The organism is Oceanobacillus timonensis (genome assembly GCF_900166635.1).
Taxonomy (GTDB): Bacteria; Bacillota; Bacilli; order Bacillales; family Amphibacillaceae; genus Oceanobacillus; species Oceanobacillus timonensis.
Genome location: NZ_LT800497.1, coordinates 3,848,171 through 3,905,841, shown reverse-complemented (window position 1 = coordinate 3,905,841; position 57,671 = coordinate 3,848,171). Strand labels below are relative to the sequence as shown.

51 protein-coding genes and 1 riboswitch (1 of these 52 cut by a window edge) are annotated in these 57,671 nt (G+C 37.5%); of the genes, 20 read left to right on the top strand and 31 right to left on the bottom strand.

The window, feature by feature from the left end:
• On the top strand, positions 1-549 hold the 3' portion of the coding sequence (locus B7E05_RS19255) for a sugar phosphate isomerase/epimerase family protein (RefSeq protein WP_080875725.1). It extends 384 nt beyond the left edge of the window; 549 of the gene's 933 nt are visible here — the last part of the coding sequence; its start codon lies beyond the left edge, outside the window; the stop codon is at positions 547-549.
• A 136-nt stretch (positions 550-685) separates the two neighbouring features.
• On the opposite strand, the gene iolG (B7E05_RS19250) is transcribed toward B7E05_RS19255, so the two are convergent.
• The 9 genes from iolG (B7E05_RS19250) to B7E05_RS19210 all read right to left on the bottom strand — a co-directional run bounded on the left by iolG (B7E05_RS19250) (position 686) and on the right by B7E05_RS19210 (position 10,335).
• Positions 686-1,696 (bottom strand): inositol 2-dehydrogenase, encoded by a 1,011-nt coding sequence (gene iolG, locus B7E05_RS19250; protein ID WP_080875724.1) that lies wholly within the window; start codon positions 1,694-1,696, stop codon positions 686-688.
• 65 nt (positions 1,697-1,761) lie between these two features.
• The gene (gene fba, locus B7E05_RS19245; protein WP_080875723.1) at positions 1,762-2,619 is read right to left on the bottom strand and encodes a class II fructose-1,6-bisphosphate aldolase; all 858 of its coding nucleotides are present in this window, start codon (positions 2,617-2,619) and stop codon (positions 1,762-1,764) included.
• A 103-nt stretch (positions 2,620-2,722) separates the two neighbouring features.
• Complete coding sequence (gene iolE / locus B7E05_RS19240) at positions 2,723-3,610, bottom strand: myo-inosose-2 dehydratase (protein WP_080875722.1); 888 nt, start codon at positions 3,608-3,610, stop codon at positions 2,723-2,725.
• 22 nt (positions 3,611-3,632) lie between these two features.
• Complete coding sequence (gene iolD, locus B7E05_RS19235; protein WP_080875721.1) at positions 3,633-5,549, bottom strand: 3D-(3,5/4)-trihydroxycyclohexane-1,2-dione acylhydrolase (decyclizing); 1,917 nt, start codon at positions 5,547-5,549, stop codon at positions 3,633-3,635.
• A 28-nt stretch (positions 5,550-5,577) separates the two neighbouring features.
• Positions 5,578-6,558 (bottom strand): 5-dehydro-2-deoxygluconokinase, encoded by a 981-nt coding sequence (iolC, locus tag B7E05_RS19230; protein WP_080875720.1) that lies wholly within the window; start codon positions 6,556-6,558, stop codon positions 5,578-5,580.
• A 118-nt stretch (positions 6,559-6,676) separates the two neighbouring features.
• Positions 6,677-7,495, bottom strand: coding sequence for a 5-deoxy-glucuronate isomerase (gene iolB / locus B7E05_RS19225; protein WP_080875719.1), 819 nt, complete (start codon positions 7,493-7,495; stop codon positions 6,677-6,679).
• Positions 7,496-7,589: 94 nt separating this feature from the next.
• Positions 7,590-9,047: a CoA-acylating methylmalonate-semialdehyde dehydrogenase gene (locus B7E05_RS19220; protein WP_080875718.1), complete on the bottom strand. Its 1,458-nt coding sequence runs from the start codon at positions 9,045-9,047 to the stop codon at positions 7,590-7,592.
• 83 nt (positions 9,048-9,130) lie between these two features.
• Positions 9,131-9,520, bottom strand: a complete 390-nt coding sequence (locus B7E05_RS19215) for a tautomerase family protein (RefSeq protein ID WP_080875717.1) — start codon at positions 9,518-9,520, stop codon at positions 9,131-9,133.
• Positions 9,521-9,522: 2 nt separating this feature from the next.
• Positions 9,523-10,335, bottom strand: coding sequence for a DeoR/GlpR family DNA-binding transcription regulator (locus tag B7E05_RS19210; RefSeq protein WP_245833178.1), 813 nt, complete (start codon positions 10,333-10,335; stop codon positions 9,523-9,525).
• A 593-nt stretch (positions 10,336-10,928) separates the two neighbouring features.
• Between B7E05_RS19210 and B7E05_RS21965 the strand changes: the two genes are divergently transcribed.
• Positions 10,929-11,117 (top strand): hypothetical protein, encoded by a 189-nt coding sequence (locus tag B7E05_RS21965; RefSeq protein ID WP_143833262.1) that lies wholly within the window; start codon positions 10,929-10,931, stop codon positions 11,115-11,117.
• Positions 11,118-11,358: 241 nt separating this feature from the next.
• Here the strand turns inward: B7E05_RS21965 and B7E05_RS19200 are convergent, their stop codons facing one another.
• Positions 11,359-11,808, bottom strand: coding sequence for a helix-turn-helix transcriptional regulator (locus B7E05_RS19200; RefSeq protein WP_080875715.1), 450 nt, complete (start codon positions 11,806-11,808; stop codon positions 11,359-11,361).
• Positions 11,809-11,885: 77 nt separating this feature from the next.
• Positions 11,886-12,206, bottom strand: coding sequence for a cupin domain-containing protein (locus B7E05_RS19195; RefSeq protein WP_080875714.1), 321 nt, complete (start codon positions 12,204-12,206; stop codon positions 11,886-11,888).
• 39 nt (positions 12,207-12,245) lie between these two features.
• On the opposite strand from B7E05_RS19195, the gene B7E05_RS21960 reads away from it, so the two are divergent.
• Positions 12,246-12,389 (top strand): MFS transporter, encoded by a 144-nt coding sequence (locus B7E05_RS21960; protein WP_143833261.1) that lies wholly within the window; start codon positions 12,246-12,248, stop codon positions 12,387-12,389.
• Between the two features lie 71 nt (positions 12,390-12,460).
• Here B7E05_RS21960 and B7E05_RS19190 read toward each other — a convergent pair whose 3' ends face one another.
• Both B7E05_RS19190 and B7E05_RS19185 read right to left on the bottom strand, forming a co-directional pair.
• Positions 12,461-14,053: a solute:sodium symporter family transporter gene (locus B7E05_RS19190; protein WP_080875713.1), complete on the bottom strand. Its 1,593-nt coding sequence runs from the start codon at positions 14,051-14,053 to the stop codon at positions 12,461-12,463.
• Positions 14,054-14,087: 34 nt separating this feature from the next.
• Positions 14,088-15,107, bottom strand: a complete 1,020-nt coding sequence (locus B7E05_RS19185; protein ID WP_080875712.1) for a Gfo/Idh/MocA family oxidoreductase — start codon at positions 15,105-15,107, stop codon at positions 14,088-14,090.
• A gap of 927 nt (positions 15,108-16,034) precedes the next feature.
• Between B7E05_RS19185 and B7E05_RS19180 the strand changes: the two genes are divergently transcribed.
• The 4 genes from B7E05_RS19180 (at position 16,035) to B7E05_RS19165 (ending at position 23,361) form a co-directional block, all read left to right on the top strand.
• On the top strand, positions 16,035-17,048 hold the full coding sequence (locus tag B7E05_RS19180; protein WP_080875711.1) for a LacI family DNA-binding transcriptional regulator: 1,014 nt from the start codon (positions 16,035-16,037) through the stop codon (positions 17,046-17,048).
• Positions 17,049-17,194: 146 nt separating this feature from the next.
• Complete coding sequence (locus B7E05_RS19175; protein ID WP_245833176.1) at positions 17,195-19,531, top strand: FAD-dependent oxidoreductase; 2,337 nt, start codon at positions 17,195-17,197, stop codon at positions 19,529-19,531.
• Between the two features lie 531 nt (positions 19,532-20,062).
• Entirely contained in the window at positions 20,063-21,406 is a 1,344-nt protein-coding gene (locus B7E05_RS19170; RefSeq protein WP_080875709.1) for an FAD-dependent oxidoreductase, read from the top strand.
• Positions 21,407-21,921: 515 nt separating this feature from the next.
• On the top strand, positions 21,922-23,361 hold the full coding sequence (locus B7E05_RS19165) for a sugar porter family MFS transporter (RefSeq protein WP_080875708.1): 1,440 nt from the start codon (positions 21,922-21,924) through the stop codon (positions 23,359-23,361).
• Between the two features lie 840 nt (positions 23,362-24,201).
• Here the strand turns inward: B7E05_RS19165 and B7E05_RS19160 are convergent.
• The 3 genes from B7E05_RS19160 to B7E05_RS19150 all read right to left on the bottom strand — a co-directional run bounded on the left by B7E05_RS19160 (position 24,202) and on the right by B7E05_RS19150 (position 25,746).
• Positions 24,202-24,510 carry a PTS sugar transporter subunit IIA gene (locus B7E05_RS19160; protein ID WP_080875707.1) on the bottom strand — a complete coding sequence of 103 codons (309 nt, stop codon included), beginning with the start codon at positions 24,508-24,510 and terminating at the stop codon, positions 24,202-24,204.
• 3 nt (positions 24,511-24,513) lie between these two features.
• Entirely contained in the window at positions 24,514-24,810 is a 297-nt protein-coding gene (locus B7E05_RS19155) for a PTS sugar transporter subunit IIB (protein ID WP_179134587.1), read from the bottom strand.
• Between the two features lie 180 nt (positions 24,811-24,990).
• Entirely contained in the window at positions 24,991-25,746 is a 756-nt protein-coding gene (locus B7E05_RS19150; RefSeq protein WP_080875705.1) for a DeoR/GlpR family DNA-binding transcription regulator, read from the bottom strand.
• Between the two features lie 383 nt (positions 25,747-26,129).
• Here B7E05_RS19150 and B7E05_RS19145 point away from each other — a divergent pair, with 383 nt between their 5' ends.
• Both B7E05_RS19145 and iolG (B7E05_RS19140) read left to right on the top strand, forming a co-directional pair.
• Positions 26,130-27,125: a Gfo/Idh/MocA family protein gene (locus tag B7E05_RS19145; RefSeq protein WP_080875704.1), complete on the top strand. Its 996-nt coding sequence runs from the start codon at positions 26,130-26,132 to the stop codon at positions 27,123-27,125.
• 29 nt (positions 27,126-27,154) lie between these two features.
• Positions 27,155-28,180: an inositol 2-dehydrogenase gene (gene iolG / locus B7E05_RS19140; protein ID WP_080875703.1), complete on the top strand. Its 1,026-nt coding sequence runs from the start codon at positions 27,155-27,157 to the stop codon at positions 28,178-28,180.
• An 80-nt stretch (positions 28,181-28,260) separates the two neighbouring features.
• Here the strand turns inward: iolG (B7E05_RS19140) and B7E05_RS19135 are convergent, their stop codons facing one another.
• The 3 genes from B7E05_RS19135 to B7E05_RS19125 all read right to left on the bottom strand — a co-directional run bounded on the left by B7E05_RS19135 (position 28,261) and on the right by B7E05_RS19125 (position 31,837).
• On the bottom strand, positions 28,261-29,685 hold the full coding sequence (locus tag B7E05_RS19135; protein ID WP_080875702.1) for a sugar porter family MFS transporter: 1,425 nt from the start codon (positions 29,683-29,685) through the stop codon (positions 28,261-28,263).
• A gap of 120 nt (positions 29,686-29,805) precedes the next feature.
• The gene (locus B7E05_RS19130; protein ID WP_080875701.1) at positions 29,806-30,702 is read right to left on the bottom strand and encodes a sugar phosphate isomerase/epimerase family protein; all 897 of its coding nucleotides are present in this window, start codon (positions 30,700-30,702) and stop codon (positions 29,806-29,808) included.
• Positions 30,703-30,715: 13 nt separating this feature from the next.
• Entirely contained in the window at positions 30,716-31,837 is a 1,122-nt protein-coding gene (locus B7E05_RS19125) for a Gfo/Idh/MocA family protein (protein WP_080875700.1), read from the bottom strand.
• Positions 31,838-32,052: 215 nt separating this feature from the next.
• Here B7E05_RS19125 and B7E05_RS19120 point away from each other — a divergent pair, with 215 nt between their 5' ends.
• Positions 32,053-32,892, top strand: coding sequence for an AraC family transcriptional regulator (locus B7E05_RS19120; protein WP_245833174.1), 840 nt, complete (start codon positions 32,053-32,055; stop codon positions 32,890-32,892).
• A gap of 101 nt (positions 32,893-32,993) precedes the next feature.
• A complete protein-coding gene (locus tag B7E05_RS19115; RefSeq protein ID WP_080875699.1) occupies positions 32,994-34,925 on the top strand; it encodes a fructose-1,6-bisphosphatase in 1,932 nt (643 codons plus the stop codon).
• 73 nt (positions 34,926-34,998) lie between these two features.
• Here B7E05_RS19115 and B7E05_RS19110 read toward each other — a convergent pair whose 3' ends face one another.
• Together B7E05_RS19110 and B7E05_RS19105 are read right to left on the bottom strand one after the other, a co-directional pair.
• Entirely contained in the window at positions 34,999-36,228 is a 1,230-nt protein-coding gene (locus tag B7E05_RS19110; RefSeq protein WP_080875698.1) for a CynX/NimT family MFS transporter, read from the bottom strand.
• A 267-nt stretch (positions 36,229-36,495) separates the two neighbouring features.
• Complete coding sequence (locus tag B7E05_RS19105; protein ID WP_080875697.1) at positions 36,496-36,705, bottom strand: zinc ribbon domain-containing protein; 210 nt, start codon at positions 36,703-36,705, stop codon at positions 36,496-36,498.
• Positions 36,706-36,992: 287 nt separating this feature from the next.
• Here B7E05_RS19105 and B7E05_RS19100 point away from each other — a divergent pair, with 287 nt between their 5' ends.
• Positions 36,993-37,856, top strand: a complete 864-nt coding sequence (locus B7E05_RS19100) for a YitT family protein (RefSeq protein ID WP_080875696.1) — start codon at positions 36,993-36,995, stop codon at positions 37,854-37,856.
• Between the two features lie 229 nt (positions 37,857-38,085).
• Here the strand turns inward: B7E05_RS19100 and B7E05_RS19095 are convergent, their stop codons facing one another.
• Positions 38,086-38,388 (bottom strand): hypothetical protein, encoded by a 303-nt coding sequence (locus tag B7E05_RS19095; protein ID WP_080875695.1) that lies wholly within the window; start codon positions 38,386-38,388, stop codon positions 38,086-38,088.
• Positions 38,389-38,726: 338 nt separating this feature from the next.
• Positions 38,727-38,827: riboswitch (SAM riboswitch) on the top strand.
• Between the two features lie 115 nt (positions 38,828-38,942).
• Between B7E05_RS19095 and B7E05_RS19090 the strand changes: the two genes are divergently transcribed.
• The 5 genes from B7E05_RS19090 to B7E05_RS19070 all read left to right on the top strand — a co-directional run bounded on the left by B7E05_RS19090 (position 38,943) and on the right by B7E05_RS19070 (position 43,064).
• Positions 38,943-39,995: a homocysteine S-methyltransferase family protein gene (locus B7E05_RS19090; RefSeq protein WP_080875694.1), complete on the top strand. Its 1,053-nt coding sequence runs from the start codon at positions 38,943-38,945 to the stop codon at positions 39,993-39,995.
• A 26-nt stretch (positions 39,996-40,021) separates the two neighbouring features.
• Complete coding sequence (locus tag B7E05_RS19085; protein ID WP_080875693.1) at positions 40,022-40,771, top strand: cyclase family protein; 750 nt, start codon at positions 40,022-40,024, stop codon at positions 40,769-40,771.
• 36 nt (positions 40,772-40,807) lie between these two features.
• Positions 40,808-41,914, top strand: a complete 1,107-nt coding sequence (locus B7E05_RS19080; protein WP_080875692.1) for a 5-methyltetrahydropteroyltriglutamate--homocysteine S-methyltransferase — start codon at positions 40,808-40,810, stop codon at positions 41,912-41,914.
• A 180-nt stretch (positions 41,915-42,094) separates the two neighbouring features.
• On the top strand, positions 42,095-42,679 hold the full coding sequence (locus B7E05_RS19075) for a histidine phosphatase family protein (protein WP_080876374.1): 585 nt from the start codon (positions 42,095-42,097) through the stop codon (positions 42,677-42,679).
• A 61-nt stretch (positions 42,680-42,740) separates the two neighbouring features.
• A complete protein-coding gene (locus tag B7E05_RS19070; RefSeq protein ID WP_080875691.1) occupies positions 42,741-43,064 on the top strand; it encodes a hypothetical protein in 324 nt (107 codons plus the stop codon).
• A gap of 106 nt (positions 43,065-43,170) precedes the next feature.
• On the opposite strand, the gene B7E05_RS19065 is transcribed toward B7E05_RS19070, so the two are convergent.
• On the bottom strand, positions 43,171-43,944 hold the full coding sequence (locus B7E05_RS19065; RefSeq protein ID WP_080875690.1) for an acetoin reductase: 774 nt from the start codon (positions 43,942-43,944) through the stop codon (positions 43,171-43,173).
• Between the two features lie 388 nt (positions 43,945-44,332).
• Here B7E05_RS19065 and B7E05_RS19060 point away from each other — a divergent pair, with 388 nt between their 5' ends.
• Positions 44,333-45,103 (top strand): SDR family NAD(P)-dependent oxidoreductase, encoded by a 771-nt coding sequence (locus B7E05_RS19060; protein WP_080875689.1) that lies wholly within the window; start codon positions 44,333-44,335, stop codon positions 45,101-45,103.
• 126 nt (positions 45,104-45,229) lie between these two features.
• On the opposite strand, the gene B7E05_RS19055 is transcribed toward B7E05_RS19060, so the two are convergent.
• The 3 genes from B7E05_RS19055 to B7E05_RS19045 all read right to left on the bottom strand — a co-directional run bounded on the left by B7E05_RS19055 (position 45,230) and on the right by B7E05_RS19045 (position 47,266).
• Positions 45,230-46,078, bottom strand: coding sequence for an Rpn family recombination-promoting nuclease/putative transposase (locus tag B7E05_RS19055; protein ID WP_080875688.1), 849 nt, complete (start codon positions 46,076-46,078; stop codon positions 45,230-45,232).
• 73 nt (positions 46,079-46,151) lie between these two features.
• Positions 46,152-46,472, bottom strand: coding sequence for a hypothetical protein (locus B7E05_RS19050; protein ID WP_080875687.1), 321 nt, complete (start codon positions 46,470-46,472; stop codon positions 46,152-46,154).
• A gap of 239 nt (positions 46,473-46,711) precedes the next feature.
• A complete protein-coding gene (locus B7E05_RS19045) occupies positions 46,712-47,266 on the bottom strand; it encodes a TetR/AcrR family transcriptional regulator (RefSeq protein ID WP_080875686.1) in 555 nt (184 codons plus the stop codon).
• Positions 47,267-47,435: 169 nt separating this feature from the next.
• On the opposite strand from B7E05_RS19045, the gene B7E05_RS19040 reads away from it, so the two are divergent.
• The gene (locus B7E05_RS19040) at positions 47,436-49,511 is read left to right on the top strand and encodes an efflux RND transporter permease subunit (protein ID WP_179134586.1); all 2,076 of its coding nucleotides are present in this window, start codon (positions 47,436-47,438) and stop codon (positions 49,509-49,511) included.
• On the top strand, positions 49,495-51,300 hold the full coding sequence (locus B7E05_RS19035; protein WP_080875685.1) for a methyl-accepting chemotaxis protein: 1,806 nt from the start codon (positions 49,495-49,497) through the stop codon (positions 51,298-51,300). Before B7E05_RS19040 ends, B7E05_RS19035 begins: the two co-directional genes overlap by 17 nt.
• Positions 51,301-51,323: 23 nt before the next feature.
• On the opposite strand, the gene B7E05_RS19030 is transcribed toward B7E05_RS19035, so the two are convergent.
• From B7E05_RS19030 to B7E05_RS19010, 5 genes are all read right to left on the bottom strand, one after another.
• The gene (locus B7E05_RS19030) at positions 51,324-52,370 is read right to left on the bottom strand and encodes an ABC transporter permease (protein WP_080875684.1); all 1,047 of its coding nucleotides are present in this window, start codon (positions 52,368-52,370) and stop codon (positions 51,324-51,326) included.
• A 96-nt stretch (positions 52,371-52,466) separates the two neighbouring features.
• Entirely contained in the window at positions 52,467-53,966 is a 1,500-nt protein-coding gene (locus tag B7E05_RS19025; RefSeq protein WP_080876372.1) for a sugar ABC transporter ATP-binding protein, read from the bottom strand.
• 57 nt (positions 53,967-54,023) lie between these two features.
• Complete coding sequence (locus tag B7E05_RS19020) at positions 54,024-55,010, bottom strand: ABC transporter substrate-binding protein (RefSeq protein WP_080875683.1); 987 nt, start codon at positions 55,008-55,010, stop codon at positions 54,024-54,026.
• A 206-nt stretch (positions 55,011-55,216) separates the two neighbouring features.
• Complete coding sequence (locus B7E05_RS19015) at positions 55,217-56,227, bottom strand: Gfo/Idh/MocA family protein (RefSeq protein WP_080875682.1); 1,011 nt, start codon at positions 56,225-56,227, stop codon at positions 55,217-55,219.
• A gap of 11 nt (positions 56,228-56,238) precedes the next feature.
• Complete coding sequence (locus tag B7E05_RS19010) at positions 56,239-57,228, bottom strand: LacI family DNA-binding transcriptional regulator (RefSeq protein ID WP_080875681.1); 990 nt, start codon at positions 57,226-57,228, stop codon at positions 56,239-56,241.
• Positions 57,229-57,671 lie beyond the last annotated feature (443 nt).

Sequence of the window (57,671 nt, the reverse complement as noted above, 5' to 3'; positions counted from 1 at the left end):
GGTCACCCTGAGCAGGCGCTGAGATTATCAGATGAGTCATGGGCTAATATGATTTCTCATATTAGTCAAATTGCTAATAAAGCTGCGAAAGAATACGGTGTTCGTGCAGTGGTGCATCCACATGCGGGAGGATATATTGAATTTTTGGATGAAATTTTGAAATTGACGGAAGATATCCCGTATAAAGTGGCCGGTCTTTGTTTAGATACGGGCCATCTGCTTTATTCAAAAATGGATCCGATAGAATGGCTGGAAAAGCTATATCATTGTGTAGACTATATTCATTTCAAAGACATTGATATGGATGTCTACCAACAAGTCATGAATAAAAAAATCCGTTTTTTTGATGCCTGTGCGGAAAATGTAATGTGCCCTATAGGTGAAGGCGTTATTGATTATAAAGAAATATATGAGTTATTAGCTGTAAAATTAAAATATGAAGGGTTTATCACAATCGAACAAGAGCGTGACCCACGAAATGCAGGCAGCAGTTTAGCCGATGTGAAAAAAAGTGTCGCATTTTTAGAAGAAATCGGATTTAATAAATGAAAAATAGTGTTACTAATGTATCCATAATAAGGCAAAAAAGCGTATGAACTTTTGGAAAGGATTCTCCTGTTCATACGCTTTTTTTAGTTCTCATAGTTGGAATGAATATCATCTATCAGAATAACAGTATTTCAATTTAACGAAGCTCACTCAACTCAACTGTCCGATTCTCCTGCCAAGAAAGCTTAGCAGCTTTTGCTAATAACTCAGCCTGTAAACCGTCCTCAAATTTTGCTACAACCGGTTTATCTTCTAAAATAGATTGGGCAAAATCATGGATTTCAGCAATGTATCCTTCATTATAACGTTCAAGGAAGAAATACATCGGCTTATCCTCTGTAACTGCAGCATTCGTGCTTATTTTTACATTAGTCGGCTTCTGGTTTTCTACTTGTACCATACCATCATTACCGAATACTTCGATACGTTGATCGTATCCATAGACTGCTTGGCGGCTATTATCAATCACTCCCAGCGAATCATCAGCAAAGGTAATTGTTATAATCGCTGTATCTACGTCGTCGTTGCGGGTGAAGCGGTCATCTACCAAGGAAGACGCTTTTACGGTAATGTTTTTAACGTCCTGTCCGGATAAGTAACGAATCATATCGAAATCATGGATTGTCATATCGATAAATAGCCCGCCAGAACGTTTTACATATTCTTCTGGTGGAGCTTCTGGATCACGGGAAGTGATTTTAATAACATGTGGTGTACCGATATCGCCATTGTGAACAACATCATGTGCTTTTCTGAAATGATGATCAAAGCGTCGATTAAAACCGACTTGAAATTTAACGCCTGTTTCTTTAATTAATTGCAATGTTTTTTTCGTTTTTTCAATATCAAAGCTGATTGGCTTCTCACAGAAAATATGTTTGTTGTTCTTTGCAGCTTTTGTGATAAAGTCAATATGAGTATCGGTGCTTGAGCAGATAAAAATAGCATCAATTTCCGGATCCGTGAGAATATCATCCGCATTTTGTGTGATAATAGGAACCGCTTTTAAATAATCAATCTCTTTTAAATGATCAGTGTGTACATCGGAAATTGCTTTTAGCTGATAATTATCGGATAGCAGCATATTTTTAGCATGCAGTTGCCCGATACGTCCAGCACCAATGATTCCTACAACTACTTTGGTCATTGTCATTCCTCCAAATCTGTGACTGCCTATGTGAAAATGTGCTTTTTCTTTTTATTTAAAATACCTTATGCTTTATTAGAAGAACCAAATAAATGTATTTTTTCTGTTACTACTTTTTCAATTGCATTCATCCCTGTTGTCATGATGTCTGGGATTTTATGTGAATCTGGATGCTGCTTCAAGTATTCGCGTACTGCTTTTGTCCATGCTTGATTACATTCCGTGTTTACATTGATCTTAGCATGCCCATACTCAATGGCTTTTACAATTTGATGTGAAGGGATACCAGATCCACCATGCAAAGCTAGTGGAACCTCATTTAGATTGTTGGAAATCTCTTGCATTAAATCAAATGCCAGTTTTGGTTCACCCTGATAAACACCATGTACTGATCCAAGAGCAGCTGCAAGCAGATCCACTCCAGTTTCTTCTACTAGCCGATAACACTCGTTTGGGTCAGCGTATTTGATGCCTGAAGTTATACCATCTTCTGTACCGCCAACAGAACCAATTTCTGCTTCCACAGAGACATTCTGTTTGTTTGCATATTCGACGACTACTTTAGTATTGGCGATGTTTTCTTCTAAAGATAATTTTGAACCGTCATACATGACAGAACTGTAACCTGCGTCAACAGCTTCTTTACATCGTTCTACGGATAATCCGTGGTCGAGATGCAGAACGACAGGTACGGTGATTCCCATTTCTTCCACCATTTTTTTGATAGTTGTAGCAATCAGCCTAAATCCGCCAAGATAATCAACAATACGATCAGTAGAAGCTAAAATAACGGGAGACTTTTCTTTTTCTGCTGCACGTAATGCCGCTTCCGCCCATTGGAACGTATTTATGTTGAATTGGCCGACAGCATAGTGGTTTTTCTTTGCTATAGGCATTAGTTCTTTTAATGATACAAATGTCATTCTTCCACCTCCATTCTTTCCAAAATTGTATACAGTCAAGTTTTATTTTAATGAGGATATTCATTCTTTAGAAGGTGAATATCCCCATAAAGAAATAGTTTTCTCAATTCAATACGTTCTCGTCAAGGTGTTTACGAGCCATTAAGGCATATTCAAGCGGATGAGCAATTTCTGGATCTTGTTCCGCTTCGATTACAATCCAGCCCTGGTAATTATTTTCAAGCAGCTTATCATATACTTTTTTAAAATCGATGCAGCCGTCACCAGGGACGGTAAACATTCCAGCGAGGAAGGCAGAACGGAATGATATACCATCTTCTTCACTTGTTTTCATGACGTTATCACGAATATCTTTAAAATGTACATGTTTAATTCGGTCCATGTGCTTCACTAATAATGGCATATATTCTTTATCAGAAGCGTAGATATGTCCTGTATCATAAAGCAAGTGAACCAAGTTTGGATTCGTATTTTCCATTAAACGGTCGACTTCTGTCAACGTCTGTATACCGGTTCCGAGATGGTGATGATATACAAGTTTTAGGCCATAACTGTCAGCTATTTCTCCAAGTACATTCAATCCTTCTGTAAGCTGTTGCCATTCTTTATCTGAAAAAGTTGGCTTATTAGCAAATACATTTTTGGGAAGCCCTTGAATACTATAGGTTTGTTCGGAAACGACAGCAACTGCAGCATCCACTTCTTTTAAATAAGCACAGTGCTTATGAAATGCTTCCGATGCTTTCTCAACACCGTCTTGAATAATAAAACTGGAAAACCATTGTCCAGCAATTTTCAAATTGCGCAGTTCCATTTCTTTTTTTAGTATCTTGGCATCAGGGAAGAAGCCACCGACTTCGGTGCCATCAAACCCTGCTACAACGATATCGCTCAACAGATGCGATAGCGTGTTGTCCTGACCGATTTCAGGCATATCATCGTTACGCCAACCGATTGGAGCAATGCCCCATTTGATATTTTGTTTTCCCATGATTCATCACGTCCAGCCTAGATTAATATTGTCTTGCATTACCGAGGATCTGTTGTCTTTCTTCAGAAGCTTTTTGTACACTTTCTTTTTCAGAAACTTCTGCTACACCTACATTCCACCAACTGCCATCATAACCATCTGTCATTGTTTTTGGCAGTACTTTTATTTCAATCAGCGTGGATACACTTTGCTTTTTAGCATCTTCAACAGCTGCAGTTAAATCCTCCAGATTATTTACAGAATAGGTTTTTAAACCATAACCTTCTCCAATTTTTTTATAATCGATATTCATGATGTCATTATTCACATTACGGAATTCTGTTCCTGTACTTCCGTTTCCGTGATCCATTTGTAAATTATTGATACAGCCAAATCCAGAATTATCGAATAGTAGCAGGTTGATTTTCTTATCATATTGAAGAGCTGTTACAATCTCGGAATGAAGCATTATAAAACTTCCATCCCCGACCACAGCATACGATTCTTGTTCTGGCTTCGCTAATTTAGCTCCCAGAGATCCGGCAATTTCATACCCCATACAAGAATACCCATACTCCAGATGGAATGTATTTGCCACGTTTGCATTCCAAATACGCTGCATATCTCCTGGAAGAGAACCTGCGGAAGAAATAACAATGGCGTCATTATCGACAATATCATTGATTTTAAGCAATGCTTCTGTTTGTGTTAGCTCTGTTTTTAGCGCATCTGCATAATCATTTAAAACTTCTTGGTTAAAATGATCAGCAATTTCTGGTGTAAAATTATTGCGGTTAAATACAGTTGCTGCTAAACGATTGCGTTCATTCTCCCATTCCTGTTTCAATTCAGTTATTTCTTCACCATAACTAGATTGATAGTCTCCGATATGCTGATTGATTGATTGCAATGCGGCTTTTGCGTCCGCTACAACTTGAAAGCCATCAAATTTATACGCTTGACCGCGATTCACATTGATATTCAAAAATTTGGTGTTACCAAAGTCAAATAGTGTTCTGGATGATGTTGTAAAATCTGTATATCTTGTGCCAATGCCAATAATCAGGTCAGCATTCATCACCGCTTTATTTGCAGCGGAAGTACCTAAAATACCATTTCCGCCTAGATTGTTTTTGTGCGTAAACTCCACTGTTGATTTTCCGGCATGTGTTTCTACAATTGGAATATTCGCTTTTTCAGAAAGTGCTACGATTTCATCTCTTGACTCAGAATATTTAGCACCGCCACCAACTAATAAAACCGGGCGTCTACTTTGATTAATAGAAGCGATTGCTCCGTCTAGTTCTCGTTGAGTAGGTAATTTGCGGTCTATATAGTGCACGCGTTTATTGAAAAAACTGATTGGATAATCATAAGCCATTGCTTCCACGTCTTGAGGTAGACAAATGGTTGCTGGCCCAGTTGTTGCTGGATTCGTTAATACTTCAAATGCTCGTATCAACGCACTCATCAACTGTTCTGGTCGATCAATACGGTCCCAATATCTTGAAACAGCTTTAAAAGCTTCATTGGTTGTCAGGTCTGTACTATGCTCATGTTCTAATTGCTGTAAAACAGGGTCTGGCTGTCTTGTTGCAAACGTATCTGCCGGTAAGAATAATACCGGGATATTATTTGCAAAAGCGGTCCCAGCAGCAGTAATCATATTCGCAGATCCTGGTCCTGCAGATGCGGAAACAGCAAAAATCTTTTGACGAAGATTTTGTCTGGCAAATGCAGTTGCTGCGTGAGTCATTCCTTGTTCATTTTTACCTTGGTAACTTTTTAGATGGCCAGGGCTATTTTCAAGTGCTTCACCTATGCCTAAAACATTTCCATGTCCATAAATGTGAAAAATACCTTCCACAAAAGGGGTTTCCACACCATCAACCGAAATATATTGTTGGTTTAAGAATTTCACCAGCGCTTGTGCAGTTGTTAAACGGATTTTTTGGTCCATTTCTGTCAACCTTCCTTTCTATTATTAGTTAAGAACGCTCACAGATAAGCTGTTCAATTTCTTCCACTGTGGGCATAGCTTCGGAAGAGCTATGTTTGCTGACAACGATAGAAGCAGAGGCGCTTCCGAATTTCAGAGCAGTTTCGTAATCTTTTCCGGTTACCAGTGCATAAAGAAATGCAGATGCATAGGAGTCTCCTGCACCAAATGTTTTTAATACTTTTGTTTTGTAAGCTTCTCCTTTATGCACAGTACCATCAGGTTCATATGCATAAGACCCGTCAACGCCGTGCTTGATAACAACAAGTTCGGTATTGTGCTGGAATAAATGTTGAACTGTTTTTTCATTGTCGCCTTCTGAATCTAAATTTTCCATCACATCGTATTCATCACGCGTACCAATAACGACATCAGAAAGCTCTGCAACGAGTGAATAGTAGACAGCAGTTTCTTCAGCAGATTTCCATGTATATGGGCGATGATCCAATTCAAAAATAACTTTCACGTCATTCTTTTTAGCGTACTGAATCGCCAGCAGTACCGCTTCACGGGAAGGGCTTTGTGCTAGGGCAGTACCGGATACAAGAAGAATTTTCGCTTTTTTAATATAATCTTCATTTACTTCTGTAGGATCTAAATAAAGGTCGGCTACTTGATCACGGTACATTAAGATACTGCACTCTTCCGGGCTTAAAATTTCTGTGAAAGTCAGTCCCGCTTTATGGCCTTCTGTATCATAAACCATATTTGAGGTATCAATTTCTTTTTCCTCCATATATTGCTTAATAAAGTTTCCGTGCTGATCTTTGGAAAGCTTTCCGATAAATCCGGCTTTTAGCCCTAATTTTGAGCTTCCAATCGCTATATTAGCCGGTGAACCACCAACGTATTTTGTAAACGTCATGGTTTCTTCCATTGGACGATTGTATTCGTTTGCATTTAAATCAATTGCGGCACGACCAATCGCAATAATATCGAATTCTTTATCTTGATTAAATGTTAGTGACATGCATTTCGCTCCTTTTCTTTACATAAGTAAGTACATCGTTTTCTTCATGTTTATTGGGGGGGACCGTCCTCATCTCGTTCTATGAAAATAGAATGAAAAGGGGACGATTCAACACCTGCTATTCTCTATCAAGAATCCATTCATGATCTTTGTCATTATGAAATTTCCAAATGCGTTCTGGTCCGGCCATAACGTTTAAATAGTATTCAGAATAGCCGTCCGGTACACCAACAGGATGGTAACCTTTTGGAACAAGCACAACATTTCCATTTTCGACTGTCATGGTTTCATCTAAAGAACGATCCTCTGTATACACGCGTTGGAATACAAATCCTTGTGGTGGGTCCATTTCATGATAATAGCTTTCTTCTAAGAAAGACTCTTCTGGTAGATTGTTCTGGTCATGCTTATGTGGAGGATAACTTGACCAGTTTGCTGTCTCTGTAAACACTTCTACAACCAATAAGCTGTTTGCAGAGGGATCGGAGTCCGGTAAAATGTTGTGCACCTGACGCTTATTGTTATACTTGCCACGATGCTCCACGCCATTATCCGCTGCTTTAATCAGTTTGGTTGGCAACTCTTTATCGGAGGGAGCAAAGCATAGTGCTACACGAGATTTTGTATTCGCTGTAATCGTAACGGTTTTATTGTGAGATACATAGACACTGTCTGTTGGTTTGCGTTCAAACACACTGTCTCGCGTACCAATGTCAGAGAAATTTTGGTACCCATCTGTTACAGTAATTTTGCCTGTTAATGCCACAACACATAATTCTAAATTTGTCAGCTTTTCATCATAACTGGCATTTGGTTCCAAATCAACTACTTTAAAACCGACATAATGAAGGTCGGAGTTTTCTTCTGTTACTTCATGAACAAGTGTTACACCGTCTGCCAGTTTATTATTTTGGGGTTTTCTTAGTAAATGACTCATAATGAACTCCTTTCTATTTTGGAAGGAGACTGGCGCTGGAATTAAACGCGCAATCTCCTTTTTTATTTAAAACGAGTAATCTAACATCATATAATTATGAAAAATCAGGTTCTGGGTAACGAGCTGTTACTACTTTTTTACGAGTATAGAAATCGACACTATCTTTTCCGTTAGCATGCAATGTACCATAGAAAGAAGATTTCCACCCAGAGAATGGGAAAAATGCCATAGGAGCTGGTACGCCTAAGTTAATTCCTAACATACCTGCATCAATATTCTCACGGAAGTAGCGTACTGATAATGCACTAGTAGTGAATAAGCAAGCGCCATTAGCGAACTCAGACTGGTTAGCGACTTCAACAGCTTCTTTCAAGTTTTTAACACGTACAATAGATAATACGGGAGCGAAAATTTCATCTTGCCAGATGGTCATATCTTGAGATACGCCGTCAAAAATAGTTGGACCGACAAAGTAACCTTCCTCTGGCTGCTCATCACGACCGTCACGAACTAATGTAGCACCTTCTTCAATTCCTTTTTCGATATAACCAAGAGTACGTTGTTTAGCATCGTCACGGATAACTGGTCCTAAGAAGACGCCATCGTCCAAGCCGTTACCCATTTTAATGTTGTCTGATGCTTCTTTTAATTTAGCGATAAATTCATCAGCAACGGAATCTTCCACCGTTACAACTGCACAAGCCATACAACGTTCTCCAGCTGAACCAAATGCTGCACTAATCACTTCTTTAGTTGCTAAATCTAAGTCAGCATCTGCCAGTACCGTAGAGTGGTTTTTCGCTCCAGTTAATGCTTGAACGCGTTTTAAGTTCTCGCTTCCGCGTTTGTAAACATATTCTCCAACCGGCTTAGAACCTACGAAAGATACTGCTTTTACAGAAGGGTGATCTAGAATGCCATTTACCACGTCATGCGCACCGTTGACAATGCTGAATACACCTTTCGGAAGTCCAGCTTCATCCAGTAATTCTGCAAGTCTAGCTGCAAGAATCGGTGTTTTTTCAGATGGTTTTAAGATAAAGGAGTTACCTAAAGCAATTGCCATTGGAAACATCCAGCAAGGAACCATCATTGGGAAGTTAAATGGAGCAATCCCGCCGACAACGCCTACCGGATAACGATAGTTTGTTGCTTCTACATCGGTTGCAATCGTTGCAAGGGAATCTCCCATCATTAATGTCGGTGCACCAGCAGCGAATTCTACGTTTTCAATACCGCGACCAACTTCGCCTAATGCTTCGCCAACGCTTTTTCCGTTTTCCTGCGTAATTAATTTTGCTAATTCTTCTTTATGCTCTTCTAATAGATTTTGATATTTAAATAGAATACGAGCGCGTTTTGCTACAGATACTTTTTTCCATTTATCTTGAGCTGCCTGTGCTGCTTTTACAGCATCTTCAAAGTCTTCCGGAGTAGAAATTGGTACTTGTGCTAGTGATTCTTTTGTAGCTGGATTATAAACATCTTCATATTTATCCGTTTTACTTTCAACCCATTCCCCATTGATAAAGTTTTTCAGCTTGTTAGACATAGGATATGTCCTCCCTTAATTGTAATAGAATTTTTTATTTTATTCTCTAAATTTTAGAGAAATAGATAACGTGTTTAAAAATACTATAGTTCTCCGTTTAAAAATTGAGCTTTACCATACCCAAAGCTCCATTCTCCGGCGCCATTTGTGACAAAGGTTATCATGACATCCTTTGGCTCAATCTGACATTGCTGCTCTAATCTTTCTGTTAAAAGATGATAAAAGTCTTTTTTCATCTTATCCGTCCGCTGTGTGCTGATAACGGTAAAAAGGATGACGTTATCGCTTCTTTCAAAGCCGAGACCGGTATCCTTCATAATCATTTCAAAGGGTTCATGCTGTGTCACGACTTGATAACGATCACCATCAGGAACATGAAACGCTTCCAAAACAACTTGATGCGCTACATCCAAAATTTGTTTGATTTCCTCCGGTCCTCGACCTTTGATTAAATCAACTTTGATTAGGGGCATCTCTACACTCCTTCGTTTTGATTTGCGATAACAAGATTGACATTATAATTCTTACAATAATCGATATACGTTTGACCAGGAGACTGATCTGTAATCAGATAATCTAGCTGGTTCAGATTGCAATACGTAGTTAAAGCAACTTTATCGAATTTTTGATGATCAACTAACAAAAACTTCTGTTCAATTTGTTCCGCTATATAAGATTTTAATTCACCTTCTATAGGAATTGAACTCGTTACACCATTTTTGATAGAAATAGCAGTAGCAGCTAAAAATGCTTTGTTTATATTGTAATTCTTTAGAATTTCCTGCGCTTGAATCGTGGTAAAGGACTGCGTTCTTCGATTAAGCGCGCCTCCCAGGCTATAAACAGCGAGATTTTCATAAGGCATGGTTCTCAGGATAAAGTCAATATTATTGGTTACAATCGTAATTTGCTTGTCCTGAATATATTCAATGAGCTCTAATACGGTGGTTCCCGTATCGATGAAGATAATATCGCCATCTTGAATATAGTTGGCAGCCTGTTCCGCAATCCTTTGTTTACTAGATTGATTTTTTGTTTGTCTGTAAGTAAAGGAGGTTAAAGGCTTGGTGATATCTCCGTTGGACTGTTTTTCTTCAGTAGATTGATTAACAGCTGCTCCACCATGAACTTTCATAATGTCACCAGTCTTGCACAACTCTTGCACATCATTACGGATAGTATTTTTAGAAACTGCAAATTTATCAACGAGTTCATCATAAGAAGCTCTTTGTTTAAGCGTAATATATTCTTGTAATGCGGCGATACGCTTCGATTTGATGTTGATCACCTCTTTTCTTGAATCGAGTATAACACAATGACTCCAAAAAGTTAACAATAAATAACCAAAAGTTTATAATTATTTTGGGTATTTTGTTGTTCGGGTGATGTAATGGTGATTTTGGTTGTGTTTTCTTTTGGGGGGTTGGGTATTTTTAATATGTTTTTGGAAGTTAGTTTATTTTATTGATATTGTCGTATATTGAAAATAAGATATAAGAATGTTACAAATAACTTATTTATCACTAGCTGTGTTATTACAAAAAGAAAGCACCCAATTATACTCTCGACAATATGAATAGAGATGTATGATCGGTTTTAAAATGATTTGATACCATTACTTAATCAAATGATTATGTTTTATTTAACTGAAGATATTGTAGTGGGAGATGTATCGGTTCAGGTTGATATTAGCTTTTTTTATTTCGCAAGAATGTTTAAAAGCAGGATAAGTCTTTAGAAGAATGAGAGAAGGGGTGGAAAGGTGATAAAGTTGTTTGCAAGTTTTTATGATTGTTTTAGGAAAATTATTCTTAATTTGGAAAGGTGGGGAGGGTGTAAGACAATCTTCTTGTGAAGGTAATGTAAAGAATATAAAAGGTCATGACTAATCCAGTGGCAGTGACTTCTGAATTAAAGGAAGCTATTTATCATGTGCATGTAAAAGAAATACGTTTTGAAAAAGAACTAGTAGTTATAAATACCTTGCTGGATACTAGGCATGTTCTAGAAGTTGCTAATCGATTTTGGAACTTTGCGATTCCAGGGTATGGATATACGGAAGAATTCTGAAGAAACTTTATTATTTAGTAACACTCGATGTTTATGATGGTGTATTAAGCATTGAACATGAAGATTATACAATAGATGCTGAATTAGGTATTAAAAAACAATAGATCTGGTTAAAGGAAGATATCGTTTGAGTCAATGATAAATAGAAATGCCATAAAAATAATAATATTATTGTTTTATGGCATTTATTTGTAAGGGGGACTAGTGCTTCATTCAAATCTTACTTTTATTAAGGAGATATTCATCTATTCACATACCGATACTTTTTCCGATAAGCAGATGGAGTAACTCTATAAATCGATTTAAACGTATTGCTAAAATGAGCCGCAGAATTAAAATTGAGTTTGATACTGATTTCCTCTATACTTTCTTCTGACTCGGTCAACATTTTACTTGCCTCTCGCACCCTCACTTTTGTGAGATATTCTGTTGGTGATAGACCATAAGCTTTTTTAAAGATGGTACTGATATATGATCGGTGAAAATTCATATGCTGCGCTAATTCTTCCATTCGAATCGGTCTCAAGAAATGTTCATCTAAATATTTTAATGCTTTTGTTGCTAAATCAATTTCAGATGGAGTTAACTTGGCGACTTGAATTCCTTCGCTCTTCTCGAAATAAGAGGCCAATAGACTAATACATTCCAATATTCTGGCATGTAGATGCAAAATTTGAATGCCGGAATTCATCCCTTCAATATAAGCGTCCTGACTTAAATGATTCGATTTTTTTTGACTTTTGATATGGAAATCAATGATTAACTTGTTTAACCAATTAGTAAAAAAGGATGATCATCTATGGCTTGGTCTTTTTCAATTAATGGATTTTTAACTTGGTTAAATAACGAATAAATGCCAAATATATCAATATCGAAATGAAAACATAAATACTCCGATGATTCCAGTGCGATAGTTTTATGTTTTTTATATGCGCAAACGAGGATAGAACTGCCTCCAGTTAATTCGTATGATTGATCATCAATCCATTGCTGCAGATGACCAGATTTGCAGTAGATAAATTCAAAATAAGGATGTTCATGCCAATCGAAAGTCCATCCTTCTTCGACTAAATCTAGCTGTATGTCCATGACTTTTAATGAGCTATATAAAGAAGATAACTTAACGGAATGACTTTTACGATTTATGGAGTGCTCAGCGTGGTTGCCGTATTCTTTATCTGGAAGTTTGTACCGGAGACAAAAGGAAAGACGTTGGAAGAGTTAGAGAATATTTGGGTTGAGAAAAAGTCTGATAAAAAATCAGAGTTGTAGATAAAAAATAAGCAAAATATAAAAGAAAGCAAATGCCCTCAATAAAGAGGGAGATTTGCTTTCTTTATAATTTATCTAGCCAATACAAGTGGTGAAAAGACAACATAGGATGTTACAACAACCACTAGAATTAGAATACCAACCCATCTAACATGTTTCCAAGGAGTAATATCTACTTTGTTTTGATATTTGTCGAATTGGAAATCTTCCTGAGATGGTTTCCTTTGGCTATAGAAATATAGAATAGCTAAATCTACTAGAAACAGGACACTCCAAACATATAGATAATGAACATCTGGAATAACTAACTTAGACAGTGCATACACAATAATATGAAAGATTAATGTAATTTTCGCACCAGCAGCTGAGGTCTTTTTAGAATAGAAGCCTACTAGGATAATTGCTAAAAGCGGCATACTATACAATCCATTAAACTCTTGTATAACTGCATATAATCCTTGCGGGAATAAAGAGATTAACGGTGCAACAAGAACAACAATAGCACCAATGACAATCGTTAAAACTCTTCCTGCCTTTGCAATTTGACGGTTGGTTGCTTGCTTATTGATAACCGGTTTATAAAAGTCTAAGCTGAATAAAGTAACGGTGGCACTTAATGATCCGACAAAAGAACTCATAATTGCTCCAAATACTACTGCTCCAAACAGACCTGAAGCCCAGTTAGGTAATACTTCTGCTACTAATGCAGGGTAAGCAAGGTCCATTTGCATACCATCACCAAACATATTGTATGCGATAACTCCTGGAATAACTAAGAAAAACATGCCGGAAATTTTAAAGACCCCAACAATCATGGCACCTTTTTGTGCTTCTTTTAAGTTTTTTGCAGCTAAAGCTTTTTGTACAATCATTTGGTTTGTACACCAGAAATACAAGTTATTGAATAACATTCCTAAAAATAATGTGGGCCACGGTACAATTTGCGAGTCTAGTGCCCCCCAAGCATTTAATTTTTCTGGATGACTTGTTAAAAAGTTATCCAAACCAGCGAAAAAGCTATTCTCTCCGAGTGCAATCAAACCTAACACTGTAATTGTCAATCCGCCAAGAAGTAAACCAATACCGTATAGCGAATCACTATGAGCAATAAGTGAGAGTCCTCCAACAAACAAATAGGTTACACCAACTAAACCAATAACTGTTGAGATGATAATTACAGCTGTTATTCTGCTGACACCTAAATATTGCTCAATTCCAAATAAATCATTAAAAATCAGTGCTCCAGAGTATAGAACTACTGGCATAAAACTGACAATGTAAGTAAATATAAACAAAATAGATACAATTCTTTTAGTGAATGTATCGTACCTTATTTCAATAAAATCAGAAATAGTATTGATACCATACTTGAAATATTTAGGCAAAAAAACCCAACCTAGCATAACGATTGCAACGGCAGCAGTTACTTCCCAAGCCATTACTTCCATGCCAGCTACATAAGCTTGACCATTTTGCCCTACTAGTTGCTCTGTTGATAGGTTAGTCATAATAATCGTCATACCAACTGTTGTTCCAATAAGGGAACGCCCACCTAAAAAGTACCCCTCTGAATCTTTTTTATCTATCTTTCTAGTACGATAATAAGCATAGAAATAGATTAACACCAGTACCATAACAAAACTGATAATGCTAAATAAATTCAACGTATTCTCCTCCCTAGATTGTGTGCTTTAATCATTAATATTGAATATCAACTAGCTTATTTTCATCAAATGATTCTTGGCATGCTAACGCTACTTCGGTACCACGTAAACCATCAACAGCAGTCACTTCCGGTTGTTGATTTTCACGAATGCAGTGGACAAAGTTTTTCAATTCATTTATATAAGCTCCTGCAAATCGTTCAGGAAAATGTTGAGAAGACGGGCGTACTGCCCCATGTTCATTAAATACAGCTACTTTATTTTTTTCAGGAGATGCAGCAATTCTTAGCATTCCATTCGTTCCGATAATTTCTGTTTCTACGTGGTAACCATGTGAAGCTGTGCGTCCAGCAACTAGCAAAGCGGTTACATTATTGTCCAATTTCATGGTAACTGTGCCTAATTCCAGTTCATTCAGTTCATCCAATTCCGGTGCAGCTTTATTTGTTCCAGTTGCCCAAACAGTTGAAACCTCAGATTTTGTCAACCACCTGATAACATCAATATCATGGACACTCATATCAAGGAACAAACCACCGCTTGGACTCTGCCTAGCAAAGTTGACAAAGCTGTCTAACCCCTGGATTGGGTCAATACTGTAGGAACGAATCAACGAAATCTCTCCAATTTGTCCGCTATCTATCATTTCTTTCGCATATAAATAATCATCATCAAATCTTCTCATAAATCCTAAATGAAAAATGTTGTCACTCTTCTCAATTTCGTCTATCATTTGTTTGATATCTTCTACTTCTAAACCAATTGGCTTTTCACAAAAAATATGCAAGTTCTTCTTCAGCGCTAAACGAATGTGCTCTGTATGGAATCCGGATGGTGTAACGATACAAACAGCATCCAATTCCGTCTGTTCCAACATCTCCTCATAATTTGTGTAAACATTTGGTACCTTATATTTTTCCTTTACCTGGTTATTTACTTCCTCATCTAAATTAGAAACCGCTGTCAATTCGACTCCTTTTAGATTATAGATATTTTCTGCATGAATCAGGCCTAGTCTACCTAAACCTGCAACACCAATTTTAAGCGTTTTCATTTAAAATTCTCCTTTGTTAAATTTATAGATATGTTCACTATCTTTGTTTCTATGTTATATACTATTATAAAAATTAATATTTAGTCAAGTTTTTATTAATTTATGATTAATTTATTGTTAACTTTTGTAAAGAATTTGATTGATATCTTCTGTATGGTTAAATTCGCTGTTCATTTCTTTTTATACAAAAAATCCTGCAATAGGTTTACACCAATTACAGGAAGTATTTTCTATTATTTATTTTATTATTTATTCTTTAAATGAAGTTCCGCTAACTCTTGCACCATATGTCTATGTCAAAAAGATCTAAGTGAATAAAAGAGTATTGAAAAATAAAATCTAGTATGTTATAGTTCTTGGAAACGTTTCCGAAAATGATGTTGAAAGGAGGAAAAGGGAAGGAAAATAATAAAATCTATCGCAAAAAGAACTTTGATTATCTTTGCCAAGAGTATCTAGACTACTTAATGATAAGTGAAATATACCTTCTAGAGAAGTTGGGCAACAGCAGCAAATACGATTTATTAGCAAGTTTTCTGCTATATTTTTAAATTTGATTTGAAAATTATTAAAAAATACGCTTTGTGAATATTTCAAGTAAAAGAGATTATTGAAAAAATAATCTTTATCTTATAGTTTTTCCGGAAACGTTTCCGAAAGATATATGAGAAGGAGGATAAATGAAAATAATAAACGATACCGCAAAAGAATTTGGATTATCTGTATTAATAGTATCTAGAATCGCTTAATGATAAGTGAAATATACCTCTAGTGAGTGGAACAAAGGCAGCAAATTTGATTTGAAAATTATTAAAAAATATGCTTTGTGAATAATTCAAGTAAAAATAAAAGATTATTGAAAAGATAATCTTTATCTTATAGTTTTTTTCGGAAACGTTTCCGAAAAATATATAAGGAGGAGGATAAATGAAAACAATTAAAGATATCGCAAAAGAGCTTGGATTATCCGTGTCAACAGTATCTAGGTCACTCAATGATAAACCAGACGTAAAAAAGGAAACAAGACAAAAAGTCTTAGAAGAAATGAAAAGGCTTAACTACACACCTAACGCTAATGCACGAAGTTTAATCCAAAAGAAATCTAATATGGTAGGGCTTATGCTATCTGATATTACAGATCCTTTCTTTTCGGAAGTAGCACTGGGAGTTGAAGAAATTTTATCAAAAAGTGGGTATCAACTAATTTACGGGAATACCTTTTTGGAAGTAAAAAAAGAAAAAGATTTTCTTAAAAGTTTATTAGAAAGAAAAATTGATGGAATTATAATGAAACCTAGTAACCTTAATGAGGAATTATTAAACACAATCAACCAATTAAAAATACCAATCGTCTTTTTAAGAAGTCTGAGTGAAAATGAACAAGAGCTTAATATATCTTCCATTGACGTAAACCATTATCAAGCAACATATAACGCAGTTGAATACCTTATCAAATTAGGTCATACCAATATTGGATTTATAGGAATGACGAAAGAATCAAGGGAAGAGGAAGATAGGTTTGAAGGATATTTAGATTGTTTGAAACATTATAATATCGACCTTTTAGACCAAAATATTACCATTCCTGGTTCCAAAATCTTGGATGGTAGATATGGTATGAAAACTCTCCTGGAAAAAAATCCGAATATTACAGCAGTTTTCGCTGCAAATGATCTTTTAGCTATTGGCGCTTTGGATTGGTTAAAGAAAAAAAACTATATCGTTCCAAATGACATATCTGTTATCGGTTTTGAGAACTTAGAGATTTCAAGGCTGCACATTATTAATTTAACAACGGTCGATTTGCCGAGAAAAGAAATGGGGAAACAAGCCGCAGAAATGTTACTGGATATGTTATCATCTGAAACTATTAATAAAAAGGAAGTTAAGTTAGATACTCAACTAATTGTCAGAAACTCAAGTGGTAAAAACCAAAAATGATTTTATGGAAGCAATCAACGCATCTATTAATGCAGTATTTATTATTTTCGTATTATTCCTTATTATTCAAAAGTACTTTAGAAAAGAGTTAGCAATTTGTCCAATAAAAGGATAATAAAAAACACAATTTTAATTTATGTAGAGGGGTGTTTGATTTGAAATCGGAAACTAAAACGTTTGATGTAGTTGTATGTGGTGGAGGTTTAGCTGGTATTTGCGCTGCTATTTCTTCAGCAAGAAATGGTGCAAATACAGTGATTGTTCAAGATCGTCCTGTTTTTGGAGGGAACAGTTCTTCAGAGATTAGAGTGACAACACATGGTTCCGCTGCCTTTCATTATTACGCAAGAGAAACGGGAGTAATTTCTGAACTATTAATAGAAGAAAGAGCTCGAAACCATGAGGAGATAAACGAAAATGGCTGGACCAATAGTGTGTGGGATATGACTATTTATGATATGGCAATGAGTACACCTAATTTAGAATTCTTTTTAAATACAACAGTTCAAGGCGTAAATAAAAAAGATGACCGTACAATAGATAGTGTTGTCTGTCATATCCTTAATGCCGAGGTCGAGCTAACTCTTAAGGGGAAGGTATTTATTGATTGCACAGGTGACGGCATTGTGGCTGACAGAGCTGGATGTGAATGGAGATTAGGAGAAGAAGCTCGTGAGGAGTTTAATGAACCACATGCACCTGAACAAGCGAGTAAAAATGTACTAGGAAGCTCTCTCCATTTTAAGGCAGTGGATATGGGAAAACCTGTCCCATTTAAAGCTCCTGACTGGATTAAACATTATGAAGATGCTAGTTTCTTCTATAATCAAGGAAGACCTTTAGAACATACTGGTCATAAGGAAAATGACCGGTATCGTGCTGGATATTGGTGGTTGGAAATTGGTGTACCATGGGATACTATTTATGAAAATGAAGATATTCGACATGAGTTAACCAGACACACGCTGGGTGTTTGGGACTGGATTAAAAATAAAGATCCTGAATTAAAAGAAGTAGCTAAAAATTATGCACTGGAATGGATTGGTCAGGTACCTGGTAAAAGAGAGAGCCGAAGAATCATGGGGAGATATTTAATGACAGAACATGATCCCCTTAATAAAAAAGTATTTGAAGACGAAGTTGCGTTTGGTGGCTGGAATGTTGATTTACACACTCCAGGTGGATTATTAGCACCTTCAAGTGAACCAGGTGCGATGGAAGGATATAAAGTAGATACTAAGTTCCAAAGAAAAACACTTTGTGGACCATATGGGATTCCTTTAAACATGATGATATCAAAGGATGTAAACAATTTAATGATGGCTGGTCGAAACGTAAGTGCCACACATGCAGCGCTAGGAACTGTTAGGGTGATGGGTACTACAGCCATCATGGGTCAAGGAGTCGGTACTGCAGCAGCACAATCCGTTAAACTCGGTGTACATCCACCTAAAGTAGCTGACAACCATATTGATATAGTCAAACAACAACTTCTTAGGGATGGTTGCTTTTTATTAAATACAAAAAATGAGGATGAAAATGATTTAGCTAGAAAAGCAAAAGTAACGGCAAGTAGTGAAGCAACTAGTGTTGGCGTCGGTCCTAATACACAGGGGGTTCACGAAGGACTAAGGTTTTGGAAGACACAACACCAAGGTGAAGAATCTGATCGTTTAAAAAAACGTAGAGGTCAATGGATAGCGACTGGTAATGATAAAGTTGACACTATATCCGTATGTTTGACAAATCATTCAAATGAAACAGAAAAATTGCAAGCGAAGGTATATTCTGTAGAGGATATATGGGATTATTCATTAAACGGTGTTGCGCAATTAGCTGAAACAACGTTAGAGTTGCCACCTGGAAACAATCAATGGATTTCATGGGATGTACAGCTAAATACTTCCAATGGTTTGCCTGTTGAGGGCTATATTCGACTAGATTTATTTGAAAATGAAAATGTGGAATGGCATAGGGCAGGTAAAATTGAACCTGGTCAAGTATGTTCCTTTGATATTGGCGAACGGATGAGAAGATATGATCATGGAATTACTATGAGTTATAAAGTTGAACCAGAGCAAAACTGTTACGAAGCAAAAAATGTGCTTAGCGGCTATACAAGACCATATCGTTCCACAAATTTATGGCGTTCAGATGAAAAAGCCCCTGAGGCACCTTGGATTGAATTATCATGGGACAATATAGAAGCTATTTCACAAATTGAAATCACATTTCCTGGTAACATCTTGCGTGAGTATCACTCCTACGAGTCGTTTTATCGTGATTCGCAATGTGCCAAAGACTACAGTATAAGTCTTTGGGTTGATGGAGAGTGGAGAGAAGTATTACGAGTGACTGATAACTATCAACGTCAACGCAAACATCAATTAAATCAAACAGTTAGCACCGATCGTCTAAGACTAACCATTCATGCAACTAATGGAGATCCTTCTGCAGCAGTCTATGAAATTAGATGTTACTAACCCTAGTAATAACGTAACTATTTAGATAGATTGGTATGAAGGCAATACATTCAGGGGGGCCAGTGGACTCCCTGAATGACAAATCAGAATCTGGTTACTTCTTTTTTCATAGGAAGTGGAGGATATCCTGAGATGACTAATATATGTCCTCCAAAATGCAATAGGATTGTTTCATGGTGAAGATTCTCCTGGTATCTTGATAAATTTTAGCTGAAGGGAGACCGTAAGCCAAATGTTTACCTGAGACAGCACATTAAATGAATACAGATTTGGAGAGTTCGTCTGAGATAGTACTGACGTCATTAATGTAATTCTATTTAAGTGATTTCATAAGTAAGAGTTTCTTAAGGGGTAAAATATTTCTAAAATTGCCAAATACAAAATTAGAAATAACATATTCTTAATCGCACAGATTGGAGCACTAACATTCAAGAAGATGTGAGGAAAGAAGCAAAAAGAATTAGTTTAAATTTGTAAAAAATATAAAATTTTATAAAAAGAAAAATTTTTAAAAATGGGAATGGTGTTTTAATGAAGGAAATAACAGAACCAGCTAAGCAAACCCCTGTTTTTGCAGAAGCAGATATATGTATTCTTGGAGGAGGCTGTACGGGGGTTTTTGCAGCCATACGTGCTGCTCGGCTTGGGGCAAAAGTTATTATTGTAGAAAAACAAAATTCATTTGGTGGTGTGGCCACTTCAGCTTTGGTGAATATTTGGCATAGCGTGTATAATACAACATTTGATAAACAAATCATAGCTGGACTCACGCAAGAAACAGTTGAACGTTTGAAGAGAAGAAATGCAGTTCGCACTGTTAAAAAGAACTATAACTCTGGATTTGTTTTAAATACGGAGGAACTCAAAATTGAATTGGATGAGATGGTGAAAGAAGAGAATGTGGGCCCTTTTTTGCATACATTTTACGTCGGACCCTATATGGAGCAGGATATGCTGAAAGGCGTAATCGTTGAAAATAAATCTGGGAGAGGGGTTATACTCGCTTCTATGTTCATAGATGCGACAGGTGATGGCGATTTGTGTCACGACCTGGAGATCCCGTATAAAGAATCAGAACATAAACAACCACCCACCACTAACGCCAAAATAAATGGGTGGTCTTCTATAGATGGGGTGGATATAAATGAATTGTTTTTAAAGCATGGAAAAGAATTTGGTTTTCCCGAGGGTTCTAACTGGGGTGAATATATACCAGGAGCAAAGGATCTTTATATGCTTTCCGGAACAAGGGTTTATAATGCAAATTGTGTAGATGGGCGTTCTCTAACGAATAGTGAAATAGAAGGTCGACGTCAAGTAAGGGCATATATGGACCTTATTCGAAAATATTGTTCAAATCAAAGTATTTCTTTGGCTTCTCTCCCTTCGAATATAGGAATACGAGAAACTCGTCATGTACAGTGTAAGTATCAGTTAAATGAAAATGATGTATTATATGGTAAACAATTTGATGACGCAATAGCGAATGGCAGCTATCGTATCGATATCCACCATGATAATAAACCAGGCATTACTTATCGTTATTTAAATGGAGAGGAAGTATACACACGCCCGGGTTATCCGGTAGAAGTCAGCCATTGGCGTGGTCCATTAGAAAAAGAACCAACTTATTATCAAATACCATACCGTTCACTTGTTCCAGAGAAATATCCCAATGTGTTAGTTGCAGGTAGAATACTGGATGTGGATTATAATGCCTACGCCGGGGTCCGAGTGATGGTGAACATGAATCAGACTGGTGAAGCCGCAGGAGTTGCGGCTTATCTCGCACTTCATTCTAATAGATCAGTGCAAAATATGGAGATATCAAAGTTACGAAAGGTTCTGGCACAAGGTGGTTCAATCATAATTTAATCAAAAGACGCTTGAAATTAATGGTGCGAATCCCTGATTATTTACTGAAATCTAGAATTGGAATGGTATACCACCTGTTTAAAAGCTACCTTAAAAATATGAAATACAAGGAACAAAATCCATTATATTTTGGAGACAAAGAGTGAGACATATGTCTATTATTTCGACTATATTGCGAAATGGAGGATTCCCAAAGCATTTATCAAGCAGGAATTATGAGGATTAAAGTGCTTTGTAGTGAACCATGAAGTCGTTTTCCACCCTCATGTCGAAAAAAGCCAGATTCTGTCTTCTGCTCATAGACTATAAAGACAGATAGATCAAACGAGAATTAGGATGATTTATGGATTATGATGAGATTCACATTACGCTTAAAAATACACCTTAGCATTGGATATTTAAAGGAATTCTGAGCCATACCTTATTTATCTTATATATATTTCTTGATGGCACTATATTAAAAATTTTATTCGATAAATGTAAGCGCTTCATATGTTTAAATAGGAGGGAAAAGTATGCAATATGTTCAAGCGAATGAAAATAATCGATATCTGCTTGCGATTGTAATGACCGTTGGCTTAGCTGGTCTGTTGTTTGGGTATGATACTGCTGTTATTTCAGGAGCGGAGCAGCATGTACAAAAGTATTTAATTAACAGTATTGGATTGGGGTCATTTGCCCATGGGTTCACTGTTTCTAGTGCACATATAGGTTGTATCATAGGCGGACTTATTTCAGGATTACTAGCCAATAAATTAGGACGTAAAAAAACGCTCATTCTGGCAGGATTCTTATTCTTTTTTTCGGCACTTGGCAGTGCATATCCTGAAATGTTCTTTTTTACAAAAGGGGATGCATCATTTTCTCTTTTAATTGCTTTCAATACTTACCGCATTATTGGAGGGATTGGGATTGGAATTGGTGCTGCGATTGCACCTATGTATATCAGTGAAATTTCACCTGAGCAAAGTCGCGGGAAGTATGTAGCTGTGTATACAATATCTATTGGAATTGGTCAACTGTCTGTATATACTGTAAATTTGCTGATTGCTTCTGCTCAAACGACTGCTTGGGTAAGTGATATTGGCTGGAGATATATGTTTGCTTCTGAAATGATACCTGCTTTATTATTTTTATCCTTGCTTTTCTTTGTACCTGAGACTCCTAGGTATCTCGTTTTTAACAACGAAATTCAAAAAGCAAGTTCAATTCTTGAAAGAGTGCACAATTCGAAGGAAAGGGCTAGCCAGATCATTTCAGAGATTAAAAAAACAATATTTAATAAAACATCACAAAAGGCACGTCTGTTTTCATACGGGGGATTAGTTATATTTGTCGGTGTCGCTGTTCATATTTTTCAGCCACTAATAGGAATTAATGTAATCATGTACTATGCTCCTCGTATTTTTGAAAGTATGGGAGTAGGACAGATTGCTTCTATGTTCCAGACAGTAATCGTTGGGATTGTCAACGTAATTTTCATGACACTTGCACTGAAATTTGTTGATAGCCTAGGTAGAAAACCATTACTTATGGTTGGATCAATTGGTTGCGCCATTAGTTTATTTTTGGTTGCAATACTTGGTTCTATGAATGTTTTTGGAATTATTACCTTGGTTAGCATCTTATTATACGTCGCTTGTTTCCAGTTAACATGGGGGGTAGTCACATGGATTGTTGTCTCAGAGGTCTTTCCTAATAAAATTCGAGGAAAAGCAGTTGCGCTTGCGTCAGTATTGCATTGGATAGCAAATTTAGCTGCATCATCCATGTTTCCTATGTTAAACGATGCATTCGGCCCGGCTTCTTTCACAATTTACGGCGGATTATGTGTATTGTCTGTCTTCTTTATATGGAAATTTTTGCCTGAAACAAAAGGTAAAAAATTGGAGGAGATAGAAGAAATATGGAGTAAACGTCCAGTTGAGAATCAACGTTTTCAAAATATAAAATGAGTTTTAATTTTCACCAAAAATTTCAGGGCATTGGTTCTGTGAACATGATGGATAGAACTATATAAAAAAACAATCATTAATTTTACAGAAAACGAAGAGAGGATGGAATGCTCAAATTCGCGAAGTCACCGAGGAGAAGAATGAATGTGATAAAGCCATGATTCGTAAAATTGAAATTATTGGAATATACAAAATAATATTTCTGTAACAAAAAGCAGCGGAAAAAATCCGTTGCTTTTTTATTATGACTTTAGATAATTGAGCCTTTATTTAGCAAAATATAAACCACCCGCTATGCGATTCAAAAGTGGAAATAAAGAATTAAACCTAAAACCCGTTTTCAAATTTCATGCTTAGCAATGAAGAAATTATTTATATCTATGAGAAGGGCTGGATATTGAAGTCTTTTTAAAGACAATTAAATCACTTTTAAGTCTACAAATAGAGTTCAAAACCATTTTTATGATACCTTTATCAGCCTATCACGATTATATTCACAAAATATACCGTGCTTTTTTGGTCAAAATCGTTGTCACATGGGTAATTGAACGTTGGATGGATTATTTTAAGAAATAGATGAACTTGATTAGGTTGATACTTTGTAGTAGTTAATCAAATTTTCAGATAATACGATTCAATTTACCGATAAAGTAGTCTTAAAATTAATCAAAAATCAAGTACAGCAACGAGTGGCTAGTCTATCTAACTATATCAAGGGGTACATGTTTATTCCAGCGTGTGAAAATTGAGTGATTAATATTAGTATTGTTCGATTTGCTATAAGTCTTTTTATAAAAAATCCTGCAATAGGTATACACCGATTACAGGAGATTTTTTCTACTATTTATTTTTCAAATGAAGTTCCGCTAACTCTTGCGCCATATCACAAATCATTTGAGCGTTTGTCACATGATCCATCGCATGGATGACATAAATATTAATATCTGTTTGCTGTTCACGACTGTTTAATTGCAAAAGCTCTGTCTGTTTTTTATGAGCAGTTATCAAGTGCTTTTTAGCATCAGCTATTCCTGCTTCATAACCGTGCACATCTTGTGCTTTTGCAAGACCTAATGCCTGATAGGCTAACGTTTTGGCTTGAGAAGCTTCTGTAATCAAAGGCATAAATACTTCTACATCGATTGCCATTATTTACGCCTCGCTTATTTGTTCAAAAATACTGTAAACATTCATGGCGTTATAATCTTTTACCGAAATTTTAGCGACTTTTGCATTCGTTGATGCTTCATATTTCTCAGCACTGCGGTGAATTTGTGGTCCCAATAATACAACATCTATATCATGTTCTTTAATGTAATCCAATCCTTCTTCCAGACTTTTCGATTGAATATCGATATCTTGTTCTTTTTCTTGGGCTAGATCATTTAATTTTTTTACTAATAAACTTGTTGTTATTCCTGCTTCACATACTACAATCACTTTTTCCATCCTTACACCTCTTTTTTTGTTATATTTGTTACACTGCTTCATGCAATTGAAAATATAAAAAAGAAACTTCTTGATGTTTGTGCACTTTTTCACAGTGCGAAGCTTTACCTTATATTAAAGAGTTTACCCTAAAAATGCAAATCTTCTGCATAAAATCATTTGATGCGCATTCTTTTAAAATTACTTTGGAAAAACCACTTCATATTGGTTCTGTTTACTATGTGTGATATACGCTTGCGGAGGTTCTTGATCCGTTATCAAATAATCAATGTCATCAAAATCACAGTAGGTTGTCAATGCATACTTATCGAATTTTGTATGATCGACGAGAATAAACACTTGTTCACTTTTTCTAATCACTTTTGCTTTTACTTGTGTTTCCAATGGAGAGGAATTGGTTATCCCTTTATCCAGTGAGATACCTGTTGAAGCCATAAAAGCTTTATTAAAGTTATATTTTTGAATAACTTCTGCGCTCTCTGTGCCGACATAAGATCTGGTAGAACGTTCGAAAACACCACCAGTTGAATAAATATTTAAATTCGGATAAGCACTGGCATCTAACGTAAAATCCAGATTATTGGTGACGATGGTAACATTTTTATACTTGATAAAGTCTAGCAGCTCTACTGTAGTGGTTCCTGAATCAATAAAAATAATATCTCCATCCTCAATATATTCCGCTGCTAATTTTGCAAGCTTCTGTTTTTCATGGAATTGCTTGACTTTCCTATCTTGATAAGGAACGGTTAAAGGCTGAGAAATAGATACTCCGCCGTAGACCTTTACCATTTTATCATTATCAACTAGTTCTTGAATATCGCGGCGAATTGTATTTTTGGATACATTAAATCGCTCAACTAGTTCATCAAGCGATACAGATTCTTTTTCTTTTACGTATTCCAATATCGCATTTACTCGTTGTGCTTTCATCATAAATAAGCGCCCCCTTAAAAAATATTGCTATATCATGTACTAACTGGAATAATTACTTATATCATGTAAACAATTTCTTTATTCTTTTATTAAGTTCCATCATCACTTCATTGCTTTATTTTAGCGTTATTTATTCCTATTCTACAGTATCTCATACAAGTGTGCCATGGATGATCTAAATGAAACGGTTTAACATGATTATTTCAAATATCGTTTTATTTTCAGAAAATAGGTTCCTATTTGATTGTCAGCTGTCTGTTTAGGAAATAGTCAACAAATATGAAAAAGTGGCTTACAGAACACCATTTTGTAACCCTTTTCATTCTGTTAATCTAACGTTAATATAGAAAAAATGAAATCAATGAAGAAGGAGATGGACAAATATGAATACGGTTAAATGGGGAGTCCTGAGTGGTGCTGAAATAGCAGTAAAGCAAGTAATACCTGCTATTTTAAAAGCGCCCAACGCTGAGGTAGCTGCTGTTGCCAGCGAAAGTGGAAAAGAAGCGAAAGTAAAGGAACAGTTTCATGTTCCCAAAGCTTATTCATCTTATATGGATCTGTTAAATGATTCCGAAATTGATGCTGTGTATATTCCTTTGCCAAATGGATTACATGCGAAATGGGTACAAGAGGCTGCCAAGCATAAAAAACATGTACTCTGTGAAAAGCCAGCGTCCCTGACCTATCAAGAAGCGGTTGAAATGATACAAGTTTGCCAAGAAAATAATGTTATCTTTATGGAATCCTTTATGTATCAATTTCATCCGCAGCACAATAGAGTAAAAGAATTAATTCAATCTGGAGAGATTGGTGAAGTAAAACATATGAATACGGGTCTTTCCTTTGTTTTACATAGCTTGGAGGGAAATATTCGTGCCGATCGCAGTTTGGGCGGCGGCAGTTTATATGATCTAGGCTGCTATCAAATCCATGCGATTCGTATGATTCTCGGGGAGGAACCTGTTCGTGTTTTTGGTATGGAACAGTTATATGATTCGTATGATGTGGACCAGGCTGCTGCTGTCACAATGGAGATGGAAAGCGGGTTGCTTACTTCTTTTAATTGCAGTATGAATATGGCTGGACGTCAAACCTATGAAGTAGTCGGAACCAATGGGAAAGTAACGGTTTCAAAGGCGTATGTGCCGCATGAGGATGGAATTGGTAAAATAATCATTGATCGGGAAGACGGGCATCACAGAGAAGAAATACTGGAAGGTTATTTTTATGACATTGGGATAGAGCATCTATCCGCTTGTATCCTCGAAGGCAAAGAACCTGTCAATACGGCGGAAAATACAATACGAAACATGCGTGTACTGGAAGCTTGCCTTACTTCGATGCAGGAAAAGCAGCCAGTTGATATAACAAAATAATCATTATATAAAAAGGAGAATGTTTTATTATGGATAAATTAACCGTTGCTGTTATTGGAGCCGGCCGTATTGGTCAGCTGCATATTGGGAATATGTTGAAATCGGATCTTTATCAATTAAAGGCGATATCTGATGTTTATATCGACCACTTAAAAGGAAGTCAACTAGAAGATAGCGGGGTACTAATTACTAAAAATACAGATGATATTTTCCAAGACCCAGAAATTGATGCCGTTTTCATTTGTTCAAGTACAGATACACATGCTGATTATATTGTTCAGGCGGCCAGAGCTAAAAAGCATGTTTTCTGTGAAAAGCCGATTAGTTTTAATGAAGAAGAGACAAGAAGCGCGTTAGAGGCTGTTAAGAAAAATAATGTGAATTTACAAATTGGTTTTAATCGTCGCTTTGATAAGCATTTCTCAAAAGTACACCATGCTGTAATGGAAGGAAACATCGGTACTCCACAAATTATAAAAATCACATCCAGAGATCCGCAAGCTCCGGCGATTGAATATGTTAAACGCTCAGGAGGGATGTTTATGGACATGACGATTCATGACTTCGATATGGCTAGGTATTTAAGTAATAGCGAAGTTGTTGACGTAACTGTAAAAGCAGATAACTTAATTGATCCTGAAATTGGAAAATGTGATGATGTCGATACAGCGATTATTCTTTTAACCTTTGAAAATGGAGCTATCGGGGTTATTGATAATAGCAGGCAAGCTGTTTATGGCTATGACCAGCGAATTGAAGTTTTTGGAAATAAGGGACTGGTATCTGCGGATAATGAAGAGATCACAAATGTACGTATCGCTAATGAAGTGGGAACGTCAATCGATCCATTAAAGAATTTCTTTCTTGATCGTTATCATGAAGCATATGAGAAAGAAATTGAATCCTTTGCAGCATCGATTCTTCAAAATAAATCACTTGTTTGCAGTGGAGATGATGGACAGAAAGCAGAACTACTGGCAAAAGCTGCTGAAATGTCGCATTTGGAACAACGAACCGTTAAACTTGCTGAATTAGAAGAACAGGCAACTGTATAACTGTATAAAACAAAAATAGCTGTCGCAAAATGCTTGTGCATTGGACGACAGCTATTTTTGTTAGAAGTTGCTACACGGATTTACATTATTACTTTTTTCTTTGAACTTTTATTATCAATCCAAATATTTTCTAACTCTTCTAACGTTTTTCCTTTTGTTTCTGGTACAAATTTCCAAATGAATACTGCAGCAAGCAAGCTTAATACTGCATAGATAGAAAATGCCATACCACCTAAAATATCTTGAATTGCGGGAAAGGTGGAAGAAACAGTCAAGTTTGCAACCCAGTGTAATGCTGTTGCTATTGATACAGCCTGTCCACGAATACGGTTTGGAAAGATTTCTGACACTACTACCCATGTGGCAACACCCCATGTTAACTGAAAGCTGGCAGCAAATAAAAGTACAAAAATTAAGGTGGAAATACCAAAAATTTCAAAGTATGCTAAAATTGCAACCATAAATAAGTTAAAGGCACAAAGGATAGATCCGCCTATTAGCATTGGTTTTCTACCAATACTGTCGATTAGTAAAATAGCCAGCGCTTGGAAAACCACATTAACAATACCAACAATTACCGTTTGAAACATGGAAGCAGACTGTCCAGCTCCTAACTCTTCAAAGATACGAGGAGCATAGTAAAGAATAACATTGATTCCAATTAATTGCTGGAAGATTGCAACCATAATGCCGACAAATAGTACTAACTTGCCGTAAGTAAAGATATTGGTCTTTTTAGTTCCTTCTAATCGAAATGATTCCTTAATATCTACTAATATAGCTTTTGCTTTTTCATTTGATCCGTTCACTTTGGCAAGTACCATAGCTGCTTTATCATAATCCTGTTTTAATGCTAAATATCTTGGTGTTTCTGGTACGAATAACAATAAAAAGAAAAATAGCAAGGCAGGAACTAATTCGGATAAAAGCATATATCTCCAACCAATATCATCAATCCAAGTAAGTGATTGACCAGAAGTGATATTCATATTTACGATATAAATAATAAGGGCTCCAATACCTATAGATAATGTGTACAAGGAAACATATTTACCACGACTTTGCTTTGGTGTTAATTCGCTGATATATACAGGAGCAATTGCTGATCCAATACCAACTCCGATACCACCAATAATACGGTAGAGGTTAAACATTAATAATAGCCCAGGTGACGATTCATCTCTTGTAAAGAACAGAATTTCTGGATAGGCACTAGTAAAGGCAGATATAGAAAAGAGGATAGCGGCCAAGATTAACGTTTTTTTTCTGCCAATCTTATTTGCCAAGAATCCAGATATAAATCCGCCAATAATACAACCTATTAAAGAGCTTGATACTGTAAAACCATGTGTAAAGGATCCTAAACCAAGTGGTTCAATCATATACCGTTGAATAGACTGCTCTGCCCCAGAAATAACAGCTGTATCATATCCAAATAACAACCCTGCTAAGGCTATAATCGGTACAACTGATAGAATATATCGATTATTCTTTGGTTGGCTCATTTTATTTCCTCCCATGTTAAAACGCCACAATAACTAAACGATTAAATTTGAAAAAAAGACATCATGAAGTAAATGTTATCTTGAGTCCTCATGATATCTTTCTCAAGGATAGTTTTAACTTTATTTAGTCAGCGCTTTCTTTTTTATCAAATCATCTACATAGTGAAAAGTTCTTTTCGCAATAGGATAAGGTTTATTAAATGGAGCAGGGTACATGTCCTGCTCGACAACTGCCCATCCCTCAAAATCAATATCCTTTAAAACATCGATAAATGCTTCAAAGTCAACAACCCCTTTTTCCGGTTCACACATAATATCTTTACTGACTGCTTTCGCAAAAGACCAGTTTTCCTTCTGCATCTTTTCTCTTACTTCTAAATCACAGTTCTTAATATGAAGGTATGGAATACGTTCGTGGTATTTTCGCATAAATTCAACAGAATCACCGTCCATATAGGCATGATGCCCTGTGTCCAGACAAAGGTTCACATCACTATCTTGAAGTAACTTTTCAATCTGTTCCTCAGTTTCAATATGACTTTGTGCATGCGGATGAAAGACAACTTCTAAATCATATTTCTTCTTTGCATAGTCTTTGATTTTATCTACATTATTAACGAATTGTTTCCATTCTTTATCATTTAATTTAGGTAAACGGACCAACTCTCCCGTAAATAAATCCGTATAACAATCATCAATTAAAACAACATACTTTGCTGTTGGAAATTTTAATTGCAACTCGCTCATATTATCCAATTGCTGGATTAAATCATCTGTTCTTGATTTAGATGTTAAATCCCCAACCAATGTTGTTGCTACTAATTTTAGGTTCCGCCTGTCTAATTCCTGTTTTAGTTTATTATATTCATTTGGAAGATAACCCCAAGGACCGAGCTCCAGACCGCTGTACCCAGCCTCAGACATCTCATCTAAACAACGTTCCCACGGTATTTGTTTTTCATTTTCTGTAAACCATACGCCCCATGAATCTGGTGCAGAACCTAATTTAATATTCATACATCATTCCTCCTTATAGTTGAACCCAATTTTGCTGCTTTGCAGATTTTAGAATAGCGCTTACTGTTTTATCAATAGTTGCTCCAAATGCAAAATCACATGTATATTCAGTGTTTTTTGTAACTGCAGATAATAATTCATGTGTCTCCAATATTTTCATATCGTTGAACCCCATGGAAATTCCTGCAGCAGGATAAAAAGCGCTATATCCTTTATGTGTAGGACCTAAAAATATAGTACGGAATCCCCGATCTGCTTCATTATCTGAAGTGAAATAGACGTTTACTTCATTCATTCTTTCTAGTGTATAGTGCACAGATCCTTTTGTGCCCTGTATTTCATAAGCTAAATGATTCTTGCGACCAGAAGCGATTCTACTTGAAGAAATCGTTCCAATAGCACCATTCTCATAGATTGCTAGAAGTGAAATAACATCATCGTTTTCTACTTTTTGTAATTTATCAGAACCTGCTTTAGTTGGGCGTTCTTTAATAACTGTTTTTGATAAAGCATTTACACTTTCGATGTTACCTAATATAATTTGTGAAACACTAAGTAAATGTGAGCCTAAATCCCCGATTGCACCTGAACCGGAAAATTTATTAATATGTCTCCATGAAATTGGAAGAGATTCATCTAGTAAAGAATCTTGATCATAAGTTCCGGTAAATTTAACAATCTTGCCAAGTTTTCCTGATTCGACAAGGTCTTTTATATAAGCACTCGCAGGATTCATTACATTATTATAGCCAACGTAATTAACTACACCTTTTTTATTTGCAAGTTCAGCTAACTCAAGAGATTGATCGGCAGTTAACGTTAAAGGCTTTTCACAATAAGTATGTTTTCCATTTTCTAAAGCAGCTTTAGCAATATCATAGTGAAAAGCGTTTGGAGTTGCGATATCGACTATGTCAACGTTTTCATCTGTAACAATATCTTTCCAATCTGTAGTATATCTTGAAAAACCGAGCTGATCGCAAGCTACCTGAGCTGCTTCCTCATTTACATCAGATACGACTTCGAATATTGGTTTACCATATTCAGGTCCGAAAATCATTAAAGCGTTTACAAATGAGTTAGTATGAGTTTTTCCCATCCATCCAGCACCTATAAGTCCAATTTTCACATTCATTTAAATTACCTCCTATAAAATTTTGGTTAAGTTTTTGTAAACTTTATTGCATTTAGAATTCTATTATAGTTTTTAGGACAAGTCATTAGTTAATATTGCTATAAAATTTAAGAATCTTGCTTTCGTCTGTTTCTTGGATTATTCTAATGACATATTTTAAAATATATCTTAAAGCGCTTTATTTATTAATGAAATTGATATGCGGGAGGGAGCTTATGAATATAAAAGATGAAGGTGTTTTAAAGCCATCTAGACAATATTTTGCTATGACAAATGATTTTGCCAAAAAAGCTCTATATTATGTGATTAATTCAGGTAAATATTATTCTACAAAAAAATATCAAGTTAAACGGGAAGAATTAGCAAGCTTTTTATTTATTTATATTAAAGAAGGTCAATTTTACCTTCAATATAAAGGTCGTTCGTTTATTGTTCCTGAAAATTCTTTTATTTTTTTAGACTGTCAATATCCTCACATGTATAAAGCCAATACTAACAATACAAGATTTGATTGGTTTCATTTTTCTGGAAACTCAAGTAAGGAATACTTTGATTTGTTATATTCTAAAAATGGATGCGTCTATGAATTGTATGACGATCACATTTTGATAAGTTATATGGAGAGAATTATTAAAATGATGGAACAAGATAATATGGAGGAACATCTCGCTTCGATTTATATTCAGCAAATTTTATATGAACTGAATCAATATTCTAATCTATCTAATCAGCTGATGGAAAATAAAATAAAACAAGCAATTGCCTTTATAGAAGATGTATTTCAAAAAGATATTAAGCTGGATGATATTGCGAATCATGTATATTTAAGCCCATATTATTTTTCAAGAATGTTTAAAAAACTGATGGATAGCTCACCGATTCAATATTTGATTAATTATCGGGTGAATCATGCTAAAAAATTGTTACATCATACCAATCTATCAATTGAAGAAATTGCAGTTGAATGTGGGTTTAACAGTACTTCTCATTTTATAACTACCTTTAAGAAAAACGTGAATATTTCTCCCAAGCAATTTAGAGCTATCTTTTTTTAGGAAGAAATTATTGCTGTAACTTGTTATAACTGCAACTCCCAACCAAATGTGCTATACTATTTTAAAAATAATACGGCATATTCCGAAGGGGGAATGTAAAGGTGGACACAAAATACCTTGATTTATTAGCGGAAAAATTTGATAGTGAAGAAAAAGTAGTAACAGAACTTATCAATTTAGAATCAATTCTGGATCTGCCTAAAGGAACAGAGCATTTTGTAAGTGATTTGCATGGGGAGTACCAAGCTTTCCAGCATGTTTTACGAAATGGCTCCGGGAAGGTAAGAGAGAAGATAAATGATATTTTTAAAGATACATTGTCAGAGGAAGATATTAATGATTTCGCGGCACTTGTCTATTATCCGGAAGAAAAGCTGAAACTGATTAGACATCAATTCAATTCAAAGCAGGACTTAGATGATTGGTATGCAGAGAAAATTCAGCATATGATTCATCTGATAGCCTATGCTTCCTCTAAATATACGCGTTCTAAGCTTCGTAAGGCGTTGCCGGAGCATTTTGTGTTTATTATTGAAGAGCTGTTGTATAAAACAGATGAATATACGAATAAGCGGCCTTATTATGATAAAATTATTGAAAAGATTATCTCGCTTGGTCAGGCTGAAAAACTGATTATCGGTTTGTCGTATACTACCCAGCGTCTGGTAGTCGACCACTTGCATGTGGTTGGGGATATCTACGACCGTGGGCCAGAGCCGGATAAAATTATGGATACCTTGATTAATCATCATTCCGTTGATATACAATGGGGGAACCATGATGTGCTGTGGATTGGCGCGTACGCCGGCTCCAAAGTGTGTCTGGCGAACATTATCCGAATTTGTGCGCGTTACGATAATTTGGATATCATAGAAGATGCGTATGGTATTAATCTGCGCCCGTTACTTACTTTAGCAGAGAAATATTATGATGATAATTCTGCTTTCCGTCCGAAGAAGAATCCGGATCAGGAAAACTCTGATCAGGAAAAAATGCAGATTACTAAGATTCATCAGGCAATCGCCATGATTCAATTCAAATTGGAAAGTCCAATTATTAAACGCCGGCCTTTCTTCAATATGGAAGAAAGACTAGTATTGGAGAAAACCGATTACGAGAAACAGGAAATTACGGTTTATGGAAAAACATACACGTTGGAAAATACTTGTTTTTCTACTATTGACCCTGCTGATCCGGCCAAGCTGTTGCCAGAAGAGGAAGAAGTTATCGACAAGTTGTTGCTCTCTGTACAACAATCAGAGAAGTTGAAAAGACATATGAATTTCTTAATGAAAAAAGGAAATCTGTATCTCAAATATAATGGTAATCTGTTGATTCATGGCTGTATGCCAGTCGATAAAAACGGCGATATGGAACCGATGTGGATTGAAGATCGAGCGTACAAAGGAAGAGAACTGCTGGATAAATTTGAATCCTATTTGCGTGATGCTTTTGCAGATAAAGAGACAACGGATGATTTGGCAACAGATATGGTTTGGTATTTATGGACAGGAGAATATTCCTCTCTCTTTGGAAAACGGGCGATGACGACGTTTGAACGTTACTTTATTTCTGACAAGACGTCCCATAAAGAGGAAAAAAACCCATATTATTATTTACGTGAAAATGTAGATATGTGCCATAAAGTGCTGGAAGAATTTGATTTGGATCCCGAACAGGGGCACATTATTAACGGTCATACGCCGGTAAAAGAAATTGACGGGGAGAATCCGATCAAAGCGAATGGGAAAATGATTGTTATTGACGGCGGATTTTCAAAAGCATATCAATCTACTACCGGAATTGCCGGTTATACCTTATTATATAATTCATTTGGTATGCAGCTCGTTGCCCACCAGCATTTTAATTCTAAAGAGGATGTTGTTTTAAATGGAGCAGATGTCTTATCTGTTCGGCGGGTTGTGGACAAAGAACTGGAACGGAAAAAGGTTAGAGAAACCAATATTGGAGCTAAACTGCAAGATGAAATTGATATGCTGAATCAGCTGATGAACTATCGTTATATTAATTGAGAAAAGAAAAAACCAGATGGTCGAAGGAATTTTTCTTCGACCATCTGGTTTTTTGTATAGTTTACATATAAACTTATTTGGCTGCTACTTCTTCTGTTTCAAAAGAAATTTTTTCATCTTTTCCTGCAATAATCCCAAGAAAGGCAATGATTAAGGATGCAGCCATTAAAATAATAAATGGCACAGCCCAGCCTCCCGTTTTATCAGCGATTGTTCCTAGGAACAGCGGGCCTGTAGAAGCGACGATATACCCAACAGATTGCGCCATGCCGGACAATTGCGCCGATTCCATAGCAGAATTGGTGCGTAAAACAAAGAACATCATGGCCATGCTGAACGCGGTCCCGGCACCGACACCGGTTAATATCAGAAAGACAATAATCAGATGGGATGAAGTAAAAGCAACGCCTAATAAGCCAAAGAAAAATAGCAATCCGGCGCTGCAGCCGAGCAGCTGCTGACTCTTCATCCGCCCGGCAAGAATGGGTGCGATAAATGTTGTTGGGATAAGTCCAACTTGATAAATAGCAATTAACCATCCGGCTTCGCTTTCGTCAAACCCTTTTGCAATAAAGATATCCGGGAGCCACGTAAATAAACTATATGGTATGAACGATTGCAGCCCCATGAAAAAGGTGACAGCCCAGGCAATTTTTGATTTGAAAATCGCTTTAGACGGCTGGCTTTTTACGTTGACAAACACTTTTTTATCCGCTGAACGCGCGGCAGGCAAACGCAGTAATAAGACAATAACAGCTGCCAAGGAGAGAAAGCTCCATATTTGCATAGCCTGACGCCAATCGAATCCGGATATGGAAGCAATTGGTACGGAAATACCAGAAGCAAGCGCTCCGAACGCATTCATCGAAACGGAATACACTCCAGTCATGAGTCCCATTCGATAAGGGAAAGTTGACTTAATCAGCCCCGGCATTAGTATATTTCCAACAGCGATAGCCATTCCGGTCAACAAGGTGCCAAAAAGTAAGAGCTCTATTCCGCTATTCGCCCGAATAAATACACCGATAGACAGCACAACCATCGCGATTAATAATGTTATTTCCATCCCGAGTTTGCTGGATATCCTGGGTACAAATGGCGAAAACAAACCGAACGCAAGCAGGGGCATCGTATTTACTAAACCAATCATGCCATTAGAAGCTTCTAATTCTCCGCGGAACAGAGGGATAAGCGGTCCGACAGACGTGATTGGGGAACGTAATGTTGCTGCAATCAGCAAAATAGCCAGGAGTAATAAGAATAGATAGTATCGTTTTGTAAAAGCTTTTTTGGAGAGACGCATATATATATGATTCCTTTGTAATGTATTTTAAAAAATGTATATAGGAAATCATCATATCAAAGGGGATAAGGGAATGTAAAGCTATTTTGAAGATGACAGAAAAAGCATTGTGGTAGTTGTATTGTTATCAAGTCAAGGTGAATAGAAGTACGAACGCATTTCTACAGAAAAAGAAACATGGCGTAAAGAACCATGCTCTTTTTCTGCTTATCAAAATGTTAAAAAAGCAATCTAATTCCGTTAGCTAAACCGACTTGCTGCGAGAAATTATCCTCCGAAAAATAAATCAAAAATGTTACTAGCTGTAGAGCTTTCTGCATTATAAAACTCGGAGTATCCACAATCTTTGCAGAATACGACAGTGAAACGATTATGTTGTACATCAAACATTTTAGATAAGCCGGATCCTGTCATGGAAACATCTTTTGAATCCGCATTTCGGCTTCCACATTTCATACATCCTTCATGATTTTTCATTTCTATCACCTCTTTTAATAGTTACGAATAAATGCATGTATTGGTTTCACCGTTTTTAAACAAATCTTCCACCTTCATAACATTTGAGTTTGAAACAGAGAAGCGTATAATAATTAATATTGAAAAAAATGTATTTATAAGGTTATTTTAAGTGAAATAAGGAAATCTAAGTCTAAGAAGCAATCTAAAACTTCAACGCAAGCAGGAAGGGAAGTAACGGTAAAGCAGACGGACGATTATTTTATTTTACACAATAGCAACAATGCAATAGAAAGAAGGAAAATGTGATGAGTAAAGCGCAATCGAAAATATCGAGAAAGACAATGTTTTTTTTAAGAGGCCTCATTATTGTTATTGGCGGGTTTATTACCGCTTATGGGCTGGAAGCGGTATTGATTCCCAATAGTGTTTCTGACGGTGGGGTTACCGGCCTGAGTATCGTTGGCTCGCAATGGACAGGATTGCCGCTGGGAGTTTTAATTGCTATCTTAAATATTCCATTTATTTACTTAGGATATAAACAAATTGGCAAAGGTTTTGCGTTGTTATCCATCCTCGGAATTGCCTCCCTGGCTATCAGTACAAGTATGATGCATCATATCCCGACGATAGTAGGAATTGAAGGAGATACCTTGCTGGTGACAGTGGTTGGCGGGATTATTATTGGTTTCGGTATGGGGCTTGCACTCCGTAATGGCGGGGCATTGGACGGTATCGATATGTTAGCAGTGCTGTTATCACGTAAGCTCCCCTTTGGAACGAGTGATTTGATTTTATTCCTTAATTTATTTGTGTTTATTGTGGTATCGACAGTATTTGGTTTACGAGGGGCTTTAATGTCAGGAATTGCTTATTTTATTGCTTCGAAAGTCATTCACTTGATTGAAGAAGGTTTGAGCAGTACAAAAGCAGTATATATTATCACCGGCTATGCGGATGAAATGATCAAAGAAATCAGAGACCGTTTAGGACGTAGTTGTACGGTGCAGCATGTAGAAGGCGGATACTCGAAAAAAGAATTCCGACAAGTGAAAAGTATTATAACCCGTTTGGAAGAAAGTCAAATGAAGGAAATTATTCAAGATGTTGATCCGGAGGCATTTATCACGGTTCATGAGGTAACGGAAGTACGATGCGGAAATTTCGATTAAAAGAATGCAAGTAAAAAAGGCAGCCAATGGATGAGCATTGGCTGCCTTGCTGTATATCATGCATTAAGTTCTTGCTCTGAACAATTCCGCGATTGCATGAGAAACCTCGATGCCTTGATAAGTGAATGCGGATAATGCGGTCAGTGCAAAGAATCCAATCACAATAAATCTGAAAATCATCATTTTGTCAACCTCCTCTTTTGAAAGTTTGATTTATTTCAAAAGAGGATTAAACTACGAAATTGGATTGATAGAAAACGGGCGTCATCAGCCGTTTTGTGCGGTTGATACTTACAATCATCGTAAATAAACTAAATGTTCCCAGTAAGAATAAAGCAATGACTAAAGCCGGGTATGTTATAAATGATTTATCTGACTGATCATTTCCGCCCAAGCCTAAGTCTTGAGACATTTGGGTATCAACCAGCATCTCTTGTTCGGTGAGAAGGTAGCTGTGATGTATACCTGAAGATAGTTGTGTGATTGGTAAAATGATAATCATCATAGCAATCATCAAATGTCTATTCAACATCTACGCCCTCCTTCCATTTTCGCTTTCATATAGGATAGCTATCTTTATGTTAGAGAAAAATTTAATTATACCAATATTGAAGAACGATTTCAATATATTAACGTTTATTGATAAGAGCTTAAAGTGTATTATATGCTTATTTTTCAATGCTGTCTATACTTTTTGAACATTTTATGACTTTTTAGCTACAATATCAATGTACCCCATTATAGGGGTTCGTTAAACATATGGCTGGCTGTTATAAACGTTGTATGCTTGAAATATTTTTTAAAAATTCATATTGACAAAGAATTCAAATACATATATAGTTATCTACAACAAATAAATAGCAATACATTTTCTTATCCAGAGAGGTGGAGGGACTGGCCCTTGGAAGCCTCGGCAACAGACTTAGAAAAGAACTGTGCCAATTCCAGTAGCAGAAGCTAGCAGATAAGGAGAGACATTGATATCGTACTCAAACCTCTTCTTTCTGAAAAGAAGAGGTTTTTTCGTGTTTGTATCATCTTATCGGCAGCACATCACAAGTAAAAGTTTATGGGAGGAATGGAGAAATGGCGAAAAGAAGTTTGGAAGAACGTTTAAAACAGGGAACAGTTATTGCAGGGGAAGGATATTTATTTGAACTAGAGCGCAGAGGATACTTACAGGCAGGATCTTTTGTACCGGAAGTAGCATTGGATAATCCGGAAACATTGAAAGCAGTGTACCGTGATTATATGAAAGCAGGATCGGATGTGGTGCTTGCTTTTACATACAACGCACATCGTGAAAAAATGCGCATCATCGGCAAAGAAGATTTATTAGAGCCTTTAAATCGAAATGCTATTAAATTAGCAAAGGAAGTAGCGCAAGAACATCCGACGGAAGAAGCTTTGGTTGCCGGAAACATTTCGAATACCAATATTTTCAATCCGGAAGATCAGGAGTCCAAGAATAAAGTTAGAGCCATGTTTAACGAGATGGCTTCATGGTGTAAAGATGAGGATGTTGACTATATTAACGGGGAAACGTTCTACTATCATGAAGAAGCATTCATTGCGTTAGAAGAAATTAAAAAATATGATCTGCCGGCAGTAATTACCTTGGGATTAATGGGTGAAAATATCTTGCGTGATGGTTACACAGTGGAAGAGTCATGTAAGATTTTAGAAGATAACGGCGCTTTAGTTGTCGGGATGAACTGTTTCCGCGGGCCGGATACGATGCAGCCGTATTTAGAGAAGATTCGTGACAATGTAAATGGATATGTAGGAGCATTGCCGATTCCGTACCGGACAACGGAAGAGAATCCGACATTCTTTAACTTGCCAGATGGAGGGTGCAGCTGTCATTTGCCGACAGAAACCACTTTCCCGACTTCGCTGGATCCGCTTTATCATAACCGTTATGAACTGGCGGAATGGGCGAAAAAAGCACATAGCATCGGTATCAATTACATTGGATTGTGCTGTGGAGCTTCACCGGCAATGCTTCGTGCGGTAGCAGAGGCTGTTGGAATGGAGACAATTAATTCCATTTATTCTCCGGATATGCATAAACATTTCTTATTTGGTGAAGACGATACATTGCAGGATCATATTACAGATTATAAGACAAAAGCTTAAGGTAATAGAGGAGGGGGCAATTTATCATGACAGTTACAAAAGAAAATGAGGTCTTACAAGCGCTTGATATATTGAAAACAAAAACGTGGGTAGACTTAACGCATACATTTGGGCCGAGCTCTCCGCATTTTGCAGCATTTAAGGATGCCGAGTTTGAAACATTATACACGCATGATGACGGTTTTTTTGCACAGCAATTCAGCGTTTCCGGACAATATGGCACGCATATTGATGCGCCCATCCATTTCGTTCGTGATCAGCGCTATTTAGAAGAATTAGACTTAAAAGAAGTTGTCCTCCCGCTTGTTGTGATTGATAAATCGGAAGCTGTCGGGGAGAATCATGATTATATTTTAACGGTGGAAGATATTTTAGCTTTTGAAGAAATACATGGAAAAATTGAAGCGGGCACATTTGTAGCATTGCGGACGGATTGGAGCAAACGCTGGCCGGATAGAGAAACATTTGAGAATAAGGATGCAAATGGAGACAGTCATTTACCCGGATGGGGATTGGATGCGCTGCAATTCTTGTTTGAAGAAAGACAGATTAAAGCAGTAGGACATGAAACGTTTGATACCGATGCAGCTGTCGATGCCAGAAAAAATGGGTCTTTAATCGGCGAGTATTATGTGCTGGAACAAGATACATTTCAAGTGGAACTTTTAACAAATTTGGATCAATTACCAGCGAAGGGTGCGGTCATCTTTAACATTAGTCCGAAACCTGAAAAAGCAAGTGGTTTTCCAGTTCGTTCATTTGCCATTTTGCCATAAGTATTCATAATTACTAAAAAGAGGAGAAGGAATAAAATGACAAAAACAGCAGTAAAAGCACCATTTCGTGCCGATCATGTTGGGAGTTTATTACGACCGGAACGTATTCACCAGGCTCGAAAGAATTTTCAAGAAGAGGCTATTTCTAAAGAAGAACTTCATCAAATTGAAACGGAAGAAATTAAGCGTGCTGTAGATAAGCAAATCGAAGTTGGTTTAAGTGCGGTGACAGATGGAGAATTCAGACGCCGTTTCTGGCATACCGATTTTCAGGAGCATTTAAATGGTGTGGAAGGGTATGTGCCGGACCAAGGTTTTGTCTTTGTTGGAGAAGAAACAGAACGCTATAACGTACGTGTAACAGGAAAGGTTTCTTTTAATCCGGATCATCCGCATGTAAAAGAGTTTGTGGAATTTAAAGAGATTGTTGGTGATCGTGCGATTGCGAAACAAACGATTCCAAGTCCGAATCAATTATTTGCGAAAGGAATTGTTAATTCGGAAGTTTATCCAAATCTGGAAGAATTTGCAGAAGATGTCATCCAAACATATCGAGACGCGATTAAAGCTTTTTATGATGCAGGGTGCCGTTACTTGCAGCTGGATGATGTATACATTGCAGGATTGAATGTAGAGAATTTCCCGACAACCGAAGATGGAAAAGACCGTCAGTATTTTATTGATTTAGCACTGCATGTATTAAACAGCGTATTAGAAGACAAACCGGAAGATTTAACCATTACTACCCATCTTTGCCGTGGAAATTATCGTTCGAAATGGGCTTTTGAAGGCAGTTATGCAAAAATAGCTCCAACTTTATTTGCAAAAGAAAAAGTAGACGGGTTCTTCCTGGAATATGATGATGATCGTTCCGGCGGGTTTGAGCCGCTTCAATACATTCCGGACGGCGGACCACGCGTCGTGTTGGGTGTCTTTACTTCGAAATATGGTGAATTAGAAGATAAAGAAAATATTAAAGCAAGGATAAAAGAGGCATCGCAGTATGTTCCGAAAAATCAATTATGTATCAGTCCGCAATGCGGCTTTGCATCCACGCATCATGGCAATTTGTTGACGGAGGAAGATCAATGGAACAAGTTAAAATATATTGTAGATACAGCCAGAGAAGTCTGGGGAGAGTAAAAAGAAACAACGCGTAATCACATTGTATGGAAACAAAAGAAACAGTTAAAACAGGCTAAGGGAGATTGGAACCCTCAGCCTGTTTTTATTGCGAAAAAACACAAGTTAATAGATAAACAGGCAGAAATAGTGCTAGAATAGGATTAATGAGAAAAATAGTTCGAAAGTGGGGAAATGGCTTTGACAGAGATTTGTATGATACGGCATGGGGAGACCGATTGGAATAAAGAAAAAAGAATTCAGGGAAAGACAGATATTCCTTTAAATAAAACAGGAGAATCACAAGCGAAAGTTTGCTGCGCGGCTGCGGAAAAATTTGAACCGACCGTACTCATTACCAGTCCATTAGCGCGTGCTAAGGTAACAGCAGAAATTATTAACAAGGACTTAGGATTGCCTTTGCATGAAATGCCTGATTTTGTAGAACGTTCTTATGGTGATGCGGAAGGAATGGACATAGCGGATAGAAACCGCTATTTTCCTGATCGGGAAATGATTCCGAATGTAGAAACATTTGAAGCGTTAAAGGAAAGAGCGATGAAGGGGCTAGAAGAAGTTTGTGAAAAGTACCCTGGGGAGCGTGTTCTGATTGTTTCCCATGGTGCATTAATTAATGCCCTTTTGTCTATTATTTCAAAAGAGAAGTTAGGAACAGGGATTACATTTCTTCAAAATACATCCATGACAACATTTGCTTGTGAACATGGGGAATGGCGTGTCGTGGATTATAATAATACAAATCATCTTGCAGCTGTGAATGAGTAGTTGCTGTGTAAAATCGCATTCATTTATTAGAGAAAAACAGTTCTAAAAAGGGGGGATATGGATGAATATTGATTTTGTAAAGGTAGAAGTGCTGATGGCAGAGGAGTATATCAGTGTTTTACGGGAGCAGCTTCATGAACATGGATTTTTACACTATGGCAATCAGGACAACGTTCTTTCTTATACAAAATATAAACATTATTCCCGACCCTTGGAATTTGCATCATTGGAAATGTCTGTACCTATCGAAAGCGAATGCTTACAAACCGTTTGTAAGGCAGAATTCCGCTGCATGATTCACCAGGTTGAGAAGGTAAAGAAAATCATCCATGATCTCCATCCGAGTGAGTGCCCGGTTATGTATTTTATTCCCATACTTGATTAGTGAAAAGCAGCCGTATCTCAATGATAACGGCTGCTTTTAGTGCATAAAAAGCAATTTAAGATGTTTCTTTTTTGCGGAATAAAAATTTCAACGGTTTCCTCGGTTATTATCTATACACAATTCCGCCGTCTGTGATAATAGCCTGTCCTGTAATATAATCGGAATCATCAGAAGCTAAGAAGGAAACAAGGTTTGCAACATCCTCAGGTTCTTGAGAACGTCCCAGTGAGATGCCGTCAACAAACTGCTTATAAGCATCTCCGCGTTCCATATTGTCATAGTATTTTACCATTTCTTCATCAATACGATCCCACATGGATGTACCTGCTACACCTGGGCAATATGCATTGACGCGGATATTATCTGCTGCCAGCTCTTTGGAAGCCGTATGCGTGAAAGAACGGACCGCATGCTTGGTAGCAGAATAAGTACCCAGCATTTCATACGATTCATGCCCGGCAATACTACATGCATTAATTACTTTTCCTTTTGTTCCTTGTTTAATAAATTGTTTTGCTGCAGCTTGTGTGCCAAATACAGTTCCGTTCACGTTTACTGAAAAAGTTTTATTCAGTTCATTCTCATCAATTTCAAGGAACGGGGAAACAACGTCAATCCCTGCATTATTTACAAACACATCCAGCTGTCCAAACGCTTCTACTGCTTCTTTAACCAGATTAAATTGGTCATCGCGTTTAGACACATCACCGGAAATGGCAACAGCATCAGCGCCGGCATCTTTAAATTCGTTTAACGTACTATCCAGCATTTCTTTATTAATATCATGCAGAACAATTTTGAAGCCGTCTTCACTAAGCCGTTTTGCTATTCCTTTTCCTAGTCCTCCTGCAGAACCAGTTACAATTGCTACTTTTGACATAATAAAATTCCTCCAAGTTCATTTTAAATGGAATGTATGACTGATATCTCTATTATGATTCCCTTTTTGATATGATTGAAACAAAATAAGGCAGTGCTAATACATTATTTTCTCCTATTTACACTGGGAGAAAAGGTTGACAGCCGTGTTAGATAGTCTTCTGTATATCGAGGAAGGGATTCATTAAAATTGTTTATAAGGTGAGTTTGTACAGTACAGATTATTTTATGTATGCATATGTGCACATGTAACTTTTTGTCAGGGAGATGAATTCCATAGTGATAAAAAATATTTTCCACTATATTCTCAGCATGGAGAGGGTCTTTTTTGACAACTCTAAAAATGAAAGCGTATGCTTTAGGTAGTAAAATAAAGGGAGGAAATAAAATTGACTACACTAGAAGGGAAAGTTGCGATCGTAACTGGTGGAGCGTCCGGAATCGGTTATGCCATGGTGCAAAACTTGGTAGAAGCTGGTGCGAAAGTAGGGATAGCAGATTTAAATGAAGAAAAATTGAAAGAGCTGGAGCAACACCATAAAGGAAATGTATTAGGTGTTGTAACAAATGTTACGAAAGAAGAAGATATTAAAAATCTTGTTCACAAAACGACAGAAGCATTTGGCGGACTTGATATGGCCTTTAACGTTGCTGGTGCATCTAAATCAGGAGCAATCATTGATCAGCCGGAAGAAGATTGGAATTTCACGGTTGATTTATGTTTGAATGGGGTCTTCTTATCGTTAAAACATGAAGCAAAATACATGAAAGAACATGGCGGCGGAGCAATTGTCAATGTTGCTTCTTTAAATGCACATGTTCCAATGCATTACGGAGCAGCTTATTCTTCTGCAAAAGCCGGAGTGGAGATGCTCACAAAAAATGCGGCGCTCGAAATGGCCAAGCATGGCATTCGTGTCAATGCTATCCTGCCGGGACTGGTATCCACACCACTGACTTCTGATTTAACAGATGTTAACGCCATTAATGAAGCTTATTTGGATCGTATTCCTATGGATAGAGCCGGGGATCCAAAAGAAATAGCCGGCCCAGCGTTATTCCTTGTTAGTGATCAAGCATCCTATGTTAACGGAGCCAGCTTAATTGTAGATGGTGGATGGGCTGTGACTGGATACCCGGATTTAAGCAAGTTTATGTAATGCCGGAATCGAAGACAGGATTGCTAACAATTCGTTAAATATATCTTTATCCACATTTATGCAGGAAGAAAACCAAAACTTTCTTCCTGCATAAAAAATGGGCAACTTGCTCGTTTTGCTTGCACATTAATCTTTAAGTGATTTCCGAAGCGTTTTTACTTCTTCAAGATGAAGCCTGGTTAATTCAGATATTTCGTCGTCTGAATAATTTCGTTTTAACAGCTGCTTAGCAAAATGTTGCTTCTCTTCTAGTTTACCCTGTTCTATACCTTGTTCTATGCCTTGCTCTATTCCCTGTTCTATACCTTTCTCCAACCCTTCTTTGGTTGCTTTTTCTTCAATTTCTCTGTACAGTCTTCCGAACGTGGGGGTATCTCTCAACTTTTCTAAACCCATGATTTTTTTCTCCTCCTTTTCGTCTTGTGCGATGGGTAATGTTTCATACAATTGTTCCTGCAAGTCCGGTGGAATCAGCATCATATAATCAATAAAATACAATAAAGCTGCAAGATAGTTTGTGCGATGTGAATATTTTTCAAATGTCAGGTTGAGCAGCTGCTGTTTAAATTGGTATCTTTTTTGGTTGGCTTCGTCTGTCTTCTTCTTGTTCTGACTGGCATAAATCCCGGCAAGCACGGCTAAAGCAAATGGGTTATCTGATTTTTTCAGTTCTTCCGGATCTTTTTCATGAAAAAGATAGGTATTATAGGCATAGGTTAGTTCCGTGCCGTAAAAAGCGTAATGGAACGCTTCTTTATGCTCCTCTTGGCTGACGTCGGTCAACAGAGCAATAGAGTAAATCGGGCGTTTCGTCTTGTCGTAAATCCGGTAAAAATATTTAAACATGCGCTCGGCAAATTCATCTTTGCCAGCCGCCTGCACTTCAATATGAATAAAGATATATTTTTCCTCTCCGTTCTTTAGTTGAACGTTGACGATTTTATCTGAATACTTGGTTCCTTTTTTGTGTTTCATTATAAAGAACGAAAAGCGCAAAGCACCCGTTTAAAAACGTAGAGATTGGAGCGGCGTAACTGAGATAAAGGAATCACGGTGAGGTAACGAACCGATGATGACTTATCGTAGGGCACGACGTGAAATCTCCTAGTTTTTGGTGCTTGGAGCTGGACATGGCTATTCCTGGATAAAAATTTAATTTCGGAAAAATTATATATTTTCTTATAAATTGAAAAAGCTCCAGATTTTCGAAATGCACTCCTCGTTCAAAATCAATTTCCGGCGATAAATCCGGTGCAAAAAATTCCATAAATTCTTGAAACAATGCTTCAATTAAATTTTTCCAGAGTCCATCATAATCAGGATTCTTTGCGTGATAACGGTTTGTATTTTCTTTGACTGTGTTTAGCATTATTTTACCACATCCCCCAGCAATAATAAATTTGTTTTCATCCTATTGGTTTTATAGGGGGAAAGCAAAGTGCTAAAATGGAATTTTTATTGTGAAAGACGGAATGAAAAACGTAATTTTGATTCCGTCTTTTTGCGTTTTTAACCATCTAATGTGATGTATATTAGATTTTTAATGTATTTTAGAAAAAATTTACCGTGATAAAATTTGAGCAAATCCCGATAGCTTTTTCATCATGTTCAACACGGTTTACTCATTTCCGCAATGATTTTAGCCATCTCATCGACAGACTCCTTCATGCCGCTTTCCAGCCAATATTCAATCACGGTAATACTGCCGCTGATGGAATAAATCGTAAGGTACTTGGCAGCTGTTTTACTAATTTTATATTCCGGTTCACTGAAATTATTCATAATATGCGTCTGGGCAGCATACATGACTTTATATGTGAATCTTTTATTGCCGTGCTCGCTGAAAAGAATCCGGAAATGTTCGTGCCGGCTGTAAACATACTCAAGCAGGTATGTTAGCATCGCTAATGCTTCCTTTTCTTTTGTATAGTCGTATTGCATTAATGCCTGGTTCATTTCATCAACAATCTCATCTTCCACATTGGTCAATAAATCATATTGATCTGCGTAGTGGCTGTAGAAGGTAGAACGGTTAATGTCCGCTTGTTCACATATTTCTTTTATGGTAATAGAGGAAATTGGTTTTTCTTTTAACAACTCCATCAGACTATTTTTTAGGGCCATTCTTGTATAACGTTTTCTGCGGTCGAGTTTTTGAGTCATGATTGATTAACTCCTTTTATGAACAAAGTATGAAATTTTAGCTGTTATCCAACAAATCATAGATTTTTGTTGTGGAACGTACATATTTTATGCAACTGTTTGTTGTCTAACTGACAGTGTGTCTTTATAATAATAAATTATATGAATGAAATCAGCAAGGTAGTGAGGAATGACTGTGGCAAATTTAATTATTCGTTTTAAGAAAACAATTGTAACCATTTTTATAACACTTATGATTCTTTCCTTGGCAGGAATACTGTTTGTTGATGTGAATTACGATATGCAGGATTATCTGCCGGATGAAGCAGAATCGACACAGGCTTTAGAAATAATGGAAGAAGAATTTGATAGTGGCATCGCAAATGCAAGAGTTCTAGTCGGGGATGTCTCGATTCAGGAAGCGATGGAATATAAAGAAGCGCTAGATGCGATAGATGGTGTAACAGAAGTTCTCTGGCTGGATGATGTGATGGATATCCAGACACCGATTGAAGTTTCGGATACAGATACGGTGGAGACCTATTATAAAGATGACAATGCTCTTTTTTCTGTTACGATTGCTAACGGAGAAGAAGTGGATGCTACCAATGCTATTTATGACTTGATTGGCGAAGAAAATGCTGTTTCCGGTGAAGCAGTGAATACCGCGACAGAGCAGGAAATGACCGGGACAGAGAGCATGTATGCTGCAGCGCTTCTCGTGCCGATTATTATCATTATCCTGATTCTGTCTACAAGCTCATGGATGGAACCAGTGTTTTTCCTAACAGCTATCGGTGTTTCTGTTTTAATTAACTTAGGAACAAACATATTTATTGGAGAGATTTCGTTTGTCACCCAATCGGTAGCCCCGATATTGCAGCTTGCCGTATCTTTGGATTATGCGATCTTCTTATTGCATAGTTTTCAAGATTACCGGAATAAGGATTATAAACCGGAAGCTGCGATGAAATCAGCTATGAAAGAGTCATGGCCGGTTATCGGCGCTAGTTCTCTGACCACGATTTTCGGGTTTGCGGCGTTATTATTTATGCGTTTTGAAATTGGATCTGACTTAGGGTTAAACCTAGTAAAAGGAATCATTTTAAGCTTAATCAGTGTCATGATTTTCCTGCCAGCCTTTACCCTTGTATTTTATCGCTGGATTGACCGTACGCAGCACCGTCCATTTATACCAGCGCGTTTTGAAGGTTTAGGAAAAAAACTGTTGAAATTAAGGTTGCCTGTCCTGATTTTAGTATTTCTTCTGCTTGTTCCGAGCTTTTTGGCACAAAGCAGTACAACATTCACATATGGAATGGGAGAAACGCCGGAGGATACACGCCTCGGAGCGGATATAAGACAAATTGAAGAAAGTTTCGGGGAGTCAACTTCTATCGTATTACTTGTTCCGAACAATGACGTTGGAAAGGAACAGGAAATGGTTCAAAATTTGGAAGATGTCAATCAGGTGTCCTCTGTCATCAGCTATGCAACCATGGTTGGCAGTGTCATCCCGCAGGACTTTTTAGATGAAGAGGCGACGGAACAATTTCTGTCTGAACATTACAGCCGGATTATTGTGAATACTGAAGCAGGAACTGAGGGAGATCTTCCTTTTGCTATTGTGGAAGATGTGCGGGATATTGCTTCTTCCTATTATGGAGAGGAAGCAGTTGCATTAGGAGAAAGTGCGTCTCTGTATGACATGAAGGAGATCGTTTCCCAGGATAACCAGCTGGTGAATCTGTTAACGATTCTTGGAGTAGGGATTGTGCTGTTATTTAATTTCCGTTCCATTTCTTTCCCGATTGTATTACTGCTGGTTATTCAGGCAGCGGTCTGGATGAACTTGGCTATTCCATATTTCACAGGCACTCCGCTGGTTTTTATCGGTTATCTGATAGTTAGTACGGTACAGCTGGCGGCAACGGTCGATTATGCGATATTATTAACGGAAACATATAAAAATTATAGAAGATATATGCCAAAATGGAAGGCAATCAAAATGACATTGGATGATAAAATTTTCTCCATTGCCGTTTCGGCATCCATTTTATCCATCGTCGGATTTGTTTTATGGATGACTTCTTCCAATCCAGTTGTCGGTTCTATCGGCTTACTGTTAGGAAGAGGAGCACTCTTGGCATTTATTCTTGTTATCACTTTACTGCCTGCATTACTTGTATACAGTGATACTTTGCTACAAAAGACATCGTTAGGAATGAAGTTTCGCAAGGAGGAAAAACATGAAGACAACAACTAAATGGATTTGGCTCACATTGGCTCTATTCTTTATTCCATGGATGAATACAGCCTTTGCGGCGTCTTCAGACGATACAGATGAAGAAGCGGAAGTGGAAGAAAAGAATGAGGTTATCTACGCGAATTTAGCAACGGGCGGCACATTAGAAAATATCTATGTTGTCAATGGATTTGAACTTAATCAGACAGGGATTATAGAAGACTATGGCAACTATGAATCGATCAAAAACTTAACGGATACGGGGGAAATGGAGCAAGACGGAGATAAAATTCGTATGGAAGCAACAGAAGATAATTTTTATTATCAGGGAAACCTTTCGCGGGAATTACCTTGGAATTTTTCCATTCACTATTATTTAGATGGAGAAGAAGTCGATCCACAGGAGGTAATTGGCGAGTCAGGTTCGGTAGACATTGAAATAGAAGTGGAAGAAAATGAAGAAGCTGAAGAGAATGTCTTCTTTGACAATTACATGCTGCAAATATCCCAGCCGCTTAATACGGACTATTTCTATAATGTGGAAGCGGAAGATGCAACGATCGCCAGTTCAGGAAAAGATCAACAGATAGCATTTACCGTGATGCCGGGAGAGACGGAAACATTGACCATTCATGCAGATACAGACCAATTTGAGATGGAAGGGATGGAAATTTCCGCATTGCCATCATCCTTTTCTGTTGACGGGCCCGACACGGATTCTCTTACAGAAGAATTTCAGAGTTTAACTGATGCGATTGCTGACATTAATCAAGGTGTAGGTGAGCTTGGTGATGGAGTCAGCGGATTGTCCGGCGGTTTAAGTGATTTAGAAAATGGTTCTTCTGAATTTCAAGATGGTTTAAATGAGTTGAATAATTCCAGTGGTGAATTAACGGGTGCGTCGGAAGAAATAAATAATGCATTTCAGTCTGTACAAGAGGAAGTTGGCCAATTTACAGGCGTGGATGGAATAGAAGAATTAAGTAGTATGACAGAAGCTGCGTCAGGTATGGCTTCAGAGATGGAAAACTTAGCTGACGAATTGGATACATTGTCAGCAGGATATGGGGATGCGAAAGAAGCATTAAAAACAGCTATGGATGACATACCGGAAGCAACACTGACTGAGGAGGATTACCAGGCATTATATGATAGTGAGCTGGATTCAGAGATGGTTGATGAATTGATTGGTACCTATGAAGCTGCTCAAGATGCCTTAGCTGTCTATAATGAATCCGTGGAATCGTTTGATGCCGTGGAACCGACACTGGATGAATTTCAAACTTCTACCAGTGATATTGCCAATAATGTCCGTGATTTTGCCGATGAATTAGACCAGTCTGTTGGAGAAATAAATATTGATGAAGGGCTGGATGAATTTATAACAAGTGTCGATACGATGGCAGACAATTATAATCAATTCCATGAAGGGCTGGTTTCCTATACGAATGGAGTAGGTGAACTCAGTACTTCTTATGCGGACATTCATAATGGAATTAGCGAATCTGCATCAGGTTCGAGCGAACTTGCTAATGGCGCTGATGAATTACAGGATGGAACCAGTGAGTTGTATGATGCTACACAAAATATTCCTGATGAGATGCAGGAAGAAATTGATAAGATGATTTCGCAATATGATAAATCCGATTTTGATCCAGTATCTTTTGTATCTGAAGACAATGATGATATTACCAACTCGGTTCAGTTTGTGATTCAAACAGACAGTATTCAGCCGGAAGAAGATACAGAAGATGTAGAAGAAGAGGAAGAGGACGAAGGGTTTTGGGATAAATTAATGAATTTGTTTTAATGAAGGAAACCGCATGACAAGAGTCATGCGGTTTTTTCCTTTCGCTGTAACAGCACAGCTGCAATGACAATTATTCCTTTAAACGCATCACGGAGCAATGGAGGGACTCCGAAGAGATTAAGCAGATTGTTCAGCACAGATATAATTAACACCCCGTAAACGGTTCCGAGAATAAAACCCCTTCCGCCCATCATACTTGTACCTCCCACAACTGCCGCGGCAATGGCATCCATTTCCATACCACGCCCTGATCCAGCAAAATCCATCGAACCAATCCGGGAAACTTGAATAATAGCAGCAATGGCTACCAGCATTCCGGATAAGGCATAAACGCGGTATTTCACTTGTTTCACATTAATTCCGGAGAGCCTGGCTGCTCTTTCATTGGAACCGACTGCGATAATCTGTCTTCCAAAGGTAGTGTTTTTAGAAATATAATACAGTATTGCCGCGATGATAGCCCAGTAAATAATAGGCATAATCATATAGTCTCCGATTTTAAAGTTGGCAATTTGTAAAAATTCAGCAGGGACACGTGGAGCGGAACCTTGCATGAAATGCTGTGTTACGCTGCGGAAGACCATCATTGCTCCTAAGGTGGCAATGAAAGGCGGCACCATTCCTCGTGTGACCGTCACCCCGATGAGGGAACCAAGTAAATAGCCAAAAAGAATAACAAGCAGGATCGTTACCAGAATAGCGAGCCATCCAGAGATACCGATAGAATGTAAGAGACCGCTTGTTCCAACATCAAGCAACGTCATCGTCAGTGCCCCTGTTGCTACAAGTGTTGCCCCCACCGCTAAATCGATACCGCCTGTCATAATAACAAACGTCATTCCAAGCGCAATAATGGCTACACTGGCATTGTTCCGCAAAATATTAATCCAGTTATTGATCCAGGAAGTAAACCATTCGCCAAATGAAGGGTAGTCAAAACCCAATACAATCGTTTGTAAGATAATCATAACAATCAGCGCTATAAAAATACTAAATAATGGGCTGGTGGACCATCGATGTTTAAACCAAGTGATAAATGAGTGAAAATGACTCCTGCTTTTTTCTACCAAAAGGTACACCCCTTTTCGTTACGGAATAAAAGAAACCGATACAGCGGGACAGCTGCTGTTGTTAGCTATTGGCTGGATAATGGTGATCTGGTTGAATCAAACCGTTGAAATGAAAGCATCACCGCCTGTAGCCAATTCCATAATAGCTTGTTCATTCATTTCCACGCCTTCCAGCTCTCCTTGCAGACGCCCGTGATACATGACATACGTTCGATTACAAAGTCTTAATATCTCATTTGCTTCACTTGAAAGAATAATGACCCCGATTCCTTCATCAGCTAAACGCAGGATAATATCATATATATCTTCTTTCGCCCCAACGTCTACTCCTTGCGTGGGATTATCTAAAATCAAAATGCGTGGGTCTGTTGAAAGCCATTTAGCTAGAACAATCTTTTGCTGGTTCCCGCCAGAGAGATGCAAGATACTGTTTGAAGAATCCGTCATCCGTATCTTAAGTTGCTTTCGAAGTGCATCTAACTTTTCTTTATGGATGGCATTTTGGATAATTCCCCATTTTGCATGTCTCTTCCAAGAGGCGATGGCACTATTCTCAAGAATATCCATATCCTTAATAATGGCGTTTTCCTTTCTGTTTCTTGGAAGATACCCAATCCCATTTTTGATAGCATCCATGGTTGTATGAATGTGTATTTCGTTTCCGTAAAGAAATAGTTTTCCGGATGAAATATCATCTGCTCCAAAAATAGATTGAAACAGTTCACTGCGTCCGTCGCCTAAAAGGCCGGTAAAGCCAACCACTTCCCCTTGATGAATCGAGAAAGAGATATTGGAAAAAGCTGCGTTATACGTTAGCTTTTCTGCGCGCAAGATTTCTTCGCCGCGGTCACGCTGCTGAACCAATTGATCGGTCCGGACATCATAGCCTACCATAAAACGGGCAAGATCCTTTGTTGTTACATCGCTGACCAGCCCTTCAGAGACAAGCTTGCCATCCCGGAGTACAGTATAAGTGTCACAAACTTCAATAACTTCTTTTAATTTATGCGAAATAAAAACGATACCGACCTGCTGCTCTCGTAAACGCCGCATCATGGTAAATACACGTTCGATTTCAGAATCCGTGAGCGATGTCGTCGGTTCGTCCATGATAATGACAGAAGCATTCATGGTAACCGCACGACAGATTTCAATGATTTGTTTATAGGAAGCATCCAAATCTTTCACAAGCGTACGGGGGTCAAGATCTACATGCATGCGTTCAAAGATTTCCTTTGTTTCCTGAATCATTTTCTGGTGTTGGACGCGTCTGAATCCTTTTTTATAATCACTTTCTAAAAACATATTTTCATAGATTGGCAGATCATTGATTAAATTTAGTTCCTGATGAATAAAGGAGATTCCCAGATTAATGGACTGCTCGGGGCTGGTTAAGGACCTTTCTTTCCCATCTGCATATATACAGCCTGCATCCGGCTGATGAATACCGCCTAAGATGTTCATCAGGGTTGATTTTCCGGCGCCATTTTCCCCAAGCAATGCACAAATTTCGCCTTCTTTAATCGAAAGGGAAACATCTTTTAGAACATGATTTTTACCAAATGACTTTTGAATGTTTTGTAATTCTATAAGCATGTCATCACCTCGAAGCAATGGATGGAAAGGAAGCAAGAGCTCCTGCTCCCTTTTGGATTAATACGGTGAATTTTCATCCAGGAATTCTTCATAGTTATCCCGGTCAACGACAGTGGTTGGAATGATGGTCTCTTCTTCTACATCTTCGCCATTTAGAACATCTATTGCGATGTCAACAGCATCTTTTACCATAATAGGGCTGTATAATGCGGATTGAATCCAGACATCTTCATTTTCTGGCATCATTTCAAAATATTCCTGCATGCCACCACCGCCGGTAACGACTTGAATATCTGTTCTTCCTGATTCTTGAATTGCCTGCAGGACACCGACAGAAGTCTCGTCGTCAATCGAATAAACGGCATCAATCTCCTCAACAGAAGTCAGGATATCGGAGAAGTCAGCTAATCCATCTTCCCGCGTGAATTCTGTAGCATATGTCATCAGGTTCATATCTGGAGCAATTTCTGCCATGGCTTCCTCGAATCCTTTTGTTCGTAATTCAGATACCGATCCGGATGAAGGCACTTCAAGGACAACCACATTTCCTTCCTCTCCAATTTTATCTACAATGTAATTCGCTCCTTGGACTCCCATATCTTCATTATCGCCTGCGACACGGTAAACGCCTTCCACATCAATCGCGATATCAAAGTTAACGACGGTTATCCCACTGTCAATGGCATTTTGAATCGGGACTTCCATGCCTTCCCATTGTGGGAAAGCTACGATGGCATCTGCTCCCCAAGTCGTTAAATCATCCAATTGGGAAGTCATTTGTTCCGCATTACTGCTGGTTTGAATTTGATAATCGACTTGATCGCCTAATTCTTTTACGCGTTCTTCGGCATGATAAGCAACTGCAGCAACCCAGCCATGTGTTACTTCTGGAGCAAGAATACCGATTTTATATTGCTCTTCCGCTTCCTTGCTGTCATTTCCGTTATCTTCTGCCGCCTCACCAGAATCATTTCCCGACCCACAAGCAACCAATAAAAGCATGAGAAAAACCATTATTAAAAAGCCCAAACTTTTTTTCTTCATAGGAAACCTCCTCGATTTATGCATCTTTAGGTAATGCTTTACATCTAGCATAGAGTGACCGTTTACCGTCAGCTTAAGCGGGTAATATGGAAATCTGGTTCATTGGATGCGGGAAACGCCCCCTTTCCTTCAAATAAGCGGCAGAAAAAATTATTTTACCATTAGAGAAATGGCCTACAGCATGATATTCTGCTCTATGAAATCCATTACATCTTCTTTTTCTGGATAATTGCCTCCAGCAGTCGTAAGGACTTTAATGCATCTTCTCCGCTGACAATAGGTTTTTCATTTGTTTGAATACAATGGATAAAGGCATCGATGATTCCTGAGTTTGTTTGATTTGTGTTGGTTTGAATCGCTTCTAAAGCATAATAGACTTTTTCGCCATTCTTCTTTTCAATAATGAGCGGGTACTCCTTATTGTGGTATATCTTTATGATTCCTTTCTGGCAGTAAATGGTAGTAGAGTTATTTTCTTCGCCGTAATAAGTCCAAGAGAAAGTGGCAGTGCCAATACTACCTTTCTCTGTTTTTAAAATACAGACAACATTGTCATTTACTTCAATGGGACGATTGTTTTCATCTGTTTTATCTAAGGTGGCTGTATAGGAATGAATGTCGGTTATCTCGTCATCCAGCAGATAAAAGAGCAAATCCAGTTTATGAATACCTAAATCGCCTGCTGCTCCGAAATGAGAACGGTCTTTTTTAAAAAACCAGGTTGCATTTGATTTCGTCGCTCCCCAATCTTCCGGACCACTATGTCCAAAAGTGGTTTGAAAGGATAAAATATCACCAAGCTCTTTTACTTGAAGGATGTCACGTGCTTTTTGATGCGCTTTTGTCAAACGTTGATTGTGGTCAACCATGAACAGCTTTTTTGCCTTTTTCGCTGTAAGTACCATTTCTTCTGCCTGTTTAACGGTAGTAGCAATCGGTTTCTCACAAAGAACGTGCTTGCCGGCTTCTAGAGCTTTTATGGTATGAAAATAATGTGCTTCATTCGAAGAGCAGTCACTGATGGCATCAATGGTTGCGTCTTGAAGTAATGCCTCCAGGGACGAAGCAGTTCTTCCACCGAATAATCGAACCATTTCTTTTGCACGTTCGGTATTTCTGTCATAGAAAACAATCTCTTCAATAGATGGATTTGCTGTATATTCTGGAGCATGCCGGAAACGTGTAATCGATCCGCAACCAATAATCCCTACAATCATTTCGAACCCTCCTATCCCAGTGTCGATTCTCGAATAATTAGCTCATAATCCATGATGATATTTTCAACGGTCGTCCCTTGAATACGGTCAATGACCATTTTTGCTGAACGGTAGCCCATTTGATACGTTGGCTGCGAAACGGTTGTCAATGTAGGTGTTGTCATGCTGGAAAAAGCAATATTGTCAAATCCAATAATGGCCATTTCTTCCGGAACTTTTATTCCATGGGCGTGCAATTCTTTGATGGCTCCAATCGCTAATGTATCTGAAATGGCAAATATAGCAGTAGGACGATCCTTCGAACGCAGCATGCGCCGCATTGTTTCTACACCGTCCTGAAAAGTCAATCCTTCACTATGGTGAATCCATGCATTACAGATGGGTAATTGAAATTCATTTAATGCCTTTTCAAAGCCAATTCGCCGCTGTTTTGCATAGAGCAGGTCTTCATTAAAATTAATCAAGCCAATTTTTTTATTTCCCATGGTAATTAGATATTTTACTGCCCGATAAGCAGCAGTAGTATTATCAATTGCAATATAAGGGATGTTTGCATCTTCGTAATAGTCACTGCAAAGCACGATGGGATGGGACATTGATAGTTCCTTCAGTTTATTGACATGCATGGTAGGATTCATGGAAATCATCCCGTCTGCCAACTTATTACGAATCATATTGAGGAATATGTCTTCGCGCTGTAAATTACCATCTGTTTCGCAAAGCAGAATATGATAGTTGTTCTCAATGGCATAATCTTCAATACCGTTAATGATTTCGGTATAGTAAGGATTAGAAAAGGTGTGAATAAGAACGAGAAGTAATCGACTTTCCGAGTTTCGTAAGTTTCTTCCCAGCATACTGGGAGCATAATTTAATTCTTGGATAGCTTTTTCTACTTTGTAACGTGTTTTTTCGGAAACATTGCATGTGTTATTTAAAACGCGTGAAACGGTGGCAATAGAAACTCCTGCCTGTTTTGCAACTTCCTGTATATTCGCCATGACACAACCTCTTTCACAACAAGTAATAAACAGCAAATGAGGAGGGAGAGTAAAATGATAGTATCAATGTAAACGATTTCTGATGGTTAAAAAAATGCAATAGTTAATAATTTGTTCCTGGGTAGGAATGAAAATTAGGAGTAAATGGCTCCTCTTTATAAAAATACGTCCGTCCCACAGATAATATTCATAAAACTAGCGCGATATTTTAAAATTTGCTGTGAAAATTGCTTGAAAGGTGTAATGGATTTCATCGTATTCAATTGTTAAAGAAGAAATTTTTCGGACGAAAACATGGTGATACATATTAAAGTGTGGAAGCGTGCCAGGTTGCAGCTTTTTCATCAAATCTAGGTGCAATATCAATTTCTGTTGTAATCGAGATAAGATAAAAATAATTCTAATTTAACCTTGAAATGAGAAAAAATATCAGATAGTATGTA

Excerpts from the sequence above, each read along its gene's own strand:
- iolB (WP_080875719.1), bottom strand. The coding sequence starts at position 7,495 with ATGAGTCATTTACTAAGAAAACCCCAAAATAATAAACTGGCAGACGGT.
- B7E05_RS19215 (WP_080875717.1), bottom strand. The coding sequence starts at position 9,520 with ATGCCCCTAATCAAAGTTGATTTAATCAAAGGTCGAGGACCGGAGGAA.
- B7E05_RS19130 (WP_080875701.1), bottom strand. The coding sequence starts at position 30,702 with ATGAATATTAAATTAGGTTCTGCACCAGATTCATGGGGCGTATGGTTT.
- B7E05_RS19025 (WP_080876372.1), bottom strand. The coding sequence starts at position 53,966 with ATGCTTATAGAATTACAAAACATTCAAAAGTCATTTGGTAAAAATCAT.
- B7E05_RS19100 (WP_080875696.1), top strand. The coding sequence starts at position 36,993 with ATGAGTAAAGCGCAATCGAAAATATCGAGAAAGACAATGTTTTTTTTA.
- B7E05_RS19095 (WP_080875695.1), bottom strand. The coding sequence starts at position 38,388 with ATGTTGAATAGACATTTGATGATTGCTATGATGATTATCATTTTACCA.
- iolG (WP_080875724.1), bottom strand. The coding sequence starts at position 1,696 with ATGACCAAAGTAGTTGTAGGAATCATTGGTGCTGGACGTATCGGGCAA.
- B7E05_RS19155 (WP_179134587.1), bottom strand. The coding sequence starts at position 24,810 with ATGGAAAAAGTGATTGTAGTATGTGAAGCAGGAATAACAACAAGTTTA.
- B7E05_RS19015 (WP_080875682.1), bottom strand. The coding sequence starts at position 56,227 with ATGATTGTAGGGATTATTGGTTGCGGATCGATTACACGTTTCCGGCAT.
- fba (WP_080875723.1), bottom strand. The coding sequence starts at position 2,619 with ATGACATTTGTATCATTAAAAGAACTAATGCCTATAGCAAAGAAAAAC.
- B7E05_RS19145 (WP_080875704.1), top strand. The coding sequence starts at position 26,130 with ATGAATACGGTTAAATGGGGAGTCCTGAGTGGTGCTGAAATAGCAGTA.
- iolD (WP_080875721.1), bottom strand. The coding sequence starts at position 5,549 with ATGGACCAAAAAATCCGTTTAACAACTGCACAAGCGCTGGTGAAATTC.
- B7E05_RS21960 (WP_143833261.1), top strand. The coding sequence starts at position 12,246 with ATGACTTTTACGATTTATGGAGTGCTCAGCGTGGTTGCCGTATTCTTT.
- B7E05_RS21965 (WP_143833262.1), top strand. The coding sequence starts at position 10,929 with ATGACTAATCCAGTGGCAGTGACTTCTGAATTAAAGGAAGCTATTTAT.
- B7E05_RS19200 (WP_080875715.1), bottom strand. The coding sequence starts at position 11,808 with ATGAATTCCGGCATTCAAATTTTGCATCTACATGCCAGAATATTGGAA.
- B7E05_RS19220 (WP_080875718.1), bottom strand. The coding sequence starts at position 9,047 with ATGTCTAACAAGCTGAAAAACTTTATCAATGGGGAATGGGTTGAAAGT.
- B7E05_RS19080 (WP_080875692.1), top strand. The coding sequence starts at position 40,808 with ATGACAAAAACAGCAGTAAAAGCACCATTTCGTGCCGATCATGTTGGG.
- B7E05_RS19195 (WP_080875714.1), bottom strand. The coding sequence starts at position 12,206 with ATGGACATACAGCTAGATTTAGTCGAAGAAGGATGGACTTTCGATTGG.
- B7E05_RS19010 (WP_080875681.1), bottom strand. The coding sequence starts at position 57,228 with ATGGCGAATATACAGGAAGTTGCAAAACAGGCAGGAGTTTCTATTGCC.
- B7E05_RS19045 (WP_080875686.1), bottom strand. The coding sequence starts at position 47,266 with ATGACTCAAAAACTCGACCGCAGAAAACGTTATACAAGAATGGCCCTA.
- B7E05_RS19065 (WP_080875690.1), bottom strand. The coding sequence starts at position 43,944 with ATGTCAAAAGTAGCAATTGTAACTGGTTCTGCAGGAGGACTAGGAAAA.
- B7E05_RS19185 (WP_080875712.1), bottom strand. The coding sequence starts at position 15,107 with ATGAAAACGCTTAAAATTGGTGTTGCAGGTTTAGGTAGACTAGGCCTG.
- B7E05_RS19105 (WP_080875697.1), bottom strand. The coding sequence starts at position 36,705 with ATGAAAAATCATGAAGGATGTATGAAATGTGGAAGCCGAAATGCGGAT.
- B7E05_RS19040 (WP_179134586.1), top strand. The coding sequence starts at position 47,436 with ATGACTGTGGCAAATTTAATTATTCGTTTTAAGAAAACAATTGTAACC.
- B7E05_RS19160 (WP_080875707.1), bottom strand. The coding sequence starts at position 24,510 with ATGGCAATCGATGTAGAAGTATTTATGCCTTTGATTACAGAAGCTTCT.
- B7E05_RS19180 (WP_080875711.1), top strand. The coding sequence starts at position 16,035 with ATGAAAACAATTAAAGATATCGCAAAAGAGCTTGGATTATCCGTGTCA.
- B7E05_RS19085 (WP_080875693.1), top strand. The coding sequence starts at position 40,022 with ATGACAGTTACAAAAGAAAATGAGGTCTTACAAGCGCTTGATATATTG.
- B7E05_RS19120 (WP_245833174.1), top strand. The coding sequence starts at position 32,053 with ATGAATATAAAAGATGAAGGTGTTTTAAAGCCATCTAGACAATATTTT.
- B7E05_RS19125 (WP_080875700.1), bottom strand. The coding sequence starts at position 31,837 with ATGAATGTGAAAATTGGACTTATAGGTGCTGGATGGATGGGAAAAACT.
- B7E05_RS19035 (WP_080875685.1), top strand. The coding sequence starts at position 49,495 with ATGAAGACAACAACTAAATGGATTTGGCTCACATTGGCTCTATTCTTT.
- B7E05_RS19090 (WP_080875694.1), top strand. The coding sequence starts at position 38,943 with ATGGCGAAAAGAAGTTTGGAAGAACGTTTAAAACAGGGAACAGTTATT.
- B7E05_RS19050 (WP_080875687.1), bottom strand. The coding sequence starts at position 46,472 with ATGCTAAACACAGTCAAAGAAAATACAAACCGTTATCACGCAAAGAAT.
- iolC (WP_080875720.1), bottom strand. The coding sequence starts at position 6,558 with ATGTCACTAACATTTAATCAAGATAAAGAATTCGATATTATTGCGATT.
- iolE (WP_080875722.1), bottom strand. The coding sequence starts at position 3,610 with ATGGGAAAACAAAATATCAAATGGGGCATTGCTCCAATCGGTTGGCGT.
- B7E05_RS19055 (WP_080875688.1), bottom strand. The coding sequence starts at position 46,078 with ATGAAACACAAAAAAGGAACCAAGTATTCAGATAAAATCGTCAACGTT.
- B7E05_RS19165 (WP_080875708.1), top strand. The coding sequence starts at position 21,922 with ATGCAATATGTTCAAGCGAATGAAAATAATCGATATCTGCTTGCGATT.
- B7E05_RS19150 (WP_080875705.1), bottom strand. The coding sequence starts at position 25,746 with ATGATGAAAGCACAACGAGTAAATGCGATATTGGAATACGTAAAAGAA.
- B7E05_RS19070 (WP_080875691.1), top strand. The coding sequence starts at position 42,741 with ATGAATATTGATTTTGTAAAGGTAGAAGTGCTGATGGCAGAGGAGTAT.
- B7E05_RS19110 (WP_080875698.1), bottom strand. The coding sequence starts at position 36,228 with ATGCGTCTCTCCAAAAAAGCTTTTACAAAACGATACTATCTATTCTTA.
- B7E05_RS19170 (WP_080875709.1), top strand. The coding sequence starts at position 20,063 with ATGAAGGAAATAACAGAACCAGCTAAGCAAACCCCTGTTTTTGCAGAA.
- iolG (WP_080875703.1), top strand. The coding sequence starts at position 27,155 with ATGGATAAATTAACCGTTGCTGTTATTGGAGCCGGCCGTATTGGTCAG.
- B7E05_RS19135 (WP_080875702.1), bottom strand. The coding sequence starts at position 29,685 with ATGAGCCAACCAAAGAATAATCGATATATTCTATCAGTTGTACCGATT.
- B7E05_RS19020 (WP_080875683.1), bottom strand. The coding sequence starts at position 55,010 with ATGAAGAAAAAAAGTTTGGGCTTTTTAATAATGGTTTTTCTCATGCTT.